The organism is Pseudomonas sp. TWI929 (genome assembly GCF_039673335.1).
Classification (GTDB): Bacteria; Pseudomonadota; Gammaproteobacteria; order Pseudomonadales; family Pseudomonadaceae; genus Aquipseudomonas.
This window is the reverse complement of record NZ_JBDJLK010000043.1, coordinates 1-47,105: the sequence shown is the minus strand read 5'-3', so window position 1 is coordinate 47,105 and position 47,105 is coordinate 1. Positions and strand designations below refer to the sequence as shown.

Annotated in this window: 41 protein-coding genes; 20 read left to right on the top strand and 21 right to left on the bottom strand. The window is 63.3% G+C overall.

What is annotated here, in order from left to right; all coding sequences use genetic code 11:
- Nucleotides 1–193 precede the first annotated feature (193 nt).
- The 7 genes from hslV to ABE456_RS17815 all read left to right on the top strand — a co-directional run bounded on the left by hslV (nucleotide 194) and on the right by ABE456_RS17815 (nucleotide 8,036).
- Complete coding sequence (hslV, locus tag ABE456_RS17845; RefSeq protein WP_003249309.1) at nucleotides 194–724, top strand: ATP-dependent protease subunit HslV; 531 nt, start codon at nucleotides 194–196, stop codon at nucleotides 722–724.
- A gap of 76 nt (nucleotides 725–800) precedes the next feature.
- Nucleotides 801–2,144: an ATP-dependent protease ATPase subunit HslU gene (gene hslU / locus ABE456_RS17840; protein WP_346645079.1), complete on the top strand. Its 1,344-nt coding sequence runs from the start codon at nucleotides 801–803 to the stop codon at nucleotides 2,142–2,144.
- A gap of 173 nt (nucleotides 2,145–2,317) precedes the next feature.
- Entirely contained in the window at nucleotides 2,318–2,695 is a 378-nt protein-coding gene (locus ABE456_RS17835; protein ID WP_346645078.1) for a DUF971 domain-containing protein, read from the top strand.
- A gap of 269 nt (nucleotides 2,696–2,964) precedes the next feature.
- Nucleotides 2,965–4,644, top strand: coding sequence for a class II poly(R)-hydroxyalkanoic acid synthase (gene phaC, locus ABE456_RS17830; RefSeq protein WP_346645077.1), 1,680 nt, complete (start codon nucleotides 2,965–2,967; stop codon nucleotides 4,642–4,644).
- A 62-nt stretch (nucleotides 4,645–4,706) separates the two neighbouring features.
- Nucleotides 4,707–5,558 carry a poly(3-hydroxyalkanoate) depolymerase gene (phaZ, locus tag ABE456_RS17825; protein WP_346645076.1) on the top strand — a complete coding sequence of 284 codons (852 nt, stop codon included), beginning with the start codon at nucleotides 4,707–4,709 and terminating at the stop codon, nucleotides 5,556–5,558.
- A gap of 167 nt (nucleotides 5,559–5,725) precedes the next feature.
- Nucleotides 5,726–7,408, top strand: a complete 1,683-nt coding sequence (gene phaC / locus ABE456_RS17820; protein WP_346645075.1) for a class II poly(R)-hydroxyalkanoic acid synthase — start codon at nucleotides 5,726–5,728, stop codon at nucleotides 7,406–7,408.
- A 13-nt stretch (nucleotides 7,409–7,421) separates the two neighbouring features.
- A complete protein-coding gene (locus tag ABE456_RS17815) occupies nucleotides 7,422–8,036 on the top strand; it encodes a TetR/AcrR family transcriptional regulator (protein WP_346645074.1) in 615 nt (204 codons plus the stop codon).
- A 121-nt stretch (nucleotides 8,037–8,157) separates the two neighbouring features.
- Here the strand turns inward: ABE456_RS17815 and ABE456_RS17810 are convergent, their stop codons facing one another.
- A complete protein-coding gene (locus ABE456_RS17810; RefSeq protein WP_346645073.1) occupies nucleotides 8,158–8,937 on the bottom strand; it encodes a phasin family protein in 780 nt (259 codons plus the stop codon).
- Nucleotides 8,938–8,947: 10 nt separating this feature from the next.
- Nucleotides 8,948–9,367, bottom strand: coding sequence for a phasin family protein (locus ABE456_RS17805; RefSeq protein WP_346645072.1), 420 nt, complete (start codon nucleotides 9,365–9,367; stop codon nucleotides 8,948–8,950).
- 179 nt (nucleotides 9,368–9,546) lie between these two features.
- On the opposite strand from ABE456_RS17805, the gene ABE456_RS17800 reads away from it, so the two are divergent.
- Nucleotides 9,547–14,307 carry a hypothetical protein gene (locus tag ABE456_RS17800; RefSeq protein ID WP_346645071.1) on the top strand — a complete coding sequence of 1,587 codons (4,761 nt, stop codon included), beginning with the start codon at nucleotides 9,547–9,549 and terminating at the stop codon, nucleotides 14,305–14,307.
- Nucleotides 14,308–14,316: 9 nt separating this feature from the next.
- Here the strand turns inward: ABE456_RS17800 and ABE456_RS17795 are convergent, their stop codons facing one another.
- Nucleotides 14,317–14,592, bottom strand: coding sequence for a polyhydroxyalkanoic acid system family protein (locus ABE456_RS17795; RefSeq protein WP_346645070.1), 276 nt, complete (start codon nucleotides 14,590–14,592; stop codon nucleotides 14,317–14,319).
- A gap of 124 nt (nucleotides 14,593–14,716) precedes the next feature.
- Between ABE456_RS17795 and ubiE the strand changes: the two genes are divergently transcribed.
- The 11 genes from ubiE to ABE456_RS17740 all read left to right on the top strand — a co-directional run bounded on the left by ubiE (nucleotide 14,717) and on the right by ABE456_RS17740 (nucleotide 25,059).
- Nucleotides 14,717–15,487: a bifunctional demethylmenaquinone methyltransferase/2-methoxy-6-polyprenyl-1,4-benzoquinol methylase UbiE gene (gene ubiE / locus ABE456_RS17790; RefSeq protein WP_346645069.1), complete on the top strand. Its 771-nt coding sequence runs from the start codon at nucleotides 14,717–14,719 to the stop codon at nucleotides 15,485–15,487.
- Nucleotides 15,487–16,110, top strand: coding sequence for an SCP2 sterol-binding domain-containing protein (locus ABE456_RS17785; RefSeq protein WP_346645068.1), 624 nt, complete (start codon nucleotides 15,487–15,489; stop codon nucleotides 16,108–16,110). The genes ubiE and ABE456_RS17785 overlap by 1 nt, the downstream gene beginning before the upstream one ends.
- Nucleotides 16,107–17,729, top strand: coding sequence for a ubiquinone biosynthesis regulatory protein kinase UbiB (ubiB, locus tag ABE456_RS17780; protein ID WP_346645067.1), 1,623 nt, complete (start codon nucleotides 16,107–16,109; stop codon nucleotides 17,727–17,729). Before ABE456_RS17785 ends, ubiB begins: the two co-directional genes overlap by 4 nt.
- A 72-nt stretch (nucleotides 17,730–17,801) precedes the next feature.
- Nucleotides 17,802–18,194 (top strand): phosphoribosyl-AMP cyclohydrolase, encoded by a 393-nt coding sequence (gene hisI, locus ABE456_RS17775; protein ID WP_274908367.1) that lies wholly within the window; start codon nucleotides 17,802–17,804, stop codon nucleotides 18,192–18,194.
- A gap of 1 nt (nucleotide 18,195) precedes the next feature.
- Nucleotides 18,196–18,531 (top strand): phosphoribosyl-ATP diphosphatase, encoded by a 336-nt coding sequence (locus ABE456_RS17770; RefSeq protein WP_213658635.1) that lies wholly within the window; start codon nucleotides 18,196–18,198, stop codon nucleotides 18,529–18,531.
- 224 nt (nucleotides 18,532–18,755) lie between these two features.
- Nucleotides 18,756–19,028 carry a twin-arginine translocase TatA/TatE family subunit gene (locus ABE456_RS17765; RefSeq protein ID WP_085676666.1) on the top strand — a complete coding sequence of 91 codons (273 nt, stop codon included), beginning with the start codon at nucleotides 18,756–18,758 and terminating at the stop codon, nucleotides 19,026–19,028.
- 3 nt (nucleotides 19,029–19,031) lie between these two features.
- Nucleotides 19,032–19,409 carry a Sec-independent protein translocase protein TatB gene (gene tatB, locus ABE456_RS17760; RefSeq protein WP_346645066.1) on the top strand — a complete coding sequence of 126 codons (378 nt, stop codon included), beginning with the start codon at nucleotides 19,032–19,034 and terminating at the stop codon, nucleotides 19,407–19,409.
- Nucleotides 19,406–20,194, top strand: coding sequence for a twin-arginine translocase subunit TatC (gene tatC, locus ABE456_RS17755; protein ID WP_346645065.1), 789 nt, complete (start codon nucleotides 19,406–19,408; stop codon nucleotides 20,192–20,194). Before tatB ends, tatC begins: the two co-directional genes overlap by 4 nt.
- Nucleotides 20,191–20,898, top strand: coding sequence for a 16S rRNA (uracil(1498)-N(3))-methyltransferase (locus ABE456_RS17750; RefSeq protein ID WP_346645064.1), 708 nt, complete (start codon nucleotides 20,191–20,193; stop codon nucleotides 20,896–20,898). The genes tatC and ABE456_RS17750 overlap by 4 nt, the downstream gene beginning before the upstream one ends.
- Nucleotides 20,899–20,999: 101 nt before the next feature.
- Nucleotides 21,000–22,922, top strand: a complete 1,923-nt coding sequence (locus tag ABE456_RS17745) for a methyl-accepting chemotaxis protein (protein ID WP_346645063.1) — start codon at nucleotides 21,000–21,002, stop codon at nucleotides 22,920–22,922.
- Nucleotides 22,923–23,115: 193 nt separating this feature from the next.
- Complete coding sequence (locus ABE456_RS17740; RefSeq protein WP_346645062.1) at nucleotides 23,116–25,059, top strand: methyl-accepting chemotaxis protein; 1,944 nt, start codon at nucleotides 23,116–23,118, stop codon at nucleotides 25,057–25,059.
- A gap of 115 nt (nucleotides 25,060–25,174) precedes the next feature.
- Here the strand turns inward: ABE456_RS17740 and ABE456_RS17735 are convergent, their stop codons facing one another.
- The 14 genes from ABE456_RS17735 to hutC all read right to left on the bottom strand — a co-directional run bounded on the left by ABE456_RS17735 (nucleotide 25,175) and on the right by hutC (nucleotide 42,653).
- Complete coding sequence (locus tag ABE456_RS17735) at nucleotides 25,175–25,909, bottom strand: amino acid ABC transporter ATP-binding protein (protein WP_003249271.1); 735 nt, start codon at nucleotides 25,907–25,909, stop codon at nucleotides 25,175–25,177.
- On the bottom strand, nucleotides 25,902–26,864 hold the full coding sequence (locus ABE456_RS17730; RefSeq protein ID WP_294340690.1) for an amino acid ABC transporter permease: 963 nt from the start codon (nucleotides 26,862–26,864) through the stop codon (nucleotides 25,902–25,904). The genes ABE456_RS17735 and ABE456_RS17730 overlap by 8 nt, the downstream gene beginning before the upstream one ends.
- A gap of 79 nt (nucleotides 26,865–26,943) precedes the next feature.
- Nucleotides 26,944–27,741 carry a transporter substrate-binding domain-containing protein gene (locus ABE456_RS17725; protein WP_233689858.1) on the bottom strand — a complete coding sequence of 266 codons (798 nt, stop codon included), beginning with the start codon at nucleotides 27,739–27,741 and terminating at the stop codon, nucleotides 26,944–26,946.
- A 235-nt stretch (nucleotides 27,742–27,976) separates the two neighbouring features.
- Entirely contained in the window at nucleotides 27,977–30,550 is a 2,574-nt protein-coding gene (gene mdoH, locus ABE456_RS17720; protein WP_346645061.1) for a glucans biosynthesis glucosyltransferase MdoH, read from the bottom strand.
- Nucleotides 30,543–32,282, bottom strand: a complete 1,740-nt coding sequence (locus tag ABE456_RS17715) for a glucan biosynthesis protein G (protein WP_346645060.1) — start codon at nucleotides 32,280–32,282, stop codon at nucleotides 30,543–30,545. Before ABE456_RS17715 ends, mdoH begins: the two co-directional genes overlap by 8 nt.
- Before the next feature lie 263 nt (nucleotides 32,283–32,545).
- The gene (gene dtd / locus ABE456_RS17710) at nucleotides 32,546–32,983 is read right to left on the bottom strand and encodes a D-aminoacyl-tRNA deacylase (RefSeq protein ID WP_346645059.1); all 438 of its coding nucleotides are present in this window, start codon (nucleotides 32,981–32,983) and stop codon (nucleotides 32,546–32,548) included.
- Nucleotides 32,980–33,951 (bottom strand): prolyl aminopeptidase, encoded by a 972-nt coding sequence (gene pip, locus ABE456_RS17705; protein ID WP_346645058.1) that lies wholly within the window; start codon nucleotides 33,949–33,951, stop codon nucleotides 32,980–32,982. The genes dtd and pip overlap by 4 nt, the downstream gene beginning before the upstream one ends.
- 258 nt (nucleotides 33,952–34,209) lie before the next feature.
- Nucleotides 34,210–35,013 (bottom strand): N-formylglutamate deformylase, encoded by an 804-nt coding sequence (gene hutG, locus ABE456_RS17700; RefSeq protein WP_346645057.1) that lies wholly within the window; start codon nucleotides 35,011–35,013, stop codon nucleotides 34,210–34,212.
- A 10-nt stretch (nucleotides 35,014–35,023) separates the two neighbouring features.
- Entirely contained in the window at nucleotides 35,024–36,229 is a 1,206-nt protein-coding gene (gene hutI / locus ABE456_RS17695) for an imidazolonepropionase (protein WP_346645056.1), read from the bottom strand.
- Nucleotides 36,230–36,245: 16 nt separating this feature from the next.
- Nucleotides 36,246–37,649, bottom strand: a complete 1,404-nt coding sequence (locus tag ABE456_RS17690) for an amino acid permease (RefSeq protein WP_346645055.1) — start codon at nucleotides 37,647–37,649, stop codon at nucleotides 36,246–36,248.
- A 153-nt stretch (nucleotides 37,650–37,802) separates the two neighbouring features.
- The gene (gene hutH / locus ABE456_RS17685) at nucleotides 37,803–39,335 is read right to left on the bottom strand and encodes a histidine ammonia-lyase (RefSeq protein ID WP_346645054.1); all 1,533 of its coding nucleotides are present in this window, start codon (nucleotides 39,333–39,335) and stop codon (nucleotides 37,803–37,805) included.
- Between the two features lie 107 nt (nucleotides 39,336–39,442).
- Nucleotides 39,443–41,116, bottom strand: a complete 1,674-nt coding sequence (gene hutU, locus ABE456_RS17680) for a urocanate hydratase (protein ID WP_133975954.1) — start codon at nucleotides 41,114–41,116, stop codon at nucleotides 39,443–39,445.
- A 257-nt stretch (nucleotides 41,117–41,373) separates the two neighbouring features.
- Nucleotides 41,374–41,946 (bottom strand): HutD family protein, encoded by a 573-nt coding sequence (locus ABE456_RS17675; protein WP_346645053.1) that lies wholly within the window; start codon nucleotides 41,944–41,946, stop codon nucleotides 41,374–41,376.
- Nucleotides 41,943–42,653: a histidine utilization repressor gene (hutC, locus tag ABE456_RS17670; protein WP_346645080.1), complete on the bottom strand. Its 711-nt coding sequence runs from the start codon at nucleotides 42,651–42,653 to the stop codon at nucleotides 41,943–41,945. Before hutC ends, ABE456_RS17675 begins: the two co-directional genes overlap by 4 nt.
- Before the next feature lie 145 nt (nucleotides 42,654–42,798).
- Between hutC and ABE456_RS17665 the strand changes: the two genes are divergently transcribed.
- Entirely contained in the window at nucleotides 42,799–44,163 is a 1,365-nt protein-coding gene (locus tag ABE456_RS17665; protein ID WP_346645052.1) for a formimidoylglutamate deiminase, read from the top strand.
- Nucleotides 44,164–44,195: 32 nt separating this feature from the next.
- On the opposite strand, the gene ABE456_RS17660 is transcribed toward ABE456_RS17665, so the two are convergent.
- The 4 genes from ABE456_RS17660 to ABE456_RS17645 all read right to left on the bottom strand — a co-directional run bounded on the left by ABE456_RS17660 (nucleotide 44,196) and on the right by ABE456_RS17645 (nucleotide 46,856).
- Nucleotides 44,196–44,768 (bottom strand): lipocalin family protein, encoded by a 573-nt coding sequence (locus tag ABE456_RS17660; protein ID WP_346645051.1) that lies wholly within the window; start codon nucleotides 44,766–44,768, stop codon nucleotides 44,196–44,198.
- Nucleotides 44,765–45,019 (bottom strand): outer membrane protein assembly factor BamE, encoded by a 255-nt coding sequence (gene bamE / locus ABE456_RS17655; RefSeq protein WP_063912030.1) that lies wholly within the window; start codon nucleotides 45,017–45,019, stop codon nucleotides 44,765–44,767. Before bamE ends, ABE456_RS17660 begins: the two co-directional genes overlap by 4 nt.
- Nucleotides 45,020–45,245: 226 nt before the next feature.
- Entirely contained in the window at nucleotides 45,246–45,842 is a 597-nt protein-coding gene (locus tag ABE456_RS17650) for a DUF924 family protein (protein WP_346645050.1), read from the bottom strand.
- A gap of 3 nt (nucleotides 45,843–45,845) precedes the next feature.
- Nucleotides 45,846–46,856 carry a class 1 fructose-bisphosphatase gene (locus ABE456_RS17645; protein WP_016712457.1) on the bottom strand — a complete coding sequence of 337 codons (1,011 nt, stop codon included), beginning with the start codon at nucleotides 46,854–46,856 and terminating at the stop codon, nucleotides 45,846–45,848.
- Between the last annotated feature and the right edge of the window lie 249 nt (nucleotides 46,857–47,105).

Below are 47,105 nucleotides of genomic sequence, written 5' to 3'. Positions count from 1 at the left end.
GGGTTGTCCCAGCCCTCCTTCCGGGGGGGCGCCGGCGGCCCGCCCGTCCCCCCACCCCCGCCCGCACCTACATCGACCGTGCCTGACTTGCAGAGCGAGCCGACCATTCATCCCCCACGGTTGAAATCCTTCCCCCCACCCCCATATGAGTCTGCATCAGGCACTTTCGCCCCGCTGCGTGGAGACTCTCCCCTTGACCACCATCGTTTCTGTCCGCCGTAACGGCAAAGTCGTCATGGGTGGCGACGGCCAGGTATCCCTCGGCAACACCGTGATGAAAGGCAACGCCAAGAAAGTGCGCCGCCTGTACCACGGCCAGGTCATCGCCGGCTTCGCCGGTGCCACCGCCGACGCCTTCACCCTGTTCGAGCGCTTTGAAGGGCAGCTGGAAAAACACCAGGGCCACCTGGTCCGCGCCGCTGTCGAGCTGGCCAAGGAATGGCGTACCGACCGTTCCCTGAGCCGCCTGGAAGCCATGTTGGCGGTAGCCAACAAGGACGCATCCCTGATCATCACCGGCAACGGTGACGTGGTCGAACCCGAAGACGGCCTGATCGCCATGGGTTCCGGCGGTGCCTACGCCCAGGCCGCAGCCCGCGCCCTGCTGAACAAGACCGACCTCTCGGCCCGTGAAATCGCCGAAACCGCCCTGAACATCGCCGGCGACATCTGCGTGTTCACCAACCATAACCTGACCATCGAGGAGCAGGACCTGGCCGACTGATTCAGCTGTTCTGGCGCCCCTTCCCGGTGACGGGGCTTTTCCACGCTGACTCATCTGCCCAAGGACCATTTTCATCATGTCCATGACCCCCCGCGAGATCGTCCACGAACTCAACCGCCACATCATCGGCCAGGACGACGCCAAGCGCGCCGTGGCCATTGCCCTGCGCAACCGCTGGCGCCGGATGCAGCTGCCTGCCGAGCTGCGTGCCGAAGTAACGCCGAAGAACATCCTGATGATCGGCCCTACCGGCGTCGGCAAGACCGAAATCGCCCGCCGCCTGGCCAAGCTGGCCAACGCGCCGTTCCTCAAGGTTGAAGCCACCAAGTTCACCGAAGTGGGCTACGTGGGCCGCGATGTCGAGTCGATCATCCGCGACCTGGCCGATGCCGCGCTGAAGATGCTGCGTGAGCAAGAGATCATCCGCGTACGCCACCGCGCCGAAGACGCCGCCGAAGACCGTATCCTCGACGCCCTGCTGCCGCAGGCTCGGGTCAGCAGCTTCGCCGAAGAAGCCGCACAGACCAGCACCGATTCCAACACTCGCCAGCTGTTCCGCAAGCGCCTGCGCGAAGGCCAGCTGGACGACAAGGAAATCGAGATCGAAGTAGCCGATGCCGTAGGTGTGGAAATTGCCGCGCCGCCCGGCATGGAAGAAATGACCAACCAGCTGCAGAGCCTGTTCGCCAACATGGGCAAGGGCAAGCGCAAAGCACGCAAGCTGAAGGTGAAAGAAGCGCTGAAGATGGTTCGCGATGAAGAAGCGAGCCGCCTGGTCAACGAGGAAGAGCTCAAGGCCAAGGCCCTGGAAGCGGTCGAGCAGCACGGTATCGTGTTCATCGACGAGATCGACAAGGTTGCCAAGCGCGGTAACGTTGGCGGCGCCGATGTATCCCGTGAAGGCGTGCAGCGCGACCTGCTGCCACTGATCGAAGGCTGCACCGTCAACACCAAGCTGGGCATGGTCAAGACCGACCACATCCTGTTCATTGCCTCGGGTGCATTCCACCTGAGCAAGCCAAGCGACCTGGTGCCCGAGCTGCAAGGCCGCCTGCCAATTCGCGTGGAGCTGAAGGCACTGACCCCGCAAGACTTCGAGCGCATCCTGCAAGAGCCGCACGCTTCGCTGACCGAGCAGTACCAGGCCCTGCTGAAAACCGAAGGCTTGAACATCGAGTTCCTCGCCGACGGCATCAAGCGCCTGGCCGAGATTGCCTACCAGGTCAACGAGAAGACCGAGAACATCGGTGCCCGCCGCCTGCACACCCTGCTGGAGCGTTTGCTCGAAGAGGTGTCGTTCAGTGCTGGCGACCTGGCCAGCACCCATGACGAAGCGCCGATCCAGATCGACGCGGCGTATGTGAACGGCCACCTGGGTGAGCTGGCGCAGAACGAAGACCTGTCGCGTTACATCCTGTAAGACCGCAGGGGGCCGCTGTGCGGCCCGATCGCGACACAAGGCCGCTCCTACAAGGGACCACGATCTCCTGTAGGAGCGGCCTTGTGTCGCGATCGGGCTGCACAGCAGCCCCCTTGCACAATCTCCCGAATCTCCCGAAGCTGTGCACTATCAGCTCCCCAGAGATTCCAGCCATGGCCCGCCTGCCCACCGCCATCAACCTGCACAAAGCCTCGAAAACCCTCAGCCTCACCTACGCCCCCGGCGAGGTCTACACCCTGCCCGCCGAATTCCTGCGCGTGCACTCCCCCTCCGCCGAGGTCCAGGGCCACGGCAACCCTATCCTGCAGTTCGGCAAGATCAATGTCGGCCTGGTCGGCCTGGAACCTGCCGGCCAATATGCACTGAAACTGACCTTCGACGACGGCCATGATAGCGGCCTGTTCACCTGGGAATACCTCGAGCAGCTATGCCTGCGCCAGGAGCAGCTGTGGGCCGAATACCTCGACGAACTGCACAAGGCCGGAAAATCCCGCGACCCGGCCGAGTCAGTAGTGAAACTCATGCTCTAGCGCAAGGCCGGCAAGGTTTAGAGCGCATTTTCTAGATTCATCTGTTTGAATGACCTACAGACGGCCCAGTGACGGGCTGTCTTGCGCATTACATGAAAGTCGGGTAACCAATGGGGGGTGGCAAGTTCCCTGCGTCACTTTGCAGGTAGTCAGGCCCCTCGCAGCACCGCTGTTCCTTATCACTGGTCACCCGAGTAGCAGTACCGGGCTCAGAACTGTGCACCCGCCACAGCAACCGGTACTCGTCTCAGGACAACGGAGCGTCGTAGATGAGTAACAAGAACAACGATGAGCTGCAGCGGCAGGCCTCGGAAAACACCCTGGGGCTGAACCCGGTCATCGGTATTCGCCGCAAGGACCTGTTGAGCTCGGCACGCACCGTGCTGCGCCAGGCCGTGCGCCAACCGCTGCACAGCGCCAAGCATGTGGCCCACTTTGGCCTGGAGCTGAAGAACGTGCTGCTGGGCAAGTCCAGCCTTGCCCCAGAAAGCGACGACCGTCGCTTCAATGACCCAGCCTGGAGCAACAACCCGCTGTACCGCCGCTACCTGCAAACCTACCTGGCCTGGCGCAAGGAGCTGCAGGACTGGATCGGCGACAGCGACCTGTCGCCCCAGGACATCAGCCGCGGCCAGTTCGTCATCAACCTGATGACCGAGGCCATGGCGCCGACCAACACCCTGTCCAACCCGGCAGCGGTCAAGCGCTTCTTCGAAACCGGCGGCAAGAGCTTGCTCGATGGCCTGTCCAACCTGGCCAAGGACCTGGTCAACAACGGCGGCATGCCCAGCCAGGTGAACATGGACGCCTTCGAGGTGGGCAAGAACCTGGGCACCAGCGAAGGTGCCGTGGTGTACCGCAATGATGTGCTGGAACTGATCCAGTACAGCCCCATTACCGAGCAGGTGCATGCCCGCCCGCTGCTGGTGGTGCCGCCGCAGATCAACAAGTTCTACGTGTTCGACCTGAGCCCGGAAAAGAGCCTGGCGCGCTTCTGCCTGCGCTCGCAGCAGCAAACCTTCATCATCAGTTGGCGCAACCCGACCAAGGCCCAGCGCGAATGGGGCCTGTCCACCTACATCGACGCACTCAAGGAAGCCGTCGACGCGGTGCTGGCGATTACCGGCAGCAAAGACCTGAACATGCTCGGTGCCTGTTCCGGCGGCATTACCTGCACCGCGCTGGTAGGCCACTATGCCGCCCTCGGCGAAAACAAGGTCAATGCCCTGACTCTGCTGGTCAGTGTGCTGGACACCACCATCGACAACCAGGTCGCATTGTTCGTCGACGAGCAGACCCTGGAGGCCGCCAAGCGCCACTCCTACCAGGCCGGCGTGCTCGAAGGCAGCGAGATGGCCAAGGTGTTCGCCTGGATGCGCCCCAACGACCTGATCTGGAACTACTGGGTCAACAACTACCTGCTCGGCAACGAGCCGCCGGTGTTCGACATCCTGTTCTGGAACAACGACACCACGCGCTTGCCGGCCGCCTTCCACGGCGACTTGATCGAAATGTTCAAAAGCAACCCGTTGACCCGCCCCGAAGCCCTGGAAGTGAGCGGCACCGCGATCGACCTGAAGCAGGTCAAGTGCGACATCTACAGCCTCGCCGGCACCAACGACCACATCACCCCGTGGCAATCGTGCTACCGCTCGGCGCACCTGTTTGGCGGCAAGATCGAGTTCGTGCTGTCCAACAGCGGCCACATCCAGAGCATCCTCAACCCACCGGGCAACCCCAAGGCACGCTTCATGACCGGCGCCGACCGCCCGGGTGACCCGGTGGCCTGGCAGGAAAACGCCACCAAGCACGCCGACTCCTGGTGGCTGCACTGGCAGAGCTGGCTGGGTGAACGTGCCGGCGAACTGAAAAAGGCGCCGACCCGCCTGGGCAACCGCGCCTATGCCGCCGGCGAAGCTTCCCCGGGCACCTACGTTCACGAGCGTTGAGTTGCAGCGCCGTGGCCACCTGCGGGGCGCCACGGTGTTAACTTCACCCAAGAGTCACGCGCATGCCGCAACCCTATATCTTCAGGACCGTCGAGCTGGACAACCAGTCCATCCGCACTGCGGTCCGCCCAGGCAAGCCGCACCTGACGCCGTTGCTGATCTTCAACGGCATCGGCGCCAACCTGGAGCTGGTGTTTCCATTCATCGAAGCACTGGACCCGGACCTGGAAGTCATTGCCTTCGACGTGCCTGGGGTTGGCGGCTCATCCACGCCGCGCCACCCGTATCGCTTCCCCGGGTTGGCCAAGCTGACGGCACGGATGCTCGACTACCTCGACTACGGCCAGGTCAATGCCATCGGCGTGTCCTGGGGCGGAGCGCTGGCACAGCAGTTTGCCCACGACTACCCCGAGCGCTGCAAGAAGCTGGTGCTGGCCGCCACCGCCGCAGGCGCGGTGATGGTACCGGGCAAGCCCAAAGTGCTGTGGATGATGGCCAGCCCACGGCGTTACGTGCAGCCGTCGCATGTCATCCGCATTGCGCCGATGATCTATGGCGGCGGTTTCCGCCGTGACCCGGACCTGGCCATGCAGCATGCGGCCAAGGTGCGCTCCGGCGGCAAGATGGGCTACTACTGGCAGCTGTTTGCCGGGCTTGGCTGGACCAGCATCCACTGGCTGCACAAGATCCAGCAGCCGACCCTGGTGCTGGCCGGCGACGATGACCCGCTGATCCCGCTGATCAACATGCGCCTGCTGGCCTGGCGGATTCCCAATGCCCAGCTACACATTATCGACGACGGCCATCTGTTCCTGATCACCCGGGCCGAGGCCGTCGCCCCGATCATCATGAAGTTCCTGCAGCAAGAACGTCAGCGCGCAGTCATGCACCCACGCCCGGCGACGGGCGTGTGAACGCGCCGCAAACCCCGTGGGAGCGGGTTTACCCGCGAAACATGCGACGCGGTGCATGGCACCGGCTTCGCCGGTGTTCGCGGGTAAACCCGCTCCCACAAGGTCCCTGCTAAGTCAGTGAGTATGTTTAGTCATGAGGCACCAGGTCTGGACGAGGGAGTGTTGCCATGAAAGACAAACCGGCCAAAGGAACGACAACGCTCCCCGCCACCAGCATGAACGTGCAGAACGCCATCCTCGGCCTGCGCGGCCGTGACCTGATTTCCACGTTGCGCAATGTCGGCCGCCACGGCCTGCGCAATCCGCTGCATACCGCGCGCCACCTGCTGGCCCTGAGCGGCCAGCTGGGCCGGGTGATGCTCGGTGACACGCCGCACCAGCCACACCCACGCGACGCGCGCTTCAACGACCCGACGTGGAGCCAGAACCCGTTCTACCGTCGCAGCCTGCAGGCTTACCTGGCCTGGCAGAAGCAGACCCGCCTGTGGATCGAGGAAAGCCACCTGGACGGCGATGATCGGGCCCGCGCGCACTTCCTGTTCAACCTGATCAACGACGCTCTGGCGCCGAGCAACTCGCTGCTCAACCCGCTGGCAGTCAAGGAACTGTTCAACACTGGCGGGCAGAGCCTGGTGCGCGGCGTGGCGCACCTGCTCGACGACCTGCGCCACAACGAAGGCCTGCCACGCCAGGTAGACGAGCGCGCCTTCGAAGTGGGCGGCAACCTCGCCGCAACCCCCGGCGCAGTGGTGTTTCGCAACGAGCTGCTGGAGCTGATCCAGTACCAGCCGATGAGCGAAAAGCAGCACGCCCGCCCACTGCTGGTGGTGCCGCCGCAAATCAACAAGTTCTACATCTTCGACCTCAGCTCGACCAACAGCTTCGTTCAGTACATGCTCAAGAATGGACTGCAAGTGTTCATGGTCAGCTGGCGCAACCCCGACCCACGCCACCGCGAATGGGGCCTGTCCAGCTATGTGCAGGCCCTGGAAGAAGCGCTCAATGCCTGCCGCAGCATCAGCGGCAACCGCGACCCCAACCTGATGGGGGCCTGTGCCGGTGGGCTGACCATGGCGGCGCTGCAGGGCCACCTGCAAGCCAAGCACCAGCTACGCCGGGTGCGCAGCGCCACCTACCTGGTGAGCCTGCTGGACAGCAAGTTCGAAAGCCCCGCCAGCCTGTTCGCCGACGAGCAGACCATCGAAGCAGCCAAGCGCCGCTCTTACCAGCGCGGCGTGCTGGACGGCGCCGAGGTGGCGCGGATCTTCGCCTGGATGCGGCCCAACGACCTGATCTGGAACTACTGGGTCAACAATTACCTGCTGGGCAAGACGCCCCCTGCCTTCGACATCCTGTACTGGAATGCCGACAGCACGCGCCTGCCCGCCGCACTGCATGGCGACCTGCTGGACTTCTTCAAGCTCAACCCGCTGACCCACCCGGCCGGCCTGGAAGTGTGCGGCACCCCCATCGACCTGCAGAAGGTCGAGCTCGACAGCTTCACCGTAGCTGGCAGCAACGACCACATCACCCCGTGGGATGCGGTGTACCGCTCTGCCTTGCTGCTGGGTGGCGACCGGCGCTTCGTACTGGCCAACAGCGGGCATATCCAGAGCATCATCAACCCGCCCGGCAACCCCAAGGCCTACTACCTGGCCAACCCCAAGCTGACCAGTGACCCGCGCGCCTGGTTCTACGACGCCCAGCGCAACGAGGGCAGCTGGTGGCCATTGTGGCTGGAGTGGATCACACCGCGTTCCGGCCCGCTCAAGGCGCCGCGTAGCGAACTGGGTAACACTACCTATCCACCGCTGGGCCCCGCGCCAGGCACCTATGTCCTGACCCGATGAGCATGCCGACTGGATGAAGACCCGCGACCGTATCCTTGAATGCGCCCTGCAGCTGTTCAACCAGCAGGGCGAGCCGAACGTTTCCACCCTGGAGATTGCCAACGAACTGGGCATCAGCCCGGGCAACCTGTACTACCACTTCCACGGCAAGGAGCCATTGGTGCTGGGCCTGTTCGATCGCTTCGAAGAAGCGCTGATGCCCTTGCTCGACCCACCCCTGGAGGTGCGCCTGGACGCCGAGGATTACTGGTTGTTCCTGCACCTGATCGTCGAGCACATGGCCCAGTACCGCTTCCTGTTCCAGGACTTGTCGAACTTGACCGGCCGGCTGCCCAAGCTGGCGCGGGGCATGCGCAGCCTGATCAATGCGCTCAAGCGCACACTGGCGGCGTTGTTGGCCAGCCTCAAGGGCCAGGGGCTGGTGGAGAGTGAGACCCAGGCACTGGGGCAACTGGTGGAGCAGATCACCCTGACGCTGATGTTCTCGCTGGATTACCAGCGGGTGCTGGGGCGCGATGGGGATGTAGGGATTGTGGTTTACCAGGTGATGATGCTGGTGGCGCCGCATCTGCAGCCCCGGGCGCGGGCGGCGGCGGAGCAGTTGGCGGTGCGCTACCTGGAGGGGTAGGCCTGTTGGTTCAGCGGTACGGCCTTCGCGGGCTTGCCCGCTCCCACAGGTACTGCACTGCTTGTGAGCTGTGCACAGGACCTGTGGGAGCGGGCGAGCCCGCGAAGAAGGCGACTCGGTATCAGATCAGGGTACCGGTGCCAGTGGGTGCCGACGGTGTGTTGCTGACCGGCGCGGCGACCGGTGCTGGTGCAACGGTAGCAGCCGGTGCGGCGCTGGCCGCTGGGGCTGCCGGCTTGGCAGCTGCCGGTTTGGCCGGCGCTTTCTTCACTGCTGGCTTCTTGGCTGCCGCTGGTTTGGCTGCTGCTGGTTTGGCTGCTGCTGGTTTGGCTGCTGCCGGCTTCGCCGCAGGCTTGGCAGCTGCAGTCTTGGCTGCCGGTTTGGCCGCCGCAGTTTTAGCCGCAGGCTTGGCCGCTGCAGTCTTGGCCAGTGGCTTGGCCGCAGCCTTGCTCGCAGCCGGTTTGGCGGCAGCAGTGCGCGACGAAATCGGCGTAACCGAAGCGCCAGTCAGTTTCTCGATCTGCTTGGTCAGGCTATCCACCTGCTGGTGCAGGGCCTTGATCTCGTTGCGGCTTGGTACGCCAAGGCGCGAGATGGCGCTGTTCAGGCGCTTGTCAAAAGCCTCTTCGAGTTCGCTCCACTTGCCCAGCGCACGGTCCTTCACACCAGACACACGCGAAGTGGTCGACGACTTGGCGGTTTCCGCCACGTCTTCAGCGGTCTTCTTCGCCTGCTTCTCGGCCTTCTCGCCATCCTTCACCAGCGAGTCGAACAGCTTCGGGCCGTCCTGGTCGATCTTCGAATAGATACCCAGCCCCGCCAGCCAGATCTTGCGGGAGTACTTCTCGATCCCGCCGACCCAGGAGCTGCCTTCTTTGTCGGAATTCTTCTTGCCAGCCATCCTGCTCTCCTTATGGTTTGTGCGCGACGCGCTCAAGCAGCTCGTGCAGCTGTTCAAGCTTGATGGACAACGCCTCAACGTCATGTTTAGACGGAATGCCAAGGCGATTCAAGGCGCGACCTACCCGTGCGTCGAAAGCTTTTTCGATCTTGTCGAGTTGAATTTCGACCTTGCCGCGTACGCGACTTACCTCTTGGGTCGCCTCGTCGAGCTGATTGTTGGCGGCGTCGAGCTCTTTGTCGATGCGCTTTTTGCCACGTTTCTCGACACCCTCACCGGCCTTTACCAGCTCATTGAAGTAGTCGGAGCCTTCCTGGCCCACGCGCGCGTATGCGCCGATGCCCGCCAGCCAGATCTTGCGCGCGTAGCCGCGCACCTCGCCCAGCGTGCCCGGGGCGTCGTCCTTTTTCTTCACATTCACTTTGGTCATGTTTTGTACCTCATGCTCATGAGTGGAGGAAAACCGCCCATGGAGGTTGGGCTTGTGCACACGTTAGGCAAATAAATTAGAAACCTCACCCTAAGGACGTCGCTGTCACACACATGTACCGCAGCCATTCTCGACCAAGGCACTAGCGTCGCACACTTCACCTCACGGAGTTCGACGCCATGACCGTTGTAGCAACACCAACCAGGCAGACGTTCAAGCAAAGGGTGGCAGCCTGTTTCGAAGACCGTCCGAGCCTGCGCGATGTCTTGTCGCATGAAGGCTTCCAGGCGCTCGCCGATCGCTATCCATGGATACGCAGCAACCATTCACGGATAACCTCGCTGGATGCTTTCGTCATCCTGCACGCTGCCTCAGGCACGAACCAGCCGGTGCGCCAGAGCATATTGCTGGACGAACTGCTGGGGTGCTTCATTACCCGCGAGCCCGTCCAGCTGCGCGCGTCGGACCTGTTGAGCATCAGTCCTCCAGACGTCTTCCACATTCAAGAGCGGGGCCTGGACAGCCGCACTCAACCCGAAATTGCTGCAGACCTGAGCAAGCTCAACACCGACTTCGATGCAGTTCTCGCCACGCTGCTGGAGGCATACCAACAAGCACAGATCGGTTTCTGGAACGGGCTGGACGAGGTAAGCCAAGTTTCGCGCATGCTGTGGATGGAACTCACCATCAAGGCCACCTTGCTCGAAAACCTTCCACGACAAGGCCTGGATGCAGGTGCGAAGACGGCGGTGTTCGAGTTGCTCGATGGGTCATCAGAGGGCCTGACTGTCGAAGCGGTAAACGTCACGCTCGACGCGCATGGCGGCAGTCACGCCTTCACCCTGCCCGACCTGCTACTCACCGTCGCGCACGGCAGCGATGCGGGGATACTTCAGTGCAAGCCTTGCGGGACGGTGCGCAAGCATGCCGACCTGCCCAGTTTCGCCGCTGCGCTGCAAACCGATTTGGCGCAGCGCTATCAGTTCGAAACGATGTCCTGGGCTCACACCTCTGTGATCGGACGCCCATTCGCGTTCCAGGCCAGGCAACTGCTCAACGGTATACTCGACGACATCGCAAGCCTGCGCATTGACGGGGTGACAGCCCTTGATGCGCTGGAACGGCAGCTACGCCAGGCCAGCGATCCGTCGACGCTCTTCCTCGACCAGCCCCTGCAAGAGCAGCCACTAGCAGCCATAAGCCCACCAGCATGGCTGGCCAACGCCAATGCCGACGATCGCTATGCCTACCATGACGCCCTGCTCGACCTGGCGGTGAGCCAAGGCCAATCGAAGGGTGCCACTTCGTTGGGGGACATCGAGGATATCCACCGCTACACCGCACGCCGGCTACAAGAGCAGCTGCAGGCGAGCCATCCAGACAAGACGGCACACGATCCAGACCAGGTGTTCATCCGTATTTCCCAGAGCATCGTCGGCAGCGGTACGCAGGGGCAATCCCTGTTTCTGCGCAGGCAGAGCCTGACTGATCTGGCGATTTCCCGCGTGCACCCAGAGGCCGGTGAAGTGATGACAGGGATCAGCATCGGGGAAGGCGAGCCGACGGAAGAATGGTTGAGCATCGAGCAGGTCAGGGACCTGATTCACCAGGTCGATATTGGCGGCCAATACCCCGGTTACTTGCAAGACAAGGTGAAGACCGAACCACGCAGAGCCGAACGGATCCGCCAGCATGCCAGGGAATGGCGGTATACCCTTCGTTTCAGCACCCTCAAGGCGAAGATCGAGCAACGCCTTGGCGAGCCTGCGAGCCAGGCCCTTCTGGACTTCTGCAAAGGCTCAGACAGTGCCACTGGAGACGTTCGCATCGCCCCTCTGGCCTTCCTCTGTGCACCCGGTGCTTCGGCAAGCGATGTCGCTCATGGGATGTTCATCATCGAAATAGCGGCTTGCCGCACGTGGGCGTTGTACCGTCCCTTCTACGCCGATCAGGCAATACAAGAGTTTGCAACGCTTGAAATGCTGATGGCCGCAATCCGCGCCAAGGGAGAATTGCAAGAAAGCGCCCTGGCCTGGCTCGACGACGAGGCGCGCCCAGTTTATGAAAACGATGGTTTCAACCACCCGCACCTGCATCCGAACCTCTCCAGTCTGTTGCATTTGATCAGTACCGACGGTGAGCTGGTGGATGCGCTCCTGCAACGCCTGAGACGCCCAGTCGAAGCCTCGTTCCAGGCATGGACAGAGGATCTGGACACTCAACTGTTCGACGCCAGGATAAATGCCATGCTGCTGGCCGCCAGCAGCACCAGTGTTTCCAACGCCCAGGAAAAGAGGGCATTGGTGAAAGAAGCCGTCTGGGCGCTTTTCAATACCGTCACCCAGTTCTGGCATGGCCCGCTGGCCAGCCTGGTCTGGCTGGTACTGGCGCTGTCGGCGGCCAGGCAAGACGTGCAAGCGCTGCTGAACGGTAGCGGTGACAACAGGATTGTCGCGTTGACTGACCTGCTTACCAATCTGGCCCTGCTCCTCGCCCACCGCATCGCACCGCCAGTGGTCAACGATGCGTCGCCCACTACCCTGCGCTTTTCCGGCCCCGTGCAAAAAGGTGAATTTGCAGCACGGGTACTCGGGCAGCCGAAGGTGAAGGCTTGGGAAAGCCCTGTGGAAACGCCGCGATCCGCTTCTGATCGTGTGCACAGCTGGCATGACGAGCAGCGCCTCGGCAACCTGTCGGTGCAACAGCGCCAGGCACTGAGCCAGTTGCAGGCCAGGGTGTCTCTCGACGGGCAGCTACCCCTCGTCGAAGGCCGCTTGCGGGGGTTGTTCCAGGTTGCCGGGCATCATTACGTCAAGCTGGGGGATGGCGTCTATGAGGTCATGGAGTCGTGGAATGGCATGCAGGTCATCGGTCCGGGGCAAAGCAGCAGCGAATGGGTCTCCGAATGGGGGGGCAGCGCAGACAACTACCACATCGTTGGTCGTGAACGCCGAAAAGGACCATGGTTGGCTCGGTGGAACGGTAATTGGGCGCTGAACTTGAACCTTGCGGGTGGCATGCCCAGGAGCAGGGCAACCATGAAGGCTGACAACCTTGAGCGCTTCAATGCATTGAAAACGCACACCGAGGCCAATAAAAAAGCGCTGAGCGACATGACAGTACTGCTGGAGCGTAACCGCCTGCAGCTTCAGGCTTATGACGACCTTGCCCTCGATTACGGTACGGCTTTGGACGCACTACCAGCGCAGGAGCGCGCCTCGCCGCCGCAAGCCCTGCAACGCCAGAAGCAGACGCTGAAAGCCGAGCGCACGAAGCACTTGCCGGAACTCAGGGCATCCGCGCTGTATCTGGAGCGGCAAAGTACGTTGCTATATGCAAACATCGAAGCATTCAAGGAAATGAGCGAGCCGAGGTTCAGCCGGCTCGACCCCGCTGGCCAGAGTCAAAGCCGATACGGCAGTTGGTTCGATGCAGCCATCGACAACGACATGCTGCTATGCCGCCGGCTGCTGGAACAGGTCGACCACCAGGCACTTGCTGCCCAGGCCACAGGACTACAACGCTTTCCAGAAACGGCCGAGCAGATCGGGCAATACACCGTTTACCGCGATCTGGTACGCGACTCTTGTCAAGCCAGCCGGCGCCTGCTGGTGGTCAGCGAGCGGCTCGACCTGAGAATACCGGAGGCACTGCAGGACTCTACCGTCGACTTCGCCAACAAAATCACCAAACTCAACGCACACATCCGGCGCAGGACGTATTCGACGCTGGTGGTGCGGGCCCAACTGCTGAGTGACCTGGCCTACCTGGCCGTAGACAAGCTTCAGCTCACCGCAGACACCGCCGAGTACCTGCTTACAATGCGCGCCCCCCTCAGCGATGCCGAATTGAGCCGCACGATATGGAGCCACGACGGGCTGCCAACCACAGACGTAACAACCCAGGTCAAAGCCGAGGTGCTTGAGGACATTCTTCAGAAATACTGTTCCGTGCGGGATCGGGCCCGCTACATGCAAACGTTGGACGACCCCGCGCTGGTTACCAGCGTGCTGGCGGAGTACACAAGCCAGTTGGAGACGATCGTCCAGATCACGGAGCAGCAACTTGGCGCAACCTTGGCCACGCTCGACAGCGGCATCAACCTGCCACCACCAGCGCCTGTCCATCGTCTTGCACCAGCCAGACGCAAGGTCATCCGCATTGCCCGGGGCCGGCCGCAACTGGTGGAGGTCGATCCAAGTGGTAATCAGGCGATCCAGCGCAATGCGTTCAGCCTTGAACCTGCCCGGCGTTTTTCGCAACGCAACGGTGAGTGGTATGAAGAGCCTGTCAAAGGGCTGCCCACTCCGCCCGGCCGAAGACACTTGCGCAAGTGTGCCAGCCGCCTGCTAGCGGAAGTGGAAGGTAAAATTGCCTTCGCCGCGCGTTTCGCCAATGAACCCAACAGCCTTGCCGACTTCCTGGAATGGCCGATAGATGACATGCGCGAAGTCCGGCAACGGCTGGGCGAGCAAAGCAACCCCCTGGACGGCGACCTGATAGATCGCCTGCAGGCAGCTGCAGATCGCGTCGCCCATGAAAGACTCCGACTGCTCACCGACGCGTACCTCAATTCCCGTCACCCGGGCAGCAGGGCTTTGCGTTTTCTCGCCGAACAGAACCGCATCAGGATCAGGCAGACAGTCATTCGTCGACAGCTACGCCACGCCAATGACTACCTTGACGTCTACGAGATTCGCGATGCCCAGGCACCACAACGGATACTGTGGGAGGCACATTTCCATTATCCCGGGCTCGAAACGGCTGGCCACGACTTCGTCAAAGGCCACCTCAAATTCTGGGATGCCGGCGTGAGGGGGCGGGATGCCATGCTCGAACAAGCCGCGAACGCACGGGAACGCATTGCCATCTATCGTGGTGACCTACGCCTGGAGCAGGTGATCGGTATCATTCCTTTCCCGGCCGACCCACCACGCTAGCCGCCCGGCTCAGGCCAGGGCCTTGTCCAGCGCCCGCTCGATTTCGCCCTTGATGGTGCCGCTCATCATCGACAGCATCATGCCCAGCTTGAGCTCCACGCGGATGCTGTCTGCGCCAATGTGCACGCTGCCGTTGGCGCCGCTGCGGGCCACATCGACCCGGTCGCCGTTCCAGGTAGCCTTGAGGTCGTATTCGCGGCTGAGCTTGTCGACCAGCGCTTCGGCCTTGGCGCGGGCGGCATCGCGGCCGAGGGAGTGTTTGCGTTCGACGCTGATCTGGGTCATGCGGGCGTTCCTGAAGATGTAGACATAATGGGCATTATGCCCGCCCCTGCCCACTGGCACACCCCGCCAAGACAAATCCGCCCGTTCGCCCTAGAATGGCGGTAATTTTTTTCGGTGAAGCGATATGAACGACCAGCGCAAAGGCGACCACGCCGAACCCACCACCCATTTCGGCTACCAGGACGTACCTGAAAGCCAGAAGGCGAAGAAAGTCGCCGAAGTGTTCCACTCGGTGGCCGCCAAGTACGACCTGATGAACGACGTGCTGTCCGGCGGCATGCACCGCCTGTGGAAGCGCTTTACCATCGAACTGTCGGGCGTGCGCAGCGGCAACCGCGTGCTGGACATCGCCGGCGGTACGGGCGACCTGGCCGCCAAGTTCTCGCGCCTTGTAGGCCCGACCGGGCAGGTGGTGCTGGCCGACATCAACGATTCGATGCTCAAGGTCGGCCGTGACCGGCTGCTCGACCGTGGCGTGGCCGGCAACATCGAGTTCGTCCAGGCCGACGCCGAGAAGCTGCCGTTCCCGGACAACCACTTCGACTGCGTGACCATCGCCTTCGGCCTGCGCAACGTCACCCACAAGGACGAAGCCATCCGTTCGATGCTGCGCGTGCTCAAGCCTGGTGGCCGCCTGTTGATCCTGGAGTTCTCCAAGCCGACCAACAAGCTGATGTCCAAGGCCTACGACGCCTACTCGTTCGCCTTCATGCCGCTGGCCGGCAAGCTGATCACCAATGACTCGGAAAGCTACCGTTACCTCGCCGAATCGATCCGCATGCACCCGGACCAGGAAACCCTGAAGAGCATGATGGTCGAGGCCGGTTTCGACCGCGTCACCTACCACAACATGACCAGCGGCATCGTTGCCGTGCACCGGGGGATCAAACCCTGATGCTGCTGGCAGGGCTGCTCGCCAGCGTCGAACATGGCCTGAACCGCGTCCTGCGCATGGACAGCACGGCCCTGCCGCGGCTGGCCGCACTGGAAGGCAAGGTCATCGAGATCGACTGCCGCCAACCGGCCCTGCAGGTGTTCATCCTGCCCGATGAAGAGGGCCTGATGCTTGCAGCCCACTGGCAGGGCGAAGTCGACTGCAGCCTGCGCGCCCCTGCCGGCAGCCTGGCACAACTGGCCCTGGCCCGGGACAAGACTGCCGTACTGCACAGCCCGCAAGTCGAGCTGCATGGCGACAGCGCCGTGCTGCTCGACCTGTTCGGTGTGCTGCAAGACCTGGAGCTGGACTGGGAGCACGAGCTGCAACGCTGGCTTGGCCCGGTTGCCACGGCAATGCTGGCAGGCCACATCCGCCTGCGCGCACGCTGGACCCGCCAGGGCCTGGCACGCTTCAACCAGAACCTTTCCGAGTACCTGGCCGAAGAGTCCCGCACCCTGGTCGGCAAGCGCGAAGCCGAAGCCGCCTTCAGCGAGCTCGATGCCCTGAAGCTCGACACAGAACGCCTCGAGGCGCGCCTCAAGCGCCTCTCCCGATCCCTTGATACCAGCGATAACGCATGAAGCTGCTCGCCGTCCGCCGTCTTTTTCGCATCCAGCGTGTGGTGATCCGCTACCGTCTCGATGACCTGCTGTTCGAACAACCCCTGCTGCCTTGGTGGCTGGCCAGCCTGCGCCTGCTGATGCCGTGGCGCTGGCTGCCACGCAAGCCAACCGATTTGAGCCGTGGCGCACGCCTGCGCCTGGCGCTGCAGGACCTGGGGCCGATCTTCATCAAGTTTGGCCAGTTGCTGTCCACCCGCCGCGACCTGCTGCCCACCGACATCGCCGACGAGCTGATGCTGCTGCAGGACCGCGTGCCGCCGTTCGACCCACAAAAGGCCGTGGCGATGATCGAAGCGCAGCTGGGCGCCAAGGTCGGTGAGGTGTTCAGCCGCTTCGACGTCGAACCACTGGCCTCGGCCTCGGTGGCCCAGGTACACGCCGCACGCCTTAAAACCGGCGAAGAAGTGGTAGTCAAGGTAGTGCGCCCGGGCCTGAAGCCGGTCATCGCCCAGGACCTGGCCTGGCTGTTCCTTATCGCCAAGGCCGCCGAGCGCGCCTCGGCCGATGCCCGCCGCCTGCACCCGGTGGAAATCGTCGGCGACTACGAAAAAACCATCTATGACGAGCTCGACCTGCTGCGCGAAGCGGCCAACGCCAGCCAGCTGCGGCGCAACTTCGAAGGCTCCGAGCTGATGTACGTGCCTCAGGTGTACTGGGACCTGTGCCGGCCCAAAGTGCTGGTAATGGAACGCATCTATGGCGTGCCGGTGACCGACATGGCCACCCTGGCCGACCAGCGCACCGACATGAAGCTGCTGGCCGAACGTGGCGTGGAGGTGTTCTTCACCCAGGTGTTCCGTGACAGCTTCTTCCATGCCGACATGCACCCCGGCAACATCTTCGTCAGCACAGTAAAACCCTGGAGCCCGCAGTACATCGCCATTGACTGCGGCATTGTCGGCAGCCTCACCGCCGAGGACCAGGACTACCTGGCGCGCAACCTGATCGCCTTCTTCAAACGTGACTACCGCCGCGTCGCCCAACTGCACATCGACTCGGGCTGGGTGCCGGCGCACACCAAGGTCAACGAATTCGAAGCGGCGATCCGCACTGTGTGCGAGCCAATCTTCGAAAAACCGTTAAAGGATATTTCCTTCGGCCAGGTGCTGATGCGCCTATTCCAGACCGCTCGGCGCTTCAACATGGAAGTACAGCCGCAGCTGGTGCTGCTGCAGAAAACCCTGCTCAACATCGAAGGTCTGGGCCGCCAGCTGTACCCCGACCTGGACCTGTGGAGCACCGCCAAGCCGTTCCTGGAGCGCTGGATGCGCGACCGCTACAGCCCCAAGGCCATGTTCGGCAACCTGCACAGCCAGGTGGAACAACTGCCACACTTGGCCGGCATGACCCGCGATTTGCTCGAACGCCTGTCGCAGCCACACCTGCACGACCCACAACTGCCGGAGCGGCGCCGCCAGGGCGACCGCTGGGCGCTGCGCCTGCTGGGCGCCGGCCTGCTCGGTGGTGGCGCAGTACTAGCCGCTGGCGCCGCCGAGGCCGCCAGCCTGGCCGCACCGGCTGCCTGGCCGGCCTGGCTGATGCTGGCCGCTGGCCTTTACCTGATCGTGCGCCAATAGCCAGCCGCGCCTGTGGCTGGCACACTAGCGTAAAGGGCCCGGTACAGGAGCGGGCCCGCTTTGGAGTCGACGATGAAAGACTGGCTGGACGAGATCAAGTGGAACAGCGACGGCCTGGTACCGGCGATCGCCCAGGACCACAAGACCGGACGCGTGCTGATGATGGCCTGGATGAACCGCGAATCGCTGGCCCTGACTGCCGCCGAGCAACGCGCCATCTACTGGTCGCGTTCGCGTGGCAAGCTGTGGCGTAAAGGCGAGGAGTCCGGGCATGTGCAGAAGCTGCATGAAATGCGCCTGGACTGCGATGCCGACGTGATCATCCTGATGGTCGAGCAACTGGGCCATATTGCCTGCCATACCGGCCGTGAAAGCTGCTTCTACCGCGTCTATGAAGGCGGCCAGTGGAAAACCGTCGACCCGGTCCTGAAAGACCCGGATGCCATCTACAGCGCAGGACACTGACATGAGCGACACCCTCAACCGCCTGGCCGAAGTGCTTGAAGAACGCAAGCAAGCGGCGCCCGACAGCTCCTACGTGGCCAGCCTGTACCACAAGGGCCTGAACAAGATCCTCGAAAAACTCGGCGAAGAGTCGATCGAAACGATCATTGCCGCCAAGGATGCCGCTGTGAGCAAGGATTACAGCGATGTCATCTACGAAACCGCCGACCTGTGGTTTCATAGCCTGGTGATGCTCAGCGCGCTGGGTCAGCATCCGCAAGCTGTGCTGGATGAACTGGAACGCCGCTTCGGCTTGTCCGGGCATGATGAGAAGGCCGCACGCCAACCATCTGCCTGATGTATCCCAGGGGCGCTCTGTGCCCCCCTGTGGGAGCGGGTTCACCCGCGAAGAATGCAACGCGGTATATGGCACCGGCTGCGCCGGTGTTCGCGGGTAAACCCGCTCCCACAGGGGGCCGCGTCGCCGGAACAAATTGCTGGACCCTGTAGAAGCGGCCTTGTGTCGCGAAAGGGCTGCAAAGCAGCCCCAGAAGGTTCACTGACATTTTTCAGGAGTACGAAATGGGTATCTTTGACTGGAAACACTGGATCGTCCTGCTGGTGGTCGTGGTCCTGGTGTTCGGCACCAAGAAACTGAAGAACTTCGGCAGTGACCTGGGCGAGTCGATCAAGGGCTTCCGCAAGGCCATGAACGAAGAAGAGAACAAGCCGGCCGAGCAGACCCCGCCGCCAGCCCAGCCTGTTCCACCGGTACAGAACACTGCCCAGCCGCAGCAAGGCCACACCATCGAAGGCCAGGCCCAGCCGGTCCAAGAGCCACAGCGGAAAGACTGACCCATGTTCGGCATCAGTTTCAGCGAGCTGCTGCTCGTCGGCCTGGTCGCCCTGCTGGTGCTCGGCCCTGAGCGCCTGCCGGGTGCCGCGCGCACGGCAGGCCTGTGGATCGGCCGGCTCAAGCGCAGCTTCAACAGCATCAAGATGGAAGTGGAGCGCGAAATCGGCGCCGACGACATCCGCCGCCAGCTGCACAACGAGCACATCCTGCAGATGGAAGAGGAAGCCAAACGTATCCTCAACCCGATGACGCCACCGGTGCAGCCACCGGTCACCACGGCCACCGTGCAGCCCCCTGCAGGGCTTGAAGCCAGGCCGGTCGAGCCGCCTGTCGCACCGGCCGCACCTTCTGAACCGCCACAACCGCCGCGAGCCCCATGAGCGAGAATCCGGAACACGACCAGCCGATGCCGCTGGTTTCGCACCTGACCGAACTGCGCACCCGCCTGCTGCGCTGCGTTGCCGTCATTTTCCTGATCTTTGCCGGGCTGTTCAGCTTCGCCCAGCAGATCTACACCATCGTTTCGGCGCCTTTGCGCGATCACTTGCCGGCCAATGCAACGATGATCGCCACCGACGTGGCCTCGCCGTTCCTCACGCCATTCAAGCTGACCATGATCGTGTCGCTGTTCCTGGCGATCCCATTCATTCTTCAGCAGATCTGGGGCTTTATCGCGCCCGGGCTGTACCGCCATGAAAAGCGCATTGCCATTCCGTTGCTGGTGTCGAGCATCCTGTTGTTCTACGCCGGCATGGCCTTTGCCTATTTCCTGGTGTTCCCGCTGATGTTCAAGTTCTTCGCCGCTGCCACCCCGGCAGGCGTGGCGATGATGACCGACATCGCCAACTACCTCGACTTCGTGATGACGCTGTTCTTCGCCTTTGGCGTGGCCTTCGAAATCCCGGTAGCGGTGGTGCTGCTGGTATGGATCGGCGTGGTCGATGTTAAATACCTGAAGAAGATCCGCCCCTACGTGATCATCGGCTGCTTCGTGGTCGGCATGGTCCTCACCCCGCCGGACATCTTCTCGCAGACCCTGCTGGCAGTGCCCATGTGGCTGCTGTTCGAGATCGGCGTACTGTGCGGCAGCCTGATCCGCAAGCGCAGTGCCCACGACGAAACCGCCGACGACCATAACGACCAGCCACCAGCGACCCAACCGTGAACCTGTTGCTTCTAGAAGAGGCCGACTTCGTCTCGGCCGACCGCGTCATCCTTGCTGATCGGCGTTTCACCCACATGCAGGAAATCCACCGTGTGGCGGTGGGCGACAACCTGCGTGTGGGCCGTATCAATGGCCTGATGGGCAAGGCCACGGTGCTGCGCCTGGAACAGCACGAAGCCGAACTGGAAGTGGCCTTTGACCAGCAGCCACCGGCCAAGCTGCCGCTGACCCTGGTGCTGGCAGTGCCACGGCCGAAAATGCTGCGCCGGCTGTTCCAGACCGTAGCAACGCTGGGCGTGCCGCGGCTGATCCTGGTAAACAGCTACAAGGTCGAGAAAAGCTTCTGGCAAACCCCCTTCCTGCAGCCCGACAGCATTCGCGAAAACCTCATTCTGGGCCTTGAACAGGCACGCGACACCGTGCTGCCCGAAGTAATCATCGAGAAGCGCTTCAAGCCGTTCGTCGAAGACCGCCTACCAGCCATCGCCGCAGACACCCTGGGCCTGGTTGGCCACCCCGGCCCCTACCCCGCCTGCCCGCGCGCCGTGGAACAAGCCGTGACCCTGGCCATTGGCCCCGAAGGTGGCTGGATCCCCTACGAGGTCGACCTGCTGGGCAAGGCCGGTTTGGCGCCCGTGCAATTGGGTGACCGCATCCTGCGGGTCGAGACTGCTGTCACCGCGCTGCTTTCGCGCATTTTCTGACGTAAACGCCGCTTTCTCGCCCATCAAGTTTCTCTCCCCTGGGCCGATGGCCTTGGCAACACAACAACTATTTGTGCTGCCAAGCCGCCGGGGAGTCGTACATGTATCAATGGTTAGCCCAATCGTTGGGCAATGTGAGCGTCAATCGCAAACTGGGGCTGGGCTTCGGCCTGGTGCTGCTGTTGACCCTGGCCATCACCCTGACCGGCTGGCACGGCATGGACAGCATCATCGACCGTGGCGACAAGCTGGGGAACATCTCGGTCATCCAGCAGCACACCCAGGAACTGCGCATCGCCCGCCAGCATTATGAGCGTCGGCGCGACGAGGCCTCGGTAGCCGAGCTGGAAAAAGCCCTGGCCAACCTCAACCAGCAGGTGCAGTTGATGCTCGGGCAGATCGAACACCCTGCCGACCGCCAGCGCCTGGAGCAGCAGCGCGAGGCCGTGCGCACTTACCAACAGGCGTTCAACGAGCTGAAGCAGGCTGGCCAGCGCCGCGAAGCCAGCCGAGGCGTGCTGGGCGACAGCGCCGACAAGGCCGTGGAGCTGGTCGGCCGGGTGCAGCAGCGCCTGCTGCAGGGCGGCGACATCAACCAGTACCAGCACGCAGTGGAAGTCAGCGCCCTGCTGCAGCAAGCGCGCTTCCAGGTGCGTGGCTACACCTACAGTGGTAATGCCGACTTCCAGCAAACGGCACTGAAGGCCATCGACCAGGCCCAGGCCGAGCTGCGCGCACTGCCGGCCAAGGTGCCTGCCGAACATGCTGCCAGCCTGGACGATGCTGCCACTGCCATGGCGGGCTACCGCGATGCGGTAAGCCAGTTCGGCAATGCCCAGACGGCCAGTGAGCAGGCCCTGCAAAGCATGGCCGAGCAAGGCACGCTGCTGCTGCAGACCAGCCAGGCGATGACCACCTCGCAAACCGAGGTGCGCGACGCTGCGGCCGCCCAGGCCAAGACCCTGCTCATGATCGCCACCGCGCTAGCCCTAGCCTTGGGCCTGCTGGCGGCCTGGGCGATCACCCGGCAGATCATCATCCCGCTGCGCCAGACCTTGCGCGCCGCAGAACGCGTGGCCAGTGGCGACCTGACCCAGAACCTGCAGGTGAACCGCCGCGATGAGCTGGGCCAGCTGCAGGCCAGCATGCAGCGCATGACCCAAGGCCTGCGCGAATTGATCGGCGGCATCGGTGATGGCGTCACGCAGATTGCCAGCGCCGCCGAGCAGCTGTCGGCAGTCACCGAGCAGACCAGCGCCGGGGTCAACAACCAGAAGGTCGAGACCGACCAGGTGGCGACCGCCATGAACCAGATGACCGCCACCGTGCACGAAGTGGCACGCAACGCCGAGCAGGCCTCGGAAGCCGCCTTGATGGCCGACCAGCAAGCCCGCGAAGGCGACCGCGTGGTGGGCGAGGCCGTTACGCAGATCGAGCGCCTGGCCGGCGAAGTGGTCAACTCCAGCGAAGCGATGAACCAGCTCAAGGCCGAAAGCGACAAGATCGGCAGTGTGCTCGATGTGATCAAGTCGGTGGCCCAGCAGACCAACCTGCTGGCCCTCAACGCAGCGATCGAAGCCGCCCGTGCCGGTGAGGCCGGGCGTGGTTTTGCCGTGGTCGCCGACGAAGTACGTAGCCTGGCGCAACGCACCCAGCAATCGACCGAAGAGATCGAAGAGCTGATTGCCGGCCTGCAAAGCGGCACCCAGCGCGTGGCCAGCGTGATGGACAGCAGCCGCCAGCTGACCGACAGCAGTGTTGAGCTGACCCGCCGTGCCGGCAGCTCGCTGGAAACCATCACCCGTACCGTGTCATCGATCCAGGCGATGAACCAGCAGATTGCCACGGCGGCAGAGGAGCAGACGGCCGTAGCCGAAGAGATCAACCGCAGCGTGATGAATGTGCGGGATATTTCCGACCAGACCTCGGCGGCCAGTGAAGAGACGGCCAGTTCCAGCGTGGAACTGGCGCGTTTGGGTACCCATTTGCAGGGGCTGGTGGGGCGGTTCAAGCTCTTATATTAAAAATGGGCCGCCTGTTCCGGCATCTTGGGGGGTTTGCCGGCGAAGAGGCCAGCACAGGCGAAAACATCCTACTCGTTGCGGTGAAATTTCCTACCTGATTATCAGGTCAAGTCCTACAGCTCCGCTGCCGATTGGCAGAGGTGTCATGCCGGCATTACGCCTGCATGCCCCCCCAACCGCACGGAGACCTCCCATGCTCAGCTACCTCAACCAAAAGCTCGGCAACATCAGTGTCGCGGCCAAGCTGGCCCTCGGCTTCGCCGTGGTCCTGCTGCTTACCCTGGCCACCACCGTCAGCGGCTGGCGCGCGTTGGATGGCGCCATTGTCCGTTCGCAGCAACTCAGCGAAATAGGCCTGATCAACGACCTGACCAAAGACCTGCGCGCAGAGCGCATCACCTACCGCGTGCTCAACGACGACGCCAGCAAGTCCCGCATCACCAGCATCCTCGAACAACTGAACAATATGCTGACCACCCTGCAACAACGCAGCAGCGTCGATGAATCACGGCAGTTGCTGAGCGAGAAGCTGACGTTGCTGCAGCGCCTGCGCGATGACTTCAGCGAACTGCAACGCAGCGTCGCCAACCGCATCGCCCTGCGCGAAGCCATGCAGACGCAGGAGCAGAAACTCAATGATGCCATCGACGAACTGCAGACCCAGGCCTTGCTGAGAATGCCCGCCGACAGCCAGCAAAGCGGTGTGCTGGGTCTGATGGACACCCTTAGCCGGCATGTCGATGGCGCCAACCAGCAGAGCCTGGTGCCGGCCTACACCTTCTCCCCCGTCGAGGACTTCGCCAAGGTCGGCGACGGCGCCCTGAACGCTGCCGACAGTAGCCTTGAGCAACTGCTCAGGGGCCTGGCGCCACTGGGCCTGCCACGCGCTGTCAGCGAGCAGCCTGGGGTCGAGCTGGCCAAGTACCGCGCCAGCCTGGACCAGTACCGTCGCGCCGCCGTGCACGTCGAGCAGCTGCAGAACAACATGGAGAACATGGGCAATGAGCTGCGTGCGGTCAGCCTTGAGCTGGGCAAGCGCAAAGTCGAACAACGCGACAGCGAGGCTCTGGCCGCCCGCTCTCTGCTGACCAGTGTGGCACTGCTGGCGCTGGCGGTAGGCGTGCTGGCCGCGTGGCTGATCACCTTGCAGATCACCCAGCCGTTGCGCCAGACGCTGACCGTGGCTGCGCGCATCGCCAAGGGCGACCTGAGCCAGGTCGAGGTGGTGGAACGCCGCGACGAGATGGGCCAGTTGCAGACCAGCATGCGCGAAATGGCTTTGAGCCTGCGTGAGCTGATCGGCGGCATCGACCAGGGTGTCGGCCAGCTATCACAGGCCGCCTCGCAACTGGCCGCCAGCAGCGAAGACACCAAGCTGCGCATCAACCAGCAGCGCGAAGAAACCGACCAGGTCGCCACCGCCATGAATCAGATGAGCGCCACTGTGCAGGAAGTGGCGCAGAACGCCGAACAAGCCTCGCTGGCCGCAACCAATGCCGACCAGCAGGCGCAGGTGGGCGACCAGGTGGTGGCCGAAGCCATCGGCCGCATCGAGCAACTGGCCGGGCAGATGGACCATTGCCTGGCGGCCATGCAGCACCTGGCAGGCGAGAGCCAGCGCATTGGCAGCATTCTCGATGTGATCAAGTCGGTCTCCGAACAGACCAACTTGCTGGCCCTGAATGCGGCGATCGAAGCTGCACGGGCGGGTGAGGCCGGGCGCGGCTTTGCTGTGGTGGCCGATGAGGTACGCGGCCTGGCCCAGCGCACCTCGACGGCAACCGAGGAGATCGGCCAGCTTATCGACAGCCTGCACAACGGCACCGACGAAGTGACCCGCTTGCTCGACAGCAGCAAGAACCTGACCGAGCAAAGCGTGGAGCTGAGCCGCAGGGCCGGGCATGCGCTTGGCCAGATCACCGATACGGTGTCGAGCATCCAGGGCATGAACCAGCAGATCGCCACCGCCAGCGAAGAACAGAGCGTGGTGGCCGAGCAGATCAACCGCAGCGTGATCAATGTACGGGATGTGTCGGATCAGACCAGTGCGGCCAGTGAGCAGACGGCGGCTTCGAGTGGGGAACTGGAGCAGCTGGGGCAGCAATTGCGGGGGATGGTCGGGCGGTTCAACATTTGAGATTGCCGGGGCTGCTTTGCAGCCCTTTCGCGACACAAGGCCGCGCCTACAGGAGATCGCATACCCCTGTAGGAGCGGCCTTGCGGCGCGATGGGGCGCAAAGCGCCCCCAGCGGTTAAAGCACCTGGCGCAGGAACGCCTGGGCGCGCGGGTCTTTCGGCGCGGCGAAGAACGCGGCCGGGGCCGAGTCTTCCAGCAGCTTGCCGTGGTCGAAGAACAGCACGCGGTCGGCCACTTCGCGGGCAAAGCCCATTTCGTGGGTTACGCAGACCATGGTCATGCCTTCCTGGGCCAGGGTCTTCATCACGTCCAGCACCTCGCCGACCATTTCCGGGTCGAGCGCCGAGGTCGGCTCGTCGAACAGCATCACTTTCGGGTCCATGGCCAGGGCACGGGCAATCGCTACCCGCTGCTGCTGGCCACCGGACAGACGCGACGGGAACTCGTTGGCCTTCTGCGCAATGCCTACCTTTTCCAACAACGCCCGGGCCTTGGCCTCGCGGTCAGCCTTGTTGCGCTTGCGCACCACCTTCTGTGCCAGGCACAGGTTTTCCAGCACGGTCATGTGCGGGAACAGGTTGAAGTGCTGGAACACCATGCCGACTTCGCGGCGGTAGGCGTTGATGTCGGTTTTCGGGTCGGCCAGTTGCAAGCCGTCGATGGCCACATGGCCTTGGTCGAAATGCTCCAGGCCGTTGAGGCAGCGCAGGAACGTCGACTTGCCCGAGCCCGACGGGCCGAGCACTACCACCACTTCGCCTTTGGCGACCTGGGTGGTGACGTTATCCACAGCCCGTACCACCTGGCCGCGGGTGTCGAAGACTTTCAGCAGGTCACGGACTTCAATCACTTTGCGCAAGCCTCCGCTCAAGCCGGCTGGCAATGTGCGACAGCGGCAGGTTGATCAGCAGGTACAGGCCTGCCACGCAGAACCAGATCTCGAAGGTCGAGAACGAGGTGGTGATGGCCTCGCGGCCGCTCTTGGTCAGTTCGGTGATGGCGATCACCGACACCAGCGAAGTGTCCTTGACCAGGCTGATGAACTGGCCGGCCAACGGCGGCAGCACGCGCTTGAATGCCTGCGGCAGGATTACGTGACGCATCGACTGGCCAGCGTTCAGGCCCAGCGAGCGAGCCGCTTCGTTCTGGCCCTTGGCGATCGACTGCACACCGGCCCGGACGATTTCCGCCACGTAGGCGCCAGTGAACAGCGCCAGCGCCGCCACCCCGGCGAACTCGCGGGACAGGTTGAGCACGGTGCCAATGAAGAAGTAGAAGATGAAGATCTGCACCAGCAGCGGCGTGCCGCGCACCAGCTCCACATAAACGGTCGACAGGTCGCGCAAGGTGGGGTTGTTCGACAACCGGCACAAGCCGGCGAACAGGCCGATTACCAGGCCCAGTGCCCCGGACACCACCGAAATCCACAAGGTGGTCCATAGGCCCCAGGCCAGCGGGCCTGCTGCCCAATGCCGGGTGACGCCAATCTGGTCGCCTTCGGCAACATCGTCGCCACGGCTCAGTTGCAGGCTGTCCTTGGCCACATCGAGTACTTGCTCGGCACCGCTTTCGTCTTTCAGCGTGACACGGGCGTTATCGCCGGAGATGACGATTTCCTGCACGGTACCGTAGCCGGCAGCGCGCTGTGTTTCTTCGGCCTTGTAGGCAAAGTACTGCGGTACGCGGTTCCAGCGCCACTCGTAGGAAATCATCGAGGTGGCCATGTACAGGCTGAACGCCAGGCCCACCAGGACCAGGGCGGTCAGCCCATGCCAGGGCCACTGGGCTTTCTTGTGTTTGATCACGTGGGGTACTTCCGTAAATGCGAACGCGCAGGGTTTGCCTGCGCGTCGGGGTCATAAAGCCGGGCTTGTGGCCTGGGCCTTATTCCATTTCCTTCAGCCAGTCCTTGTTCTTGAACCACTTGTCGTGAATACGATCGTAGGTCCCGTCATGCTTGATCTGGTGCAGGAAGTTGTTGATGAAGTTGATGCTGTCGTAGTCGCCTTTCTTCAGGCCGAAGGCCAGCGGCTCGTAGGTGAAGGGTTCTTCGAGGAACAGCAGCTTGCCGGCACCGGCCTTGTCCACCGCCACCACGTTGTACGGCGCGTCGTAGACGAAGGCGTCAGCCTTGCCGTTGACCACGTCCATCACCGCTTCCTGCTCGTTGTCATAGCCGTGGTACTTGGCTTTGCTGATCAGCTTCTTGGAAACCATTTCGCCGGTGGTGCCGAGCTTGGAGGTCAGGCGGTACTTTTCGTTGTTCAGGTCCTTGTACGACTTGATCTCGCCAGCCAGTTCCTTGCGGATCAGCAGGGTCTGGCCAACCACGATGAAGGGCTCGCTGAAGTTCAGGCGCAGGTTACGTTCCTGGGTCAGGGTCATGCCGCTGCCGATCATGTCGAACTTGTCGGTCAGCAGGGCTGGGATGATGCCGTCATAGGCAGTGGAAACGGCCTCGAACTTGACGCCCATCGACTTGGCCATGGCCTTGAGGATATCGACTTCGAAGCCGATGATCTCGCCACGTTTGTTGGTCATCTGGAACGGCATGTAGGTTGGGTCCATACCCACCCGCAGGGTGCCGCGCTTGACCGCGTCATCGATAGCGCCCGCCTGTGCCGCCGTCACAGCGACCAGGGCGGTAACACCGACCAGCAGTCGCGAAAGGTATTTCTTGATCATCACCAAGTCCCCTAGCAAGAAAAGTAGCGAATCTTATTGTTGGCACGGCCGTACCGGCCAATGCGTTATATCGGAGTGGGATGCTAACGCATGGCGGCCCGGGGACCTAGAGCTGGGGGGGACTTTGTTGGCCAAAATCGGCCTGGGGCCCTAAAAGCTTCGCGGGCACGCCCGCTCCCACAGGGTACTTCACAACCCTTGTGGGAGCGGGCGTGCCCGCGAAGAGGCCCGGTCAGGCGCCGACGAGTGCCGGATGGCCTTCATTCTCCGGATGCAGCGGCAACAGCGGCGAATGCGGGTCGTTCTTGATCGACGCACGCCACACATCGATCCACGCAGCGTTGTGCTCGGCCCACACTTGCTCGTGCAGGCGGGTCAACGCCACCGGGTCGCTGAGCAGGGCCAGGCGGGTATTGAGGTCCAGCCCTTTCGGCCCGACCTCGATCGCCTTGGCCACGCGCTCGGCACGCAGCGCCTCGATCGGCGCCGCCTGGCCATGGCGGGCAGTGGCCATGGCGCAGGCCAGGGCGTTCTGCCGCGGGTCGACCACGGCCCGCACGAAGCCATCATGCAGGGCATGCCAGCGATTTTCGTGGGTGTACTGGTCGGTAGCCAGCAGCTCTTGCGGGGTGGCGTATTCCTCGGGAATGAGGAACAGCTTCTCGTCCTTGGCTGCCAGGCCCAGGCGCGTGCGGCTGGAAATCACCGAAACCGGGATCGACAGCACCAGCGAACCCACGATCGGCGCCAGCCACCACAGGAAGCTCGGGTTCAGCCACGCCACCAACCCGGCCCAGGCAAAGCCCAGCAAGGTCTGCGGGCCATGGCGGCGTACCGCCTCGCCCCACGGGGTGGAGTCGTCGTCACGCTGCGGCGAGTTCCAGGTTGCAGCCCAGCCGAGGAACGCGGCCAGCACGAAGCGGGTGTGGAAGATCATGCGCACCGGTGCCAACAGCATGGAGAACAGCATCTCCATCAGCATCGACAGGGTGACCTTGATCCGCCCGCCGAACTCGACCGCGCCCTTGGCCCAGATCAGGATGACGCTGAGCAGTTTGGGCAGGAACAGCAGCACGATGGTGGTGGAGAACAGCGCCACGGCCTTTTCCGGGTGCCACTGCGGCCACAGTGGGTAAAGCTGGTACGGCTCGATGAAGTACTGCGGCTCCATCAGCGTGTTGGTCGCCAGCAGTGCGGTCGACAACACCAGGAACAGGAACCACAACGGCGCCGACAGGTACGACATCACCCCGGTAAGGAACACCGCGCGGTGCACCGGGTGCATGCCCTTGACCAGGAACAGGCGGAAGTTCATCAGGTTGCCGTGGCACCAGCGGCGGTCGCGCTTGAGCTCGTCGAGCAGGTTCGGCGGCAGTTCTTCGTAGCTACCCGGCAGGTCGTAGGCGATCCACACGCCCCAGCCGGCGCGGCGCATCAGCGCGGCTTCGACGAAGTCGTGGGAAAGGATCGCACCGGCGAACGCGCCCTTGCCCGGCAACGGCGCCAGGGCGCAGTGCTCGATGAACGGCTTCATGCGGATGATTGCGTTGTGGCCCCAGTAGTGCGACTCGCCCAGCTGCCAGAAGTGCAGGCCGGCGGTGAACAGCGGGCCGTACACGCGGGTGGCGAACTGCTGCATGCGCGCATACAGGGTGTCCATGCCCGAGGCTTTCGGCCCGGTCTGGATGATGCCGGCGTCCGGGTTGGCCTCCATCAGGCGCACCAGGCTGCTCAGGCACTCGCCGCTCATGACGCTGTCGGCGTCGAGCACGACCATGTACTTGTACTCGCCACCCCAGCGACGGCAGAAGTCGTCGAGGTTGCCGCTCTTGCGCTTCACCCGGCGCCGACGGCGGCGGTAGAAGATGCGGCCGAAGCCTTTGGTCTCGCGGCACACGTCCAGCCAGGCCTGTTGCTCGGCCACGGCGATGTCGGTGTCGTTGGTGTCGCTGAGCACGAAGAAGTCGAAGCGGTCGAGGTTGCCGCTGGCGGCCACCGACTCGAACGTCGCGCGCAGGCCGGCGAACACCCGCGGCACATCTTCGTTGCAGATTGGCATCACCAGCGCGGTACGCGCCTCGGGCGCAATCGGCTCATTGCCGGCACTGCTGCCGGAAATCTTGTATTTGTCGCGCCCGGTAAGCAGCTCGAGGAAGCCCATCAGCGCGGTCCAGAAGCCCGCCGACACCCAGCAGAACAGGATGCCGAAGAGGATCAGGATGGACGTCTGCAAGGCATACGGCCACACCTGCACAACCGTGTCCCACAACGACTGGCTGAGAATTTCGTCGAGGTCGACGAACGACCAACCCTGGTACGGCAGGATGCCCTTCATGTACCAGCCAGCGACAATGGTCTGTCCGATCATCAGGGCCAGCAGGATGTAACGTCGGATCGAGCCGACCGTGCGCCAGCGTGCCGGCGGCAGCTCACGCTTGGGCGGCTGCGGGGCATTGGTGCGGCCAGTCATGCGCCGCCACATGCGGATCAGCACGTTGGTGCGCCATGGCTCTGGCACCACTTTGGTGCGTTTGATTGGCGGGGCGATCTTCAGGCACAGCCGGCCGCTGCCGTCGACGCCAAGCATTTCGGCATCTTCCAGCTCGGCGGCGCTGCCCACGGTCAGGCGCGGGCCCACCGAGGCCTGCACGGCCTCGGCAGGGTTGGCGGCCGGGTTGGCCGCCAGGCGTTGGTGCAGCTCACTGAACGAGGTGCAACTGGCGAGTTCCGCCCGTTGCTCGTCGCTCAGTGGTAAGTGAGCCAGGTACTCGCCAAGCGATACTGGCCTTGCGTTTGAGTTACTCATCGGCAGGCAACTGATAGCTCCAGGTCTCGGTCAGCACCTTTTCGGTGGTGGCCGGGGTCCCGTTGGTGGGCGCCGCATCGGCGGCAGGTTGTTCGGCCTTGGCCGGTTGCTCAGCCTTCACGGCTTTGTCGGCCTTGGCATGCTTGGCTGCGGCCTTGTCCTGCTTGGCGTCCTGGGCAGGCTTGGCGGGTTCGGCCGGCACGTCACGCACCAATGCGGCACGCATTTCGGTCGATTTGTTGGCTTCCTTGACCTTCAGCCGCAGGGTCAGGCGCCAGCCCTTGGTCTCTGGGTTATAGCGCAGATTGTTCTCGACCACCTCGGCGTTGTCGCCCACGCTGATCTGGCTACGCACGGCGGCGTCTTCAGGCAAGGCGGCCAGGGCCGGGCCGGCGAAATCGACCAGGAAGGCCACGCTGCCATCAGGCTGGCGGATCAGGTTGGACTGCTTGACATCACCGGTGGAACGCAGGGTCTGCTTGACCCAGCCCAGCTCGGCGGCCTGGAACTTCTGCTCGTCGATGGTCCAGTGCAGGCGGTAGGCGTACTCGAACGGCTTGCCTGGCTCCGGCAGCTTCTCTGGGCTCCAGAACGCAACGATGTTGTCGTTGGTTTCATCGGCGGTCGGAATCTCGACCAGATCGACGGTGCCCTTGCCCCAGTCACCCTTCGGCTCGATCCAGGCGCTTGGGCGCTTCTGGTAGTTGTCGTCGAGGTCTTCGTAGTCGCTGAAGGCACGCTGACGCTGCATCAGGCCGAAACCACGCGGGTTCTCGACGCTGAAGTTGCTCACGGCCAGGTGTTTCGGGTTGTTCAGTGGGCGCCAGATCCATTCGCCGTTACCGGCATGGATCGACAGGCCTTCGGAATCATGCAGGGCCGGGCGGTAGTTGAGCACCTTGGACGGCTGGTTGGGGCCGAACAGGTACATGCTGGTCAGCGGCGCAATGCCCAGGCGGCTGACGTGGTCACGCAGGAACACGCGCGACTGCACGTCGACCACGGTGTCGTTGCCCGGGCGCAGGGTCAGCTTGTAGGCGCCGGTGGAACGCGGCGAGTCCAGCAGGGCGTAGATCACCAGGTGCTTGTCGGCCGGCTTGGGTTTTTCCACCCAGAACTCGGTGAAGCGCGGGAATTCCTCGCCCGACGGCAGTGCGGTGTCAATGGCCAGGCCACGGGCCGACAGGCCATATACATGGCCCTTGCCGACCACGCGGAAATAGCTGGCGCCAAGCAGGGTCATGATCTCGTCCTGCTTGTCGGCCTTGTTGATCGGGTACATCACGCGGAAACCGGCGTAACCCAGGTTCTTGGTGGTTTCCGGGTCGTGTGGCACGTCACCGAACTCGAAGCGGTTCGGGTCGTACTTGATTTCCTCGACCTTGGTGGCGGTGACCTCGTTGATTTTCACCGGGGTGTCGAAGTGCATGCCCTGGTGATAGAACGACAGTTTGAACGGGGTCTTGTCCTTGGCCCACTCAGCCTTTTCCTGCAGGAATTGGATTTTCTGGTAGTCCGCGAACTTCATGTCGCGGAACACCGCCGGCAGGTTGCTTTTTGGTGCGTCGTACTTCTGGCCGGCCAGATCCTTTGCCTTGGCTGCAACATCGTCAAGATTGAATGCCCACAGCTGGCCCGCGCTCATCAGGCCGACCAGTGCCACACTGGCCATCAGGGCCTTGCGCAGCCCGGTGCCGGGGATTCTTGATGCTTTTTGGGGACTAACAATCACGAGCAACCCTCGCCGAAAACAGATCATGAAACCAACGGCCAGCGACAAATGCCGGGTTGGCGAGCACTGTTCGGACCCCGTGAGGGCGTAATGATTCCCCAAACGGATCCAGACAATGCTCGAGTCAGAGTGAAACGAACCTGCGAACGCAGGTCCATGCAGCGCGCGATTATCCAGCAGGTCGCGTGACAACGCATCAGGCTGGAACAACTATTTATCGTACAAAACCCCTTGTTTTCCTATAAACAAAGGGTTTTTCGACCTCATATTTGTAACATAAATGTCACTGGGCCATCATTGACCAGGTGCACCTGCATGTCCGCGCCGAATTGCCCGCTCGCCACATCGGCATGATGGCCCTTCGCCTGCTGCAAAAGATAGTCGAACAATTCGGCCCCGAGGGCCGGTGGCGCTGCCGTCGAGAAGCTCGGGCGCATGCCGTTGCGGGTGTCGGCGGCCAAGGTGAACTGCGACACCAGCAGCAACCCGCCGCCGACATCCTTGAGCGACAGGTTCATCTTGCCCTGTTCGTCGCTGAACACCCGGTAGTTCAACAGCTTGTGCAACAGCTTATCGGCCTGTTCGCGGGAATCTTCAGGCTCGACCGCCACCAGCACCAGCAAACCGTGGTCGATGGCGCCGACCACCTCCCCCGCCACTTCAACCCGCGCACCGCGCACTCGCTGCAGCAGGCCCTTCATGCTTCTTCCAGCGGCAGGTCGAGCAGGCGCCGGGCCATCTGGTCGGCGGCACGCACCAAGGCATCGGTGATACCCGGCTCGGAGGCCGCGTGGCCGGCGTCGCGGATAACCTTCAGTTCGCTGTTCGGCCAAGCCTGGTGCAGTGCCCAGGCATTCTCCAGCGGGCAGATCACGTCGTAGCGACCGTGCACGATCACCGCTGGCAGGTGGGCGATTTTCGGCAGGTCGCGGATCAGCTGGTCTGGCTCGAGGAAGGCGTTGTTCATGAAGTAGTGGCATTCGATGCGGGCAATCGACAGTGCCCGCTGCGGCTCGGAGAAGCGATCGACCACCAGCGGGTTCGGGCGCAGGGTTGCAGTACGACCCTCCCAGGTAGACCAGGCCTTGGCGGCGTGCATCTGGGCAATCTGGTCGTTGCCGGTAAGGCGCTTGTGGAAGGCCGCCACCAGGTCGCCCCGCTCTTCAGGCGGAATTGGCGCAATGTAGTCCTGCCAGTAGTCGGGGAACAGGCGGCTGGCGCCCTCCTGGTAGAACCATTGGATTTCCTGGGGGCGGCACAGGAAGATGCCGCGCAGGATCAGGCCGTGCACGCGCTCGGGGTGGGTCTGGGCGTAGGCCAGGGCCAGGGTGGAGCCCCACGACCCGCCAAACAGTACCCATTTCTCGATACCCAGGTGCTCGCGAATGCGCTCCAGGTCCTCGACCAGGTGCCAGGTGGTGTTGTTCTCCAGGCTCGCGTGCGGCGTGGAGCGGCCACAGCCGCGCTGGTCGAAGGTGATGATTCGATAAAGGTTAGGGTCGAAGTAGCAACGGCTCTGGGCGTCGCAACCGGCGCCCGGGCCACCGTGGATGAACACCACCGGCAAACCTTCAGGCGAGCCGCTTTCGTCTACATACAGCACATGCGGCGCTTCCACGGCCAGATCGTGCCGGGCGTAGGGTTTGATCTGCGGGTAGAGGGTCTGCATTGCGCACTCCGTGTGAGGATTATTCGGCCGTGGGCCATCATAAACCTGAATTGCGCCAAGAGCATCACGGCCAAGCTTGCGAAATGGTTTGAAGCGGCGTGCCAGGTTGGCAGGCGCTTCGCGCACCCTGTGGGAGCGGGCGCGCCCGCGAAGAATCCAACGCGGTGCATGGCACCGGCTACGCCGGTGTTCGCGGGTGAACCCGCCCCCACAAGGGCCTCGTCAACGTGCAGCAATTGAGTAAGCCGGGTGGTGGATCTACCGCCCGTAGCGCTCCCGCCCCCACGCCAGGCAAGCCTGCAACAAGCGCTGCAGCACTTGCTGGGTTGGCTGCGCCAGGTCTTCGCGGTAGGCGAACGGCTCGGTTTCTTCCATGTAGGTGCTCTGCGCCAACTCCAGCTGCACGGCATGGATGTGCTTGGCCGGGTCGCCGTAATGGCGGGTGATATGCCCGCCCTTGAAGCGGCCGTTTAGCACATGGCTGTAGTCCTGGGCTTCGGCACAGACACCTTGCAGCCGCTCGGCCAGTGCCGGATCGCAACTGGCGCCATTGAAGGTACCCAGGTTGAAGTCCGGCAGCTTGCCGTCGAACAGGTGCGGGATCAGCGATCGGATCGAATGGGCATCCCACAGCAGCGCGTAGCCGTACTGCTCACGCAAGCGGTCCAGCTCGTTGCGGATGGTGTCGTGATAGGGGCGCCAGATCTGCTCCAGGTACTGCTTGCGTTGCTCGCTGGTCGGTTCCAGGCCTGCCTTGAACAGCGGCTCGCCTTCGAACAGCGTGGCCGGGTACAGGCCGGTGGTGGCGCCGGCGTACAGCGGCTTGTCGTCATCCGGGCGGTTCAGGTCGATGACGAAGCGCGAATACTCCGCCGCCACCACGCTGGCACCCATGTCGCGGGCAAAGTCGTACAGTTGGGGAATATGCCAGTCGGTGTCCGGCAGGCTGCGCGCCTGGTCGACCAGGCCGTCGCGCACGGCGTCGCTCAAGCGCAGGCCGGCATGCGGCATGCTGATCAGCAGCGGCAGGCGGCCTTGGTGAAAACTCAGTACCTTGTCCATCGTGCCTCGCTCAGTTGGATATTTCATGGCCCTTGCGCACCACGCGCTTGGGCAGGTCGCCGCCCAGCCAGTAGGCCAGGTCGGCGGGGCGTTCGATTTGCCAGGCGACGAAGTCGGCAACCTTGCCTACTTCCAGCGAGCCATGGCTTTCGCCCAGGCCCAACGCCGTGGCAGCGTGCACCGTGACGCCGGCCAAGGCTTCTTCCGGGGTCATGCGGAAGCAGGTGCAGCCCATGTTCAGCATCAGCCGCAGCGACAGCCCTGGCGAGGTGCCGGGGTTGAGGTCGCTGGCCAGGGCAATCTTCACGCCGTGGCGGCGTAAAACGTCCATCGGCGGCAGCTGGGTTTCGCGCAGGAAGTAGAACGCGCCCGGCAGCAGTACGGCGACAGTGCCGGCTGCAGCCATGGCGATGGCGTCTTCCTCAGTCATGAACTCCAGGTGGTCGGCCGACAGCGCCTGGTAGCGCGCCGCCAGGCTGGAGCCGTGCAGCGACGACAGCTGTTCGGCATGCAGCTTGACCGGCAGGCCCAGCTCGCGCGCCTTGATGAACAGCCGCTCGACCTGGGCCGGGGAGAACGCCAGGTGTTCGCAGAAGGCATCCACCGCATCCACCAGGCCTTCAGCGGCCAGGGCCGGCAGCATTTCGTCGCAGATGTGCGCGATGTAGTCGTCGGCGCGGCCGGCGTACTCCGGCGGCAACGCGTGCGCAGCCAGGCAGGTGGCACGCACCGCCAGCGGCAGTTCGTCGGCCAGGCGCCGGGCCACGCGCAGCATCTTACGCTCGTTGGCCAAGTCCAGGCCGTAGCCGGACTTGACCTCGATGGTAGTCACGCCGTCGCGCATCAAAGCCTGAACCCGCTGGCGAGCACTGGCGAACAGTTCGTCCTCGCTGGCCGCACGGGTGGCCCGCACAGTGCTGGCGATGCCACCGCCCTGCGCAGCGATTTCGGCATAGCTCACGCCCTGCAGGCGCTGCTCGAATTCGCCACTGCGGTTACCACCGAACACTGCGTGGGTGTGGCAGTCGATCAGCCCCGGGGTAACCCAGGCGCCGCCCAGGTCCACCGTGCGCTCGGCCGCGACCGGCGCCAGCTCGGCACGTGGGCCGATCCACTCGATCAACCCGGCGTTGGTGACGATGGCCGCATCCTCGATGGCCGAGTAGCTGCCCTCGGCCATGGTTGCCACATGGCAGTGCTGCCAGACAGTTCTCATGCACAATCTCCTTTTACTAGCGGTGCAACTCGGCAGGCTCTGCTACCGGCTGGGCCTGCCCTGCGCGCGGCTTGCACCACAGCAGGTAGGACGCCACCAGGAACACCACCCAGACCACGCCGACGATCAACGCCGCCTGGGTATCCGGGAAGTAACCGAGCACGCCAAAGATGAACACCATGAACGCAATGGCCATGGCCGGGCCATACGGCCAGAACGGTACCGGGAACTGCAGCTGGGCCACTTCCTCACGGCTCATGCTGCGGCGCATGGCCACCTGGGTGACCAGGATCATCAGCCACACCCACACGGTGGCGAAGGTGGCGATCGAGGCGATCAGCAGGAACACGTTCTCCGGGATCAGGTAGTTGAGCAGCACGCCGATCAGCAGCGCGGCGCCCATCACCACCACGGTCATCCATGGCACGCCGTGCTTGGACAGCTTGCTGAAACCGCGCGGGGCGTGGCCTTGATGGGCCAGGCCGTACATCATGCGGCCTGCGCCGAAGATGTCGCTGTTGATGGCGGAGATCGCAGCAGAAATAACCACCACGTTCAGCACGGCGGCGGCAGAGCCAATACCCAGGTTGCTGAAGATCTGCACGAACGGGCTACCTTGGCTACCGATTTGCGGCCATGGGTACAGGCACATCAGCACGAACAGCGTCAGCACATAGAACAGCAGGATGCGCAGTGGAACGGCGTTGATCGCCTTGGGGATGACCCGCTGTGGGTCCTTGGCCTCACCGGCGGTGACGCCGATGATCTCGATGCCGCCGAAGGCAAACATCACCACGGCAAAGGATGCGATCAGGCCACCCACGCCGTTAGGCATGAAGCCACCGTGGTCGAACAGGTTGCTCATACCCACGGCATGCCCGGTACCCACCTGGCTGAAGCCGAAGGCCATGATGCCGAGGCCGGCCAGGATCATCGCCACGATGGCGCCGACCTTGAGCAGCGACAGCCAGAATTCCATTTCGCCAAACACCTTGACGTTGCACAGGTTGAGGCCACCGATAAGGAACACGATGCCCAGCACCCAGATCCAGCGGGCTACCTCCGGGAACCAGAAGCCCATGTAGATACCGAAGGCGGTGACGTCGGCGATGGCGACGATGACCATCTCGAAGGCGTAGGTCCAGCCGAGGATGAAGCCGGCCATGGGGCCGAGGTAGGTAGTGGCGTAGTGGCCGAAGGAACCGGCCACCGGGTTGTGCACGGCCATTTCACCGAGGGCGCGCATGACCATGAACACGGCGGCGCCGCCGATCAGGTAAGCCAGCAGCACGGCGGGGCCGGCCATCTGGATGGCGGAAGCGGAGCCGTAGAACAGGCCGGTGCCGATGGCGGAACCGAGAGCCATGAAACGGATGTGGCGGGCACTTAGCCCGCGCTTGAGACCTTGAGCTTGTTGCATGTCACGTCCTTAAATTGTTTTTGTGGTCGTGAGGTCGAGGGGGGCTGCCTAGCCCAATCGCCGGCAAGCCAGCTCCCACAGGAATGGTGTTTCACACCTCCGTCGGGGGGAGCCGGCTTGCCGGCGATGGGCCGCATGGCGGCCCCAGGGGCATTACAGGCTTGGCAGCACACCCGCCGGCAGCAGGCCGGTCAGGCTACCTTTGGCCAACAGTTCCACGGCCTTTTCGATGTCCGGCGCGAAGAAACGGTCACGGTCGTAGTGCGGTACTTCGCTGCGCAGCGCCTGGCGCGCCTTCTCCAGCTTGGCCGACGTTTTCAGGCCTTTGCGCAGGTCCAGGCCCTGGCAGGCACCCAGCCATTCGATGGCCAGCACGCCACGGGTGTTCTCGGCCATTTCCCACAAGCGCTTGCCGGCAGCCGGCGCCATCGACACGTGGTCTTCCTGGTTGGCCGAAGTTGGCAGGCTGTCGACGCTGTGCGGGTGCGACAGGGCCTTGTTCTCGCTGGCCAGGGCAGCAGCGGTGACCTGGGCGATCATGAAGCCGGAGTTGACCCCGCCGTTTTCCACCAGGAACGGCGGCAGCTGGGACATGTGCTTGTCCATCATCAGCGAGATGCGGCGCTCGCTCAGCGAACCGATTTCGGCGATGGCCAGGGCGATGTTGTCGGCGGCCATGGCCACTGGCTCGGCGTGGAAGTTGCCACCGGAAATCACGTCACCTTCGGCAGCGAATACCAGCGGGTTGTCCGATACGGCGTTGGCTTCGATGCCCAGTACCTCGGCAGCCTGACGCAGCTGGGTCAGGCAGGCGCCCATGACCTGTGGCTGGCAGCGCAGGGAGTACGGGTCCTGGACCTTGTCGCAGTTCTTGTGCGACAGCGACACTTCGCTGGCATCGCCCAGCAAGTCACGGAAGCAGGCAGCGGTGTCGATCTGGCCGCGCTGGCCACGTACCGCATGCACGCGGGCGTCAAACGGCGAACGCGAGCCCAGCGCGGCTTCGACGGTCAGGCCACCACAGGCAATGGCGGCAGCGTAAAGGTCTTCGGCCTGGAACAGACCGCGCAGGGCGTAGGCCGTGGACGCCTGGGTACCGTTGAGCAGGGCCAGGCCTTCTTTGGCGGCCAGGGTCAGAGGCTCGAGGCCGGCAATCGCCAGCGCTTCGGTGGCCGGCAGCCATTGGCCTTTGTAACGGGCCTTGCTTTCACCCAGCAGTACCAGCGACATGTGCGCCAGTGGCGCGAGGTCGCCCGATGCGCCGACCGAGCCCTTGAGCGGAATGTGCGGGTAAACCTCGGCGTTGACCAGGGCAGTCAGGGCATCGATCACTTTACGGCGGATGCCGGAGAAGCCGCGGCTGAGGCTGTTGATCTTGAGCACCATGATCAGGCGCACCAGGTCGTCATCCAGCGGCGCGCCAACACCGGCGGCGTGGGAAAGCACCAGCGAGCGCTGCAGGTTTTCCAGGTCGTGGCTGGCGATGCGGGTCGAGGCCAGCAGGCCGAAACCAGTGTTGATGCCATAGGCAGTGCGGTCTTCGGCAAGGATCTGCTCGACGCAGGCAACGCTGTCGTTGATCGGCTGGTCGGCGCTGGCATCCAGCTGCAGGCGCACAGGCGCGGCGTGGATCGCGCGCAGCTGGGCCAGGGTCAGGGTGCCGGGCTTGAGGGTGAGTTCGGTCACGTTACTACTCCAATCGCGTGGAGCCGCAGGCCCGTTGTGGGGTGCCTGCGTGCTCCTTCTTGTTGTTCAGTATCACCCCTTGTGGGGTGCGATCCAAAGCGTGGCGATCAGCCAGTGATCATCGGCAGGTCCAGGCCCTGCTCCTTGGCGCAGTCGATGGCGATGTCGTAACCGGCATCGGCGTGGCGCATTACGCCAGTCCCTGGGTCGTTGGTCAGTACGCGGGCGATACGCGCGGCGGCTTCATCAGTACCGTCGCAGACGATGACCATGCCCGAGTGCTGGGAGAAGCCCATGCCTACGCCACCACCGTGGTGCAGCGATACCCAGGTGGCGCCGCCAGCGGTGTTGAGCAAGGCGTTGAGCAGCGGCCAGTCGGAAACAGCGTCCGAGCCATCACGCATGGCTTCGGTTTCACGGTTAGGGCTGGACACCGAGCCGGAGTCCAGGTGGTCACGGCCGATCACGATCGGTGCCGACAGCTCACCACTGCGAACCATTTCGTTGAACGCCAGGCCCAGCTTGGCGCGCAGGCCCAGGCCAACCCAGCAGATACGTGCTGGCAGGCCCTGGAAGCTGATGCGCTCGCGGGCCATGTCCAGCCAGCGGTGCAGGTGGGCATCGTCAGGGATCAGTTCCTTGACCTTGGCGTCGGTCTTGTAGATGTCTTCTGCATCACCGGACAGCGCCGCCCAGCGGAACGGGCCGATGCCGCGGCAGAACAGCGGGCGGATATAGGCAGGGACGAAGCCCGGGAAGTCGAAGGCGTTGGCCACGCCCTCTTCCTTGGCCATCTGGCGGATGTTGTTGCCGTAGTCGAAGGTCGGCACGCCCTGCTTCTGGAAGTCGAGCATGGCTTGAACGTGCACGGCCATCGACTGCTTGGCGGCCTTGACCACTGCAGCCGGCTCGGTCTGCGCACGGTCGCGGTACTGTTCCCAGGTCCAGCCGGCTGGCAGGTAGCCGTTCAGTGGGTCATGGGCGCTGGTCTGGTCGGTGACCATGTCCGGGCGCACGCCACGCTTGACCAGCTCTGGCAGGATTTCGGCGGCGTTGCCGTGCAGGGCGATGGAAATGGCCTTGCCTTCGGCGGTGTACTTGGCGATGCGTGCCAGGGCGTCGTCGAGGTCAGTGGCCTGTTCGTCGACATAGCGGGTTTCCAGGCGGAAGTCGATGCGGCTCTGCTGGCATTCGATGTTCAGCGAGCAGGCGCCGGCCAGGGTTGCGGCCAGTGGCTGGGCGCCGCCCATGCCGCCCAGGCCGGCGGTGAGTACCCACTTGCCTTTGAGGCTGCCGCCGTAGTGCTGGCGACCAGCTTCGACGAAGGTTTCATAGGTGCCCTGGACGATGCCCTGGCTGCCGATGTAGATCCAGCTGCCGGCGGTCATCTGGCCGTACATGGCCAGGCCCTTGGCGTCCAGTTCGTTGAAGTGCTCCCAGTTGGCCCAGTGTGGTACCAGGTTGGAGTTGGCGATCAGTACGCGCGGGGCGTTGCTGTGGGTCTTGAACACGCCGACCGGCTTGCCCGACTGCACCAGCAGGGTTTCGTCGTCTTCCAGGCGGGTCAGGGTTTCGACGATCTTGTCGTAGCAGGCCCAGTTACGTGCAGCGCGGCCGATACCGCCGTACACCACCAGTTCTTTCGGGTTTTCCGCGACCTGCGGGTCGAGGTTGTTCATCAGCATGCGCAGTGGCGCTTCGGTCAGCCAGCTTTTGGCGGTCAGCTTGTTGCCACGTGGGGCACGGATTTCAACGTCACGGTATTTGTTGTTGTCGGTCACGGGAAAGGTCCTCTGCGGTCGTCCGCGGGCGGGTATGTCGTGGTCAATATACAAACACACCTTTACTTGTATGTACAAGCATGGACAACCAAAATATTTGGACTGATCCGCTGAGCGGTTGAAAAAGCCGGGGCCGCTTTGCGGCCCTTTTGCGACACAAGGCCGCTCCCACAGGGGACCGCGTCAGCCAAGGCATACGCGGTCGCTGTGGGAGCGGCCTTGTGTCGTGAAAGGGCTGCGCAGCAGCCCCGGCTACCTCAACGTGAAATGAGTTCGATCAGGCAGCACCGCCCCTGCACATCCAGCCCCAGCAACTCATCGTTGCCCTCCAGCCGCAGGCAGTCGTACAAGCCCAGCCGCTGCGTCTCACGCCCGGCAATAGCCACCTCGACCTGATTGCTGGCAGCAAACAGCAGCACGGTCGACGCCGAGCTATACACACGGTTGGTACCATCCAGCCATTGCAACCGCGCTCGATAACGCTGCGGCGCATAGATCAGGTTGAAATCGCGAATCGCCCCGCCCAACAGTTTGCAGCTGACCTGGCTTTCGCCGCTGAAGGCAAAGGCATCGAACGGCAGCAACGGTCGGCTGGCCTGACCGTCGACCAGCAGGCGCATGCCGTCGCCCTGTAGCACGGTGATGATCCGCTGGTAGCCGGCGAAGGTGGAAAAGCCGCCTGACTCCTCGATATCGGCAATCGACAGGCGCCAGCCAAAGCCGTCCAGGCCCTCGCCATTGTCGCGGGTAATTTCTTCGGTGAAACCGCCACCGTTCTTCCACGGCATGCGCGGGTAGTCCTGCGCACGCAACAACTGCTGCTGACTCATTTACTGAAGCGTCCTTCGAGGCGATGACGGGAACCGGGGTGGATCAACCGCGCGGCAGTAACCGGCTGGCGGCCGGACCAGGTGCGACGGCGGATCAACAGGCATGGTTCACCCCGCTCGATCTGCAGCAGGCTGCATTCATCCGGCTCGGCCAGGATCGCTTCGACCACGTGCTCGCCCTCGGTCAGCGGTGCCACCTGAGACAGGTAGGCGTAAGGCGTCTGCCGGGTAAAGTCCTGCTTGAGGTAGTCGGGGGCAATCGCCGCATTGACGTAGCGGTCCTCGATCTGCACCGGCACGCCATTCTCGAAATGCACGATCAGCGAGTGGAACACCCGCTGGCCTTCACGCATGTCCAGGGCCAAGGCCCGTTCGGAACCGGCGGCTTCCTCGGTAAGGGTAATCACCTGGCAGCTATGCTGGTGGCCGCGCGCGGCAATTTCGTCGGCAATGTTGTTGACCTCGAACAGCGCCGAACGGCCCTTGGGCTCGGCCACGAAGGTACCCACCCCTTGCATGCGCACCAGCAGACCTTCGGCGGTGAGTTCGCGCAGGGCGCGGTTGATCGTCATGCGGCTGAAGCCCAGCTCGTTGACCAGCTCGCTCTCCGAGGGTACCCGGTGATGCGGCGGCCAGCTGCCGTTGTCGATCTGCTGGATGATCATCTGTTTGACCCGGGCGTACAGCGGCGCCGGGCCCTCGCCCATCTGGGCAACCAGCGCGGAGACAGGAGGTGTCGGCACGGCGTTGGATCCTTGTGCAAATGGAATGAGCGGTAGCTTGCCGCAGTTTACCCGGCAGGCAAACGGCTGTATATGTATATACAAGTTAACAATAACAGGATTTGCACCGATGTCCGCCTATTTCGCCGAACGCGCCCTGCTACCCACGGGCTGGGCCAGCCATGTCCGCATCGAGGTCGCCAGCGATGGCCATGTGGCCCGCATCGAGCCGGGCGCTTCGGCCGAAGGCGCCGAGCGCCTGGCCGGCCCGCTGCTGCCCGGCATGCCCAACCTGCACTCGCATGCCTTCCAGCGCGCCATGGCGGGCCTGGCAGAAGTCGCCGGCAACCCCAATGACAGCTTCTGGACCTGGCGCGACCTGATGTATCGCCTGGTCGGGCAAATCAGCCCCGAGCAGTTGCAGGTTATCGCCCGCCAGCTGTACATCGAGATGCTCAAGGCCGGCTACACCTCGGTGGCCGAGTTCCACTACGTGCACCACGACCAGGCTGGCAAGGCCTACGCCGACCCGGCCGAGCTGTCCCGGCGCATCAGCGCGGCTGCAGCCGACAGCGGCATTGGCCTGACCTTGCTGCCAGTGCTGTACAGCCATGCCGGGTTCGGCGGCCAGGCCCCGAATGACGGGCAGCGGCGCTTCATCAACTCCACCGAACAGTACCTGCAACTGCAAGCGCAACTTGCCCCGCTGCTGGCCGCCCAACCGGCGCAGCAACTGGGCCTGTGCTTCCACTCGCTGCGGGCAGTGACCCCGGGGCAGATCGCCGAGGTGCTGGCCGCCAGCAACAAGCAATGCCCAGTGCATATCCACATCGCCGAACAGCAGAAGGAAGTGGACGACTGCCTGGCCTGGAGCGGCCTGCGCCCGCTGCAATGGCTGTACGAGCATGTGCAGGTGGACCCGCGCTGGTGCCTGGTACATGCCACCCATGCCGAGCCGGATGAAGTCACTGCCATGGCCCGTAGTGGTGCAGTGGCCGGGTTGTGCCTGACCACCGAAGCCAACCTGGGCGACGGGATTTTCCCGGCGGTGGACTTCCTGGCGCAGGGTGGACGCATGGGCATTGGTTCGGACAGCCATGTGTCGCTGAGCGTGGTGGAAGAACTGCGCTGGCTGGAATATGGCCAACGGCTGCGTGACCAGCGGCGCAACCGCTTGTACCGCGGCGACCAGCCGATGGTCGGGCGCACGCTGTATGACGCTGCGCTGGCTGGCGGTGCGCAGGCATTGGGGCAAGCTGTCGGGGAGCTGGCCGTGGGTAAGCGTGCCGACTGGCTGGTGCTCGATGGGCAGGACCCTTATATCGCCATGGCCGATGGCGATGCCATTCTCAACCGCTGGCTGTTTGCCGGGGGGGATCGCCAGGTGCGTGATGTGATGGTCAATGGGCAGTGGGTGGTGCGCCAGGGGCGGCATGCACAGGAAGAGCAAAGCGCGCGGGCGTTTGCCGAGGTGTTGCGCCAGCTGTTGGGGTAAGTGTATTGGGGCTGCTTTGCAGCCCCAGAAATTCAGTGCATCTTGACGATCTGCTGGTCCGATGCGCGCCAGATCAGCCGGTTGGTGTCATAGCCCTGCTGCCGCGCCTTGGACATCAGGTTCTCGCGCTCCCAGGCCGGTAGCGTCGGGGTGCGCGACAGAATCCACAGGTGCTTGCGGTCAGGGCTACCGACCACCGCCGTGCGGTAGCGCTCATCCACATACAGGATCCAGTACTCGCCCCTGGCCACGCCTGGCACCAGCTTGGTGAACCAGTTATCGAACTCGATCCAGAGCTTGTCGGTGTGCCCCGGTTCCTGAATGCTCGCGTGGCCTTCGGCACGCAGCCATTCATCACCCATGGTACGGCAGCGGTTGAGCACGCCGAGGCTACCATCGAGCTTGAGGTTGTAGTGCGCCTCGGACTGCTCGCAACCGGTCTGGTAACGCATGGGCAGGCGCGCCAGCTCATACCATTTGCCCTGATAGCGCTTGAGGTCGATGTTGCCAGCGGTTTTCGGCGCCAGCGGGTCGTGCACGGAGCCTGCACAACCACCCAGCAACAACGCCAGGCAAACCCCCATCAGCACATACAGACGCCTCATTTGAGACCCTGCCCTGAATACATCAGCACCTTGTCAGCCGCGTACTGCACGCTGATGAAGCTCTTCTCGTCCCCCCAGGTACAGCTGCTCATGCCCAACGCGCCGGAGCACTCGGCAGGCGTGCCGAGCAACTGCTCGACCTCGGCCTTGTTCATACCGGCCTTGATCTTGGAATAGTTTTCCTGGTTGATCTTGCTGCAGGCAGTCAGGACGACGCACAGCGACAACAGGGCGAGGGAACGCAACGACATGAAGGACACTCCTGGAGAGATGATACAGGCGAGTGGCCTGCAGTGATCTTCGACGGGAAAAACCCTCCCGGGTTCCCTGCCCCACCCCTTTTGCCCCTACACCATTGGTCGGATGGCCACTACTGTGCGATTAATCACAAAGCATTAATCACCACCCAATAAAAAAGCCGCCCCTGTAGGAGCGGCCTTGCGTCGCGATCGGCCTGCGCAGCAGGCCCCGTGGGCGTCAGAACCGAGACCCGGGTTCCAGCAAAAAATCCATCTCTTCGCTGGTACTCGGCCGCTCCAGCACCAGGTTGCGGTGCGGGAAGCGGCCGAACCGGGCAATCACCCGCTGGTGCTGCTCGGCATAGTCGAGGAAGCCTTCGAACAGCCGGCGGTTGGCCTCGGGCTGCTCATCCAGCAGTATCTGGTAGCGCTCGACGCACAGGTTCTGCCAGTCCAGCACCTCGGCATGCTCCAGCACCAGCAGCACGAACACCCGCTGGATCGGCAGCAACTGGTAGTCCCAGCCCTTCTGCAGGCCCTGCATGGCCACCACCTGGGCACGCCGGTCGCCCTCGAAGGCGCGCGGCGTGTCGCGGTAGATCATGCGTGGCAGCTGGTCCAGCAGGATCAGCAGGCCCAGCCAGCCCTGCGGGCTTTGCTGCCACTCGTCGAGCCCACCCGCCAGGGCATGCTCGACCAGCTCGCCAAACAGCGCATGGGCGTCGGCATCGTGATGCTTGCCGAACCACAGCGTGCTCTTCTCGTCAGCCACGGCCTGGGGACTGGTGCCCCAACCGAACCACCACTCCAGCAACGGCTGCCAAGGTGCGAGCATGACTTACTCCTTGTGGTAGGCGGTGACGCGCTCGACCTCTTCCTTCGAGCCGAGAATAACCGACACGCGCTGGTGCAGGCTTTCTGGCTTGATGTCGAGGATGCGATCGTAACCGTTGGTGGAGGCGCCGCCGGCCTGTTCGATGATAAACGACATCGGGTTGGCCTCGTACATCAGGCGCAGCTTGCCCGGCTTGCTTGGCTCGCGGGCGTCACGTGGGTACATGAACAGGCCGCCACGGGTCAGGATGCGGTGTACGTCGGCCACCATCGAGGCGATCCAGCGCATGTTGTAGTTCTTCTTCAGCGGGCCGGTCTCGCCTGCCAGCAGCTCGCCCACGTAGCGCTGCACCGGGGCTTCCCAGTGGCGCTGGTTGGACATGTTGATGGCGAACTCGGCGGTGCTTTCCGGTACGCGAATGTTTTCGTGGGTGAGGACGAAGCTGCCCAGCTCGCGGTCCAGGGTGAAGCCCTTGACGCCGTTGCCCAGGGTCAGGATCAGCATGGTCTGCGGGCCATAGATGGCGTAACCGGCGGCGACTTGCTGGGTGCCTGGCTGCAGGAAGGCGTTTTCGTTCAGGGTTTCGTTCTGGCTCAGGTACTCGTTAGGGCAACGCAATACCGAGAAGATGGTGCCGACCGACACGTTGACGTCGATGTTGGACGAGCCGTCGAGCGGGTCGAACACCAGCAGGTAGGCGCCTTTCGGGTATTTGCCCGGGATCTGGTAGGCGTTGTCCATTTCTTCGGAAGCCATGCCGGCCAGGTGGCCGCCCCACTCGTTGGCTTCCAGCAGGATATCGTTGGAAATCACGTCCAGTTTCTTCTGGACTTCGCCCTGCACGTTTTCAGTGCCCATGCTGCCCAGCACACCGCCGAGGGCGCCCTTGGACACGTGATGGCTGATTTCCTTGCACGCACGCGCCACCACTTCGATCAGGAAGCGCAGATCGGCAGGGGTATTGTTGCTGCGGGTCTGCTCAATCAGATAGCGACTCAGGGTAACGCGGGACATGTATGGCTCCGAAAGGATTGGGGGATAAAAACCCCCGCAGTTTACAGGGAGAGTTGCGGGCTAGCGAGTGATGAGACTCGCCACGGCTCTCAGACGGCACAATAGGTCGGTAGTTCAGCCTGCGCCAGGCCGGTGGTCGGTTGAAGCCATTGCACACCAGGAAGCCTGTACATGGCCTGTGGGAGCGGCCTTGTGTCGCGAAAGGGCTGGCGCAGCAGCCCCTCACTTTCGGCTGCGCTACTGAAACTC

Bases quoted from the DNA above. Each gene is read 5' to 3' on its own strand.
- hslU (WP_346645079.1), top strand. From the start codon at position 801: ATGTCCATGACCCCCCGCGAGATCGTCCACGAACTCAACCGCCACATC.
- ABE456_RS17835 (WP_346645078.1), top strand. From the start codon at position 2,318: ATGGCCCGCCTGCCCACCGCCATCAACCTGCACAAAGCCTCGAAAACC.
- phaC (WP_346645077.1), top strand. From the start codon at position 2,965: ATGAGTAACAAGAACAACGATGAGCTGCAGCGGCAGGCCTCGGAAAAC.
- phaZ (WP_346645076.1), top strand. From the start codon at position 4,707: ATGCCGCAACCCTATATCTTCAGGACCGTCGAGCTGGACAACCAGTCC.
- phaC (WP_346645075.1), top strand. From the start codon at position 5,726: ATGAAAGACAAACCGGCCAAAGGAACGACAACGCTCCCCGCCACCAGC.
- ABE456_RS17815 (WP_346645074.1), top strand. From the start codon at position 7,422: ATGAAGACCCGCGACCGTATCCTTGAATGCGCCCTGCAGCTGTTCAAC.
- ABE456_RS17810 (WP_346645073.1), bottom strand. From the start codon at position 8,937: ATGGCTGGCAAGAAGAATTCCGACAAAGAAGGCAGCTCCTGGGTCGGC.
- ABE456_RS17805 (WP_346645072.1), bottom strand. From the start codon at position 9,367: ATGACCAAAGTGAATGTGAAGAAAAAGGACGACGCCCCGGGCACGCTG.
- ABE456_RS17800 (WP_346645071.1), top strand. From the start codon at position 9,547: ATGACCGTTGTAGCAACACCAACCAGGCAGACGTTCAAGCAAAGGGTG.
- ABE456_RS17795 (WP_346645070.1), bottom strand. From the start codon at position 14,592: ATGACCCAGATCAGCGTCGAACGCAAACACTCCCTCGGCCGCGATGCC.
- ubiE (WP_346645069.1), top strand. From the start codon at position 14,717: ATGAACGACCAGCGCAAAGGCGACCACGCCGAACCCACCACCCATTTC.
- ABE456_RS17785 (WP_346645068.1), top strand. From the start codon at position 15,487: ATGCTGCTGGCAGGGCTGCTCGCCAGCGTCGAACATGGCCTGAACCGC.
- ubiB (WP_346645067.1), top strand. From the start codon at position 16,107: ATGAAGCTGCTCGCCGTCCGCCGTCTTTTTCGCATCCAGCGTGTGGTG.
- hisI (WP_274908367.1), top strand. From the start codon at position 17,802: ATGAAAGACTGGCTGGACGAGATCAAGTGGAACAGCGACGGCCTGGTA.
- ABE456_RS17770 (WP_213658635.1), top strand. From the start codon at position 18,196: ATGAGCGACACCCTCAACCGCCTGGCCGAAGTGCTTGAAGAACGCAAG.
- ABE456_RS17765 (WP_085676666.1), top strand. From the start codon at position 18,756: ATGGGTATCTTTGACTGGAAACACTGGATCGTCCTGCTGGTGGTCGTG.
- tatB (WP_346645066.1), top strand. From the start codon at position 19,032: ATGTTCGGCATCAGTTTCAGCGAGCTGCTGCTCGTCGGCCTGGTCGCC.
- tatC (WP_346645065.1), top strand. From the start codon at position 19,406: ATGAGCGAGAATCCGGAACACGACCAGCCGATGCCGCTGGTTTCGCAC.
- ABE456_RS17745 (WP_346645063.1), top strand. From the start codon at position 21,000: ATGTATCAATGGTTAGCCCAATCGTTGGGCAATGTGAGCGTCAATCGC.
- ABE456_RS17740 (WP_346645062.1), top strand. From the start codon at position 23,116: ATGCTCAGCTACCTCAACCAAAAGCTCGGCAACATCAGTGTCGCGGCC.
- mdoH (WP_346645061.1), bottom strand. From the start codon at position 30,550: ATGAGTAACTCAAACGCAAGGCCAGTATCGCTTGGCGAGTACCTGGCT.
- dtd (WP_346645059.1), bottom strand. From the start codon at position 32,983: ATGAAGGGCCTGCTGCAGCGAGTGCGCGGTGCGCGGGTTGAAGTGGCG.
- pip (WP_346645058.1), bottom strand. From the start codon at position 33,951: ATGCAGACCCTCTACCCGCAGATCAAACCCTACGCCCGGCACGATCTG.
- hutG (WP_346645057.1), bottom strand. From the start codon at position 35,013: ATGGACAAGGTACTGAGTTTTCACCAAGGCCGCCTGCCGCTGCTGATC.
- hutI (WP_346645056.1), bottom strand. From the start codon at position 36,229: ATGAGAACTGTCTGGCAGCACTGCCATGTGGCAACCATGGCCGAGGGC.
- ABE456_RS17690 (WP_346645055.1), bottom strand. From the start codon at position 37,649: ATGCAACAAGCTCAAGGTCTCAAGCGCGGGCTAAGTGCCCGCCACATC.
- ABE456_RS17675 (WP_346645053.1), bottom strand. From the start codon at position 41,946: ATGAGTCAGCAGCAGTTGTTGCGTGCGCAGGACTACCCGCGCATGCCG.
- hutC (WP_346645080.1), bottom strand. From the start codon at position 42,653: ATGGGCGAGGGCCCGGCGCCGCTGTACGCCCGGGTCAAACAGATGATC.
- ABE456_RS17665 (WP_346645052.1), top strand. From the start codon at position 42,799: ATGTCCGCCTATTTCGCCGAACGCGCCCTGCTACCCACGGGCTGGGCC.
- ABE456_RS17660 (WP_346645051.1), bottom strand. From the start codon at position 44,768: ATGAGGCGTCTGTATGTGCTGATGGGGGTTTGCCTGGCGTTGTTGCTG.
- bamE (WP_063912030.1), bottom strand. From the start codon at position 45,019: ATGTCGTTGCGTTCCCTCGCCCTGTTGTCGCTGTGCGTCGTCCTGACT.
- ABE456_RS17650 (WP_346645050.1), bottom strand. From the start codon at position 45,842: ATGCTCGCACCTTGGCAGCCGTTGCTGGAGTGGTGGTTCGGTTGGGGC.
- ABE456_RS17645 (WP_016712457.1), bottom strand. From the start codon at position 46,856: ATGTCCCGCGTTACCCTGAGTCGCTATCTGATTGAGCAGACCCGCAGC.